This is a genomic window from Delftia sp. WY8 (assembly GCF_018437695.1).
Classification (GTDB): Bacteria; Pseudomonadota; Gammaproteobacteria; order Burkholderiales; family Burkholderiaceae_C; genus Comamonas; species Comamonas tsuruhatensis.
Genome location: NZ_CP049795.1, coordinates 4245001 through 4302225 on the forward strand (window position 1 = coordinate 4245001; position 57225 = coordinate 4302225).

General features: G+C 67.1%; 46 protein-coding genes, 2 rRNA genes and 1 pseudogene (2 of these 49 cut by a window edge). 33 read left to right on the plus strand and 16 right to left on the minus strand.

All coding sequences use genetic code 11. From position 1 onward, the window contains the following. From G4D77_RS19585 to G4D77_RS19640, 12 genes are all read left to right on the plus strand, one after another. Window positions 1-1649, plus strand: a 23S ribosomal RNA gene (locus G4D77_RS19585); it begins 1227 nt to the left of the window's first position. Window positions 1650-1775: 126 nt separating this feature from the next. Then, window positions 1776-1888, plus strand: a 5S ribosomal RNA gene (gene rrf / locus G4D77_RS19590). Between the two features lie 297 nt (window positions 1889-2185). Continuing rightward, entirely contained in the window at window positions 2186-2587 is a 402-nt protein-coding gene (locus G4D77_RS19595; protein WP_013800379.1) for a MerR family transcriptional regulator, read from the plus strand. A 36-nt stretch (window positions 2588-2623) separates the two neighbouring features. Continuing rightward, window positions 2624-3082 (plus strand): PaaI family thioesterase, encoded by a 459-nt coding sequence (locus tag G4D77_RS19600; protein ID WP_047475060.1) that lies wholly within the window; start codon window positions 2624-2626, stop codon window positions 3080-3082. A gap of 43 nt (window positions 3083-3125) precedes the next feature. Then, on the plus strand, window positions 3126-4313 hold the full coding sequence (locus G4D77_RS19605) for an isovaleryl-CoA dehydrogenase (RefSeq protein WP_213757723.1): 1188 nt from the start codon (window positions 3126-3128) through the stop codon (window positions 4311-4313). 56 nt (window positions 4314-4369) lie between these two features. Continuing rightward, the gene (gene can, locus G4D77_RS19610; protein WP_016450015.1) at window positions 4370-5032 is read left to right on the plus strand and encodes a carbonate dehydratase; all 663 of its coding nucleotides are present in this window, start codon (window positions 4370-4372) and stop codon (window positions 5030-5032) included. 33 nt (window positions 5033-5065) lie between these two features. After that, the gene (gene aceK, locus G4D77_RS19615) at window positions 5066-6853 is read left to right on the plus strand and encodes a bifunctional isocitrate dehydrogenase kinase/phosphatase (protein ID WP_046240056.1); all 1788 of its coding nucleotides are present in this window, start codon (window positions 5066-5068) and stop codon (window positions 6851-6853) included. A 44-nt stretch (window positions 6854-6897) separates the two neighbouring features. Next, window positions 6898-8085, plus strand: a complete 1188-nt coding sequence (locus tag G4D77_RS19620; protein ID WP_016450017.1) for an acetyl-CoA C-acyltransferase — start codon at window positions 6898-6900, stop codon at window positions 8083-8085. Window positions 8086-8265: 180 nt separating this feature from the next. After that, window positions 8266-8889, plus strand: coding sequence for a pyridoxamine 5'-phosphate oxidase family protein (locus G4D77_RS19625; RefSeq protein ID WP_043790436.1), 624 nt, complete (start codon window positions 8266-8268; stop codon window positions 8887-8889). A gap of 28 nt (window positions 8890-8917) precedes the next feature. Beyond that, the gene (locus tag G4D77_RS19630; protein ID WP_017406485.1) at window positions 8918-9580 is read left to right on the plus strand and encodes an SDR family oxidoreductase; all 663 of its coding nucleotides are present in this window, start codon (window positions 8918-8920) and stop codon (window positions 9578-9580) included. Window positions 9581-9627: 47 nt separating this feature from the next. Continuing rightward, window positions 9628-10758: an acyl-CoA dehydrogenase family protein gene (locus G4D77_RS19635; RefSeq protein ID WP_154833328.1), complete on the plus strand. Its 1131-nt coding sequence runs from the start codon at window positions 9628-9630 to the stop codon at window positions 10756-10758. 141 nt (window positions 10759-10899) lie between these two features. Further along, complete coding sequence (locus G4D77_RS19640; RefSeq protein WP_154833329.1) at window positions 10900-11691, plus strand: alpha/beta fold hydrolase; 792 nt, start codon at window positions 10900-10902, stop codon at window positions 11689-11691. A gap of 2 nt (window positions 11692-11693) precedes the next feature. On the opposite strand, the gene G4D77_RS19645 is transcribed toward G4D77_RS19640, so the two are convergent. Then, a complete protein-coding gene (locus tag G4D77_RS19645) occupies window positions 11694-12191 on the minus strand; it encodes a DUF421 domain-containing protein (protein ID WP_043790438.1) in 498 nt (165 codons plus the stop codon). Between the two features lie 157 nt (window positions 12192-12348). On the opposite strand from G4D77_RS19645, the gene G4D77_RS19650 reads away from it, so the two are divergent. Both G4D77_RS19650 and G4D77_RS19655 read left to right on the plus strand, forming a co-directional pair. Then, window positions 12349-12762 carry a YchJ family protein gene (locus tag G4D77_RS19650; protein WP_154833331.1) on the plus strand — a complete coding sequence of 138 codons (414 nt, stop codon included), beginning with the start codon at window positions 12349-12351 and terminating at the stop codon, window positions 12760-12762. Then, window positions 12746-14611 (plus strand): hybrid sensor histidine kinase/response regulator, encoded by a 1866-nt coding sequence (locus tag G4D77_RS19655; protein WP_046983918.1) that lies wholly within the window; start codon window positions 12746-12748, stop codon window positions 14609-14611. Before G4D77_RS19650 ends, G4D77_RS19655 begins: the two co-directional genes overlap by 17 nt. Here the strand turns inward: G4D77_RS19655 and G4D77_RS19660 are convergent. Beyond that, on the minus strand, window positions 14581-15318 hold the full coding sequence (locus tag G4D77_RS19660; protein WP_213757724.1) for a response regulator: 738 nt from the start codon (window positions 15316-15318) through the stop codon (window positions 14581-14583). The genes G4D77_RS19655 and G4D77_RS19660 overlap by 31 nt on opposite strands. A 187-nt stretch (window positions 15319-15505) precedes the next feature. On the opposite strand from G4D77_RS19660, the gene G4D77_RS19665 reads away from it, so the two are divergent. Together G4D77_RS19665 and G4D77_RS19670 are read left to right on the plus strand one after the other, a co-directional pair. Further along, on the plus strand, window positions 15506-16555 hold the full coding sequence (locus G4D77_RS19665; RefSeq protein ID WP_154833335.1) for a hypothetical protein: 1050 nt from the start codon (window positions 15506-15508) through the stop codon (window positions 16553-16555). A 99-nt stretch (window positions 16556-16654) separates the two neighbouring features. Continuing rightward, window positions 16655-17347, plus strand: a complete 693-nt coding sequence (locus G4D77_RS19670) for an HAD family hydrolase (protein ID WP_154833337.1) — start codon at window positions 16655-16657, stop codon at window positions 17345-17347. A gap of 7 nt (window positions 17348-17354) precedes the next feature. Here the strand turns inward: G4D77_RS19670 and G4D77_RS19675 are convergent, their stop codons facing one another. Both G4D77_RS19675 and G4D77_RS19680 read right to left on the minus strand, forming a co-directional pair. Continuing rightward, window positions 17355-18020, minus strand: coding sequence for a glutathione S-transferase family protein (locus G4D77_RS19675; RefSeq protein ID WP_154833339.1), 666 nt, complete (start codon window positions 18018-18020; stop codon window positions 17355-17357). A 75-nt stretch (window positions 18021-18095) separates the two neighbouring features. Next, window positions 18096-19172: an AraC family transcriptional regulator gene (locus G4D77_RS19680; RefSeq protein WP_154833342.1), complete on the minus strand. Its 1077-nt coding sequence runs from the start codon at window positions 19170-19172 to the stop codon at window positions 18096-18098. A 136-nt stretch (window positions 19173-19308) separates the two neighbouring features. On the opposite strand from G4D77_RS19680, the gene G4D77_RS19685 reads away from it, so the two are divergent. Beyond that, a complete protein-coding gene (locus G4D77_RS19685) occupies window positions 19309-21027 on the plus strand; it encodes an AMP-binding protein (protein WP_154833344.1) in 1719 nt (572 codons plus the stop codon). Between the two features lie 44 nt (window positions 21028-21071). On the opposite strand, the gene G4D77_RS19690 is transcribed toward G4D77_RS19685, so the two are convergent. After that, entirely contained in the window at window positions 21072-22805 is a 1734-nt protein-coding gene (locus tag G4D77_RS19690; RefSeq protein ID WP_016450031.1) for a Na+/H+ antiporter, read from the minus strand. Between the two features lie 92 nt (window positions 22806-22897). Between G4D77_RS19690 and G4D77_RS19695 the strand changes: the two genes are divergently transcribed. From G4D77_RS19695 to G4D77_RS19715, 5 genes are all read left to right on the plus strand, one after another. Further along, a complete protein-coding gene (locus G4D77_RS19695; RefSeq protein WP_016450032.1) occupies window positions 22898-24505 on the plus strand; it encodes a carboxyl transferase domain-containing protein in 1608 nt (535 codons plus the stop codon). A 34-nt stretch (window positions 24506-24539) separates the two neighbouring features. Continuing rightward, the gene (locus G4D77_RS19700) at window positions 24540-25325 is read left to right on the plus strand and encodes an enoyl-CoA hydratase/isomerase family protein (protein ID WP_016450033.1); all 786 of its coding nucleotides are present in this window, start codon (window positions 24540-24542) and stop codon (window positions 25323-25325) included. A gap of 66 nt (window positions 25326-25391) precedes the next feature. After that, entirely contained in the window at window positions 25392-26141 is a 750-nt protein-coding gene (locus tag G4D77_RS19705) for a DUF4126 domain-containing protein (protein ID WP_043790440.1), read from the plus strand. A gap of 51 nt (window positions 26142-26192) precedes the next feature. Beyond that, a complete protein-coding gene (locus tag G4D77_RS19710; protein WP_034363217.1) occupies window positions 26193-28211 on the plus strand; it encodes an acetyl/propionyl/methylcrotonyl-CoA carboxylase subunit alpha in 2019 nt (672 codons plus the stop codon). A gap of 70 nt (window positions 28212-28281) precedes the next feature. Then, window positions 28282-29202: a 2-hydroxyacid dehydrogenase gene (locus G4D77_RS19715; RefSeq protein WP_154833346.1), complete on the plus strand. Its 921-nt coding sequence runs from the start codon at window positions 28282-28284 to the stop codon at window positions 29200-29202. Window positions 29203-29211: 9 nt separating this feature from the next. Here the strand turns inward: G4D77_RS19715 and G4D77_RS19720 are convergent. Together G4D77_RS19720 and G4D77_RS19730 are read right to left on the minus strand one after the other, a co-directional pair. Then, window positions 29212-30053 (minus strand): annotated as a pseudogene (locus G4D77_RS19720) (tripartite tricarboxylate transporter substrate-binding protein). Beyond that, complete coding sequence (locus G4D77_RS19730; protein ID WP_154833348.1) at window positions 30050-31012, minus strand: 3-hydroxyacyl-CoA dehydrogenase family protein; 963 nt, start codon at window positions 31010-31012, stop codon at window positions 30050-30052. Before G4D77_RS19730 ends, G4D77_RS19720 begins: the two are co-directional and overlap by 4 nt. A 91-nt stretch (window positions 31013-31103) precedes the next feature. Between G4D77_RS19730 and G4D77_RS19735 the strand changes: the two genes are divergently transcribed. The 7 genes from G4D77_RS19735 (at window position 31104) to G4D77_RS19765 (ending at window position 37020) form a co-directional block, all read left to right on the plus strand. After that, on the plus strand, window positions 31104-32012 hold the full coding sequence (locus G4D77_RS19735; RefSeq protein WP_012207762.1) for a LysR family transcriptional regulator: 909 nt from the start codon (window positions 31104-31106) through the stop codon (window positions 32010-32012). 109 nt (window positions 32013-32121) lie between these two features. After that, window positions 32122-33063 carry a hydroxymethylglutaryl-CoA lyase gene (locus G4D77_RS19740; protein WP_016452781.1) on the plus strand — a complete coding sequence of 314 codons (942 nt, stop codon included), beginning with the start codon at window positions 32122-32124 and terminating at the stop codon, window positions 33061-33063. 2 nt (window positions 33064-33065) lie between these two features. After that, window positions 33066-33569 carry a YbaK/EbsC family protein gene (locus tag G4D77_RS19745; RefSeq protein WP_154833350.1) on the plus strand — a complete coding sequence of 168 codons (504 nt, stop codon included), beginning with the start codon at window positions 33066-33068 and terminating at the stop codon, window positions 33567-33569. Next, entirely contained in the window at window positions 33569-33811 is a 243-nt protein-coding gene (locus G4D77_RS19750) for a DUF1289 domain-containing protein (RefSeq protein ID WP_017404204.1), read from the plus strand. Before G4D77_RS19745 ends, G4D77_RS19750 begins: the two co-directional genes overlap by 1 nt. A 33-nt stretch (window positions 33812-33844) precedes the next feature. Next, on the plus strand, window positions 33845-34480 hold the full coding sequence (locus G4D77_RS19755) for a DsbA family protein (protein ID WP_154833352.1): 636 nt from the start codon (window positions 33845-33847) through the stop codon (window positions 34478-34480). Continuing rightward, on the plus strand, window positions 34481-36334 hold the full coding sequence (locus tag G4D77_RS19760) for a putative nucleotidyltransferase substrate binding domain-containing protein (protein ID WP_154833354.1): 1854 nt from the start codon (window positions 34481-34483) through the stop codon (window positions 36332-36334). It abuts the gene before it with no gap. Continuing rightward, window positions 36331-37020, plus strand: coding sequence for a 3'-5' exonuclease (locus tag G4D77_RS19765; protein WP_154833356.1), 690 nt, complete (start codon window positions 36331-36333; stop codon window positions 37018-37020). The genes G4D77_RS19760 and G4D77_RS19765 overlap by 4 nt, the downstream gene beginning before the upstream one ends. Here G4D77_RS19765 and G4D77_RS19770 read toward each other — a convergent pair. From G4D77_RS19770 to G4D77_RS19785, 4 genes are all read right to left on the minus strand, one after another. Next, window positions 36996-37844, minus strand: a complete 849-nt coding sequence (locus tag G4D77_RS19770; protein ID WP_047327934.1) for an AraC family transcriptional regulator — start codon at window positions 37842-37844, stop codon at window positions 36996-36998. The two genes, G4D77_RS19765 and G4D77_RS19770, sit on opposite strands and share 25 nt — an antisense overlap. Further along, the gene (locus G4D77_RS19775) at window positions 37841-38476 is read right to left on the minus strand and encodes a YbhB/YbcL family Raf kinase inhibitor-like protein (RefSeq protein WP_016452775.1); all 636 of its coding nucleotides are present in this window, start codon (window positions 38474-38476) and stop codon (window positions 37841-37843) included. Before G4D77_RS19775 ends, G4D77_RS19770 begins: the two co-directional genes overlap by 4 nt. 209 nt (window positions 38477-38685) lie before the next feature. Then, window positions 38686-40419 carry a cation acetate symporter gene (locus tag G4D77_RS19780; protein WP_016450046.1) on the minus strand — a complete coding sequence of 578 codons (1734 nt, stop codon included), beginning with the start codon at window positions 40417-40419 and terminating at the stop codon, window positions 38686-38688. Beyond that, window positions 40416-40724: a DUF485 domain-containing protein gene (locus G4D77_RS19785; RefSeq protein WP_012207753.1), complete on the minus strand. Its 309-nt coding sequence runs from the start codon at window positions 40722-40724 to the stop codon at window positions 40416-40418. The genes G4D77_RS19780 and G4D77_RS19785 overlap by 4 nt, the downstream gene beginning before the upstream one ends. A gap of 303 nt (window positions 40725-41027) precedes the next feature. On the opposite strand from G4D77_RS19785, the gene G4D77_RS19790 reads away from it, so the two are divergent. The 3 genes from G4D77_RS19790 to uvrA all read left to right on the plus strand — a co-directional run bounded on the left by G4D77_RS19790 (window position 41028) and on the right by uvrA (window position 50503). After that, the gene (locus G4D77_RS19790) at window positions 41028-42710 is read left to right on the plus strand and encodes an MFS transporter (protein ID WP_016450047.1); all 1683 of its coding nucleotides are present in this window, start codon (window positions 41028-41030) and stop codon (window positions 42708-42710) included. A 412-nt stretch (window positions 42711-43122) separates the two neighbouring features. Further along, window positions 43123-44112 carry a porin gene (locus G4D77_RS19795; RefSeq protein ID WP_016450048.1) on the plus strand — a complete coding sequence of 330 codons (990 nt, stop codon included), beginning with the start codon at window positions 43123-43125 and terminating at the stop codon, window positions 44110-44112. A 433-nt stretch (window positions 44113-44545) separates the two neighbouring features. Then, entirely contained in the window at window positions 44546-50503 is a 5958-nt protein-coding gene (gene uvrA / locus G4D77_RS19800) for an excinuclease ABC subunit UvrA (RefSeq protein WP_213757725.1), read from the plus strand. A 3-nt stretch (window positions 50504-50506) separates the two neighbouring features. Here the strand turns inward: uvrA and G4D77_RS19805 are convergent, their stop codons facing one another. Then, window positions 50507-51685, minus strand: a complete 1179-nt coding sequence (locus G4D77_RS19805; protein WP_012207748.1) for an MFS transporter — start codon at window positions 51683-51685, stop codon at window positions 50507-50509. Between the two features lie 129 nt (window positions 51686-51814). On the opposite strand from G4D77_RS19805, the gene G4D77_RS19810 reads away from it, so the two are divergent. Continuing rightward, window positions 51815-52780, plus strand: coding sequence for a LysR family transcriptional regulator (locus G4D77_RS19810; RefSeq protein ID WP_154833359.1), 966 nt, complete (start codon window positions 51815-51817; stop codon window positions 52778-52780). A gap of 22 nt (window positions 52781-52802) precedes the next feature. Here G4D77_RS19810 and G4D77_RS19815 read toward each other — a convergent pair whose 3' ends face one another. The 4 genes from G4D77_RS19815 to G4D77_RS19830 form a co-directional block, all read right to left on the minus strand. Then, entirely contained in the window at window positions 52803-53663 is an 861-nt protein-coding gene (locus tag G4D77_RS19815; RefSeq protein ID WP_154833361.1) for a hypothetical protein, read from the minus strand. Window positions 53664-53822: 159 nt separating this feature from the next. Continuing rightward, window positions 53823-54947, minus strand: a complete 1125-nt coding sequence (locus G4D77_RS19820; RefSeq protein WP_154833363.1) for an acyltransferase family protein — start codon at window positions 54945-54947, stop codon at window positions 53823-53825. Between the two features lie 253 nt (window positions 54948-55200). Further along, a complete protein-coding gene (locus tag G4D77_RS19825) occupies window positions 55201-56523 on the minus strand; it encodes an MFS transporter (protein WP_154833365.1) in 1323 nt (440 codons plus the stop codon). A gap of 48 nt (window positions 56524-56571) precedes the next feature. Then, window positions 56572-57225 carry the end of a GMC family oxidoreductase gene (locus G4D77_RS19830; RefSeq protein WP_213757726.1) on the minus strand. 999 nt of this gene lie beyond the right edge of the window, so only the last 654 of its 1653 coding nucleotides appear in the window; its start codon lies off the right edge, out of view; the stop codon is at window positions 56572-56574.

The following is a 57225-nucleotide window of genomic DNA, read 5'->3' on the forward strand; positions in this document are numbered from 1 at the left end:
ATCAGAAGTGCGAATGCTGACATGAGTAGCGTTAAAGGGGGTGAAAAGCCCCCTCGCCGTAAGCGCAAGGTTTCCTACGCAACGTTCATCGGCGTAGGGTGAGTCGGCCCCTAAGGCGAGGCAGAGATGCGTAGCTGATGGGAAACAGGTCAATATTCCTGTACCGATGTGTAGTGCGATGTGGGGACGGAGAAGGTTAGCTCAGCCAACTGTTGGATATGTTGGTTCAAGCCTGTAGTCGTGCCTGGTAGGCAAATCCGCCGGGCTTAGATGAGGGGTGATAACGAGTCTGCTTGCAGACGAAGTGAGTGATACCCTGCTTCCAGGAAAAGCCACTAAGCTTCAGCTACACACGACCGTACCGCAAACCGACACTGGTGCGCGAGATGAGTATTCTAAGGCGCTTGAGAGAACTCTGGAGAAGGAACTCGGCAAATTGATACCGTAACTTCGGGAGAAGGTATGCCGCAAGTAGGTGAACTTGAACAAAGGGAGCCCAAAGCGGTTGCAAAAAATCGGTGGCTGCGACTGTTTAATAAAAACACAGCACTCTGCAAACACGAAAGTGGACGTATAGGGTGTGACGCCTGCCCGGTGCTGGAAGATTAAATGATGGGGTGCAAGCTCTTGATTGAAGTCCCAGTAAACGGCGGCCGTAACTATAACGGTCCTAAGGTAGCGAAATTCCTTGTCGGGTAAGTTCCGACCTGCACGAATGGCGTAACGATGGCCACACTGTCTCCTCCAGAGACTCAGCGAAGTTGAAATGTTTGTGATGATGCAATCTCCCCGCGGAAAGACGGAAAGACCCCATGAACCTTTACTGTAGCTTTGTATTGGATTTTGAACGGATCTGTGTAGGATAGGTGGGAGGCTTTGAAGTGAGGACGCTAGTTCTCATGGAGCCGACGTTGAAATACCACCCTGGTGCGTTTGAGGTTCTAACCCAGGTCCCTTATCGGGATCGGGGACAGTGCATGGTAGGCAGTTTGACTGGGGCGGTCTCCTCCCAAAGCGTAACGGAGGAGTTCGAAGGTACGCTAGTTACGGTCGGACATCGTGACGATAGTGCAATGGCATAAGCGTGCTTAACTGCGAGACTGACAAGTCGAGCAGATGCGAAAGCAGGACATAGTGATCCGGTGGTTCTGTATGGAAGGGCCATCGCTCAACGGATAAAAGGTACTCTGGGGATAACAGGCTGATACCGCCCAAGAGTTCATATCGACGGCGGTGTTTGGCACCTCGATGTCGGCTCATCTCATCCTGGGGCTGTAGTCGGTCCCAAGGGTATGGCTGTTCGCCATTTAAAGAGGTACGTGAGCTGGGTTTAAAACGTCGTGAGACAGTTTGGTCCCTATCTTCCGTGGGCGCTGCAGATTTGAGGAAGCCTGCTCCTAGTACGAGAGGACCGGAGTGGACACACCTCTGGTGTATCGGTTGTCACGCCAGTGGCATTGCCGAGTAGCTAAGTGTGGAAGAGATAACCGCTGAAAGCATCTAAGCGGGAAACTCGTTTCAAGATGAGATCTGCCGGGGCCTTGAGCCCCCTGAAGAGTCGTTCAAGACCAGGACGTTGATAGGCTGGGTGTGGAAGCGCAGTAATGCGTTAAGCTAACCAGTACTAATTGCTCGTGAGGCTTGACCCTATAACTTTGATGACGTTGATCATCAAGGTGGTTATGCCAAGTAAGGCGCAGTCAAAATACAAAGCTGATTACAGACTCTATGAATTCGTTGTGTTGCTCGCAAGAGCAGCATGACAACAAGTTATGCCTGATGACCATAGCAAGTTGGTACCACTCCTTCCCATCCCGAACAGGACAGTGAAACGACTTTGCGCCGATGATAGTGCGGGTTCCCGTGTGAAAGTAGGTCATCGTCAGGCTCTTACAGCCCAAGAAACCCCGTAGCCCAAAGCTACGGGGTTTTTTGCATTGGGCTGCAGGAAACGGGGAAACAGGCTGAACCGCCAAAACGGACGGCTCAACGGAACATCCGAAAACGGACAACCCAAAAAAGAGAGCGCTGACGCGCTCTCTTTTTATTCCTGCCGGGCTTCTTCGCCGCACCCGGATGCAACATCCGGCGCAGTTTCCTGCGGACAATTCCGCTAGCATTGACGTTAACGTCAACGTCGCATTCCCATGGCCGCCGGCTGTGGATGCCGGCGGACTCTCCAGCCATGTCGACCACCTACACCATCAGCGATCTTGCCAAGGAGTTCGATCTCACGACCCGGGCCATCCGCTTCTATGAGGACATGGGCCTGCTTGAACCCGAGCGTGCCGGGCCTGGCGGACGCAATCGCGTCTACAGCGCGCGTGATCGCACACGTCTTCGCCTGACCTTGCGGGCCAAGCGGCTGGGACTGTCTCTGAACGAAGCCAAGGAGATCATCGATCTCTACGACAGCCCCCGTGACACGGGCGTGCAACTGCGCAAATTCCTGGAGGTGCTGGCTGTGCACCGCCGCCAGCTCGAAGACCGCCTGGCCGATCTGCAGGCCAACCTGGCCGAGGTGCGAGAGCAGGAATCCGAGGCCCGCACTTTGTTGAAACACCTGGATGGGAAAAATGCTTCATAATTGACGTTTACGTAAACGTAATTTGTGAGGCTTGCCTTGACCGTGCCCCGCCTGGAACCTGCCAACAGCGACTTTGCCCGCCGTGTGCAAGACAGTTTTGCACGCCAGGGCGCGATGCACACCCTGGGCGCCGAGCTGTCCTTGCTGGAGCCCGGTGCCGTCGATGTCTGCCTGGACTGGGCGCCCGGGCTGACGCAGCAGCATGGCTTTTTGCATGCCGGCATGGTTTCCGCGGCGCTGGATTCCGCCTGCGGCTACGCAGGGCTGACCCTGATGCCGGCCGATGCTGCCGTGCTCACCATTGAATTCAAGATCAACTTGCTGGCCCCTGCCAAGGGCCAGCGCTTTCGCATGGAAGGCCGTGTGCTCAAGCCGGGCCGCACCATCACCGTGACCGAAGGGCGCGCCTACGCCATCGACGAAGGCCGCGAGAAACTGATTGCCACCATGGGCTGCACGCTGATGTGCGTGCAGGGCCGCGATCTGGCCGATTGAGCCGGGCGGCGTTCTTTCCCCCAATTTCCACAGGAGACATGAGATGAGCCTTTCCAACCTGCCGGGCCTGAACTTCCAACTGGGCGAGGACATCGACGCGCTGCGCGATGCCGTGCGCGAGTTCGCACAGGCCGAGATTGCACCGCGCGCCGGCGAGATCGACCGCGACGACCAGTTCCCCATGGACCTGTGGCGCAAGTTCGGCGACCTGGGCGTGCTGGGCATCACCGTGTCCGAGCAGTACGGCGGTGCCGACATGGGCTACCTGGCCCACATGGTGGCGATGGAGGAAATCTCGCGTGCCAGCGCATCGGTGGGCCTGTCCTACGGCGCGCACAGCAATCTTTGCGTGAACCAGATCAACCGCAACGGCAATGAAGCGCAAAAGGCGAAGTACCTGCCCAAGCTGATCAGCGGCGAGCATGTGGGCGCGCTGGCCATGAGCGAGCCCGGCGCCGGCTCGGACGTGATCAGCATGAAGCTCAGGGCCGAGGACAAGGGCGGCTACTTCCTGCTCAACGGCACCAAGATGTGGATCACCAATGGTCCCGATGCCGACACCCTGGTGGTCTACGCCAAGACCGAGCCCGAGCTGAACGCCCGCGGCGTGACTGCCTTCCTGATCGAGAAGGGCATGAAGGGCTTTTCCATTGCCCAGAAGCTGGACAAGCTGGGCATGCGTGGCAGCCACACGGGCGAGCTGGTGTTCGAGAACGTCGAGGTGCCGGCCGAGAACGTGCTGGGCGGCTTGAACAACGGCGCCAAGGTGCTGATGAGCGGCCTGGACTATGAGCGCGCCGTGCTGACCGGCGGGCCGCTGGGCATCATGCAGTCGGTGATGGACAACGTCGTGCCCTACATCCATGACCGCAAGCAGTTCGGCCAGAGCATTGGCGAGTTCCAGCTCATCCAGGGCAAGGTGGCCGACATGTACACCGTGCTGCAAGCGGGCCGCTCCTTTGCCTATACGGTCGCCAAAAACCTCGATCTGCTGGGAACCGAGCATGTTCGCCAAGTTCGCAAGGATTGCGCCAGCGTCATCCTGTGGTGCGCCGAGAAGGCGACATGGATGGCCGGCGAAGGCGTTCAAATCTATGGGGGTAATGGGTATATCAACGAATACCCACTGAGTCGCCTCTGGCGGGATGCGAAACTCTATGAGATCGGCGCCGGCACCAGCGAGATCCGTCGCATGCTGATCGGCCGCGAGCTGTTCGCAGAGACCTGCTGATCTTTCGCCTGCCTGCTGCGCCGTTCTTGAGTTTGACCCCAACAAAAGGATTGTTTATGAGCACAACCTCCATCGAAGAGCTGTTTGTCCACAACCGCGAATGGGCCCAGCAGGTGGAGCGTGACCGGCCCGGTTTCTTCACTGGGCTGATGGCGCAGCAAAAACCCCGCTACATGTGGATCGGCTGTTCCGACAGCCGCGTGCCCGCGAACCAGATCACGGGCCTGGAGCCCGGCGAGGTGTTCGTGCACCGCAACGTGGCCAACGTGGTCGTGCCCAGCGACCTGAACTGCCTGTCCACCATCCAGTACGCGGTGGACCAGCTCAAGGTCGAGCACCTGATGGTCGTCGGCCACTATGGCTGCGGCGGCGTGCTGGCGGCACTGGAGGATGTGCGCGTGGGCCTGGCCGACAACTGGATCCGCCACGTGAAGGACGTGCGCGACAAGCACCAGGCGCTGCTGGCCAGCCTGTCGCCGCAATGGCGCCATGACGCGCTGTGCGAGCTCAATGCCATCGAGCAGGTGATCAATGTGGCGCAGAGCACGGTGATGCAGGATGCCTGGGCGCGCGGCCAGAAGGTCACGCTGCACGGCTGGTGCTATGGCCTGAAGGACGGCCTGATCACCAATCTGCAGATGACCGTGCCCGGTGTCGGCGGCATCGCCAACATCCATGCCGAGGCTGTCGAGCTGGTCGCCAGCCGCCAGCGCGACTGAGCGGCCATGGCAGGCGGGACCCCGGGAGACTTCATGCCGATGCCTGCCCAGGACACCCTGCTTGCCCATGACATCGCGCGGGCGATGATGGATGGCTTCAACCGCCATTACCGCCTGTTCCGCGCCGAATCGGCCCGCGCCAAGCACCGCTTCGAAACTGCCGACTGGCTGGGCCAGCAGCGTGCCCAGCGCGAGCGCATCGAGTTCTACGACCTGCGCGTGCGCGAGTGCGTGCGCCGGCTTGAAAAGGAATTTGCGGCCGGCGCCCAGCCCATGCCGGTCTGGCAGCAGATCAAGCGCCATTACATCGGGCTCATGGTCAACCACCTGCAGCCGGAGCTGGCCGAGACCTTCTTCAACTCGGTCACCACCAAGATCCTGCACCGTACGCACTTCCACAACGACTTCATCTTCGTGCGGCCGGCCGTCAGCACGGAATACATAGAGAACCAGGAGCCGGCCGCACGCCCGGCCTACCTGGCCTTCTATCCCACGCGCGAGACACTGTCGCAGACGCTGCGCGAAGTCGTGGAGCAGTTCGCGCTGCAGCGCCCCTTTGAAGACCTGGAGCGCGACATCGCCCGCCTGGCCGAGCGCCTGGAGCCCCAGCTGCAGGCCATGCGCCTGTACGCCAACTTCCAGATCCAGGTGCTGTCCAGCCTGTTTTTCCGCAACAAGGGCGCCTACATCGTCGGCAAGATCATCAACGGCTTTGCCGAGCTGTCCTGGGCCGTGCCCATCCTGCATGGGGACAACGGCCGGCTGGTGCTGCATGCGGCCCTGTTCGGCGAGAAGGACCTGCACGGCCTCTTCAGCTTTGCGCGTGCCTACTTCATGGTCGATACCGACGTGCCCAGCGCCTACGTGCAGTTCCTGCGCAGCCTCATGCCGCGCAAGCCGCGTGCCGAGCTGTACAACGCCCTGGGCCTGGCCAAGCAGGGCAAGACGCTGTTCTACCGCGACTTCCTGCACCACCTGCGCCATTCGCGCGACCAGTTCCGCATCGCGCCCGGCATCAAGGGCATGGTCATGCTGGTGTTCGACCTGCCCAGCTTTCCCTATGTGTTCAAGCTCATCAAGGACCGGTTCGCCGCGCCCAAGGAGATCACCCGCGAGCAGGTCAAGGCCAAGTACCGCCTGGTCAAGCAGCACGACCGCGTGGGGCGCATGGCCGACACGCTGGAGTACAGCCTGGTGGCCTTCCCGCGCGAGCGCTTCTCGGAGGCGCTGATCGCCGAGATCCTGGAGCACGCGCCCAGCCAGGTCGAGATCAGCGACCGCGACGGCGATGGCCGGCAGGAGGTCATCATCTCCCACCTCTACATAGAGCGGCGCATGGTGCCGCTGAACCTGCTGCTGCAGGAGTGCTTCGATGACGGGCTGGACCTGCCGGGACCGCGGCAGCGGCTGGAGAGCGCCGTGATCGAATACGGAAATGCCATCAAGGACCTGGTGGCCGCCAACATCTTCCCGGGCGACATGCTGTGGAAGAACTTCGGCATCACGCGCGGCGGCAAGGTGGTGTTCTACGACTACGACGAGATCGAATACCTGACCGACTGCCATTTCCGCCAGGTGCCTGCGCCGCGCAACGAGGAAGACGAGCTCAGCGGCGAGGTCTGGTATCCCGTGGGCCCGCGCGATGTGTTCCCGGAAACCTTCGCGCCCTTTTTGCTGGGCAATCCGGCCGTGCGCGAAGTTTTCATGCGCCACCATGCCGACCTGCTCGATCCCGCCTTCTGGCAGGGGCACCAGCAGCGCATCCGCGAAGGCCACGTGCACGACGTCTATCCCTACGAGCGCAGCCGCTGGCTGGCCTGACCCGTTTGTTTTCCCCTCACCATCACCACATCCAGGAGATAAGCATGCAAGACCCCATCGTCATCGTCGGCGCAGCCCGCACCCCCATGGGCGCGTTCCAGGGCGACTTCGCCGATCTCGCGGCCCACGATCTGGGCGGCGCCGCCATCAAGGCCGCCGTGCAGCGTGCCGGCGTGGCGCCGGAGAAGGTGGACGAAGTGCTGTTCGGCAACTGCCTGATGGCGGGCCAGGGACAGGCGCCTGCGCGCCAGGCAGGCTTCAAGGGCGGCCTGCCGCGCAGCACGGGCGCCGTGACCCTGTCCAAGATGTGCGGCGCCGGCATGGAGGCCACCATCCTGGCCCATGACCAGCTGGTGGCGGGCAGCCGCGATGTGGTGGTCTCCGGCGGCATGGAGAGCATGACCAATGCGCCCTACCTGCTCAAGAAGGGCCGTGGCGGCTACCGCATGGGCCACGACAAGGTCTATGACCACATGATGCTCGACGGTCTGGAGGACGCCTACGAGCCGGGCCGCTCCATGGGCACCTTTGGCGAGGATTGCGCCGCCAAATACCACTTCACGCGCGAGCAGCAGGACGCCTACGCCATCGAAAGCGTCAAGCGCGCCCAGGCCGCCACGGAAAGCGGCGCCTTCGCGGCCGAGATCACGCCCGTCACCGTCTCCACGCGCAAGGGCGATGTCACGGTCAGCATCGACGAAGGCCCGGCCAAGGCCAAGCTGGACAAGATCGCCAGCCTCAAGCCCGCCTTCAAGAAGGACGGCACGATCACGGCGGCATCGAGCTCCAGCATCAACGACGGCGCCGCCGCCCTGGTGCTGATGCGCGAATCCACGGCCAAGGAGCTGGGCTGCAAGCCGCTGGCGCGCATCGTCGCCCATGCCACGCATGCCCAGGAGCCCGAATGGTTCACCACGGCCCCCGTGGGCGCCACGCAGAAGGCCCTCAAGAAGGCCGGCTGGACGGCGGCGGATGTGGACCTGTGGGAAGTCAACGAAGCCTTTGCCGTCGTGCCCATGGCCCTGATGGCCGAATTGGGCGTGCCGCGCGACAAGGTCAACGTCAACGGCGGCGCCTGCGCGCTGGGCCACCCCATCGGCGCCAGCGGTGCGCGCATCCTGGTCACGCTGCTGCACGCCCTGCAGGCGCGTGGCGGCAAGCGCGGCCTGGCCACGCTGTGCATAGGCGGCGGCGAGGGAACAGCCATGGCGATAGAAATGGTAACCCCCTGAGGCGCTGCGCGCCCTCCCCCTGAAAGGGGGACGACACCCTCGGTGCGGGGCGGCGCGGCCGGCCCAGGCCCTTCCTCGGTGTCTCTGATTTGCATTGCGCCAGTTTTATGGGCAGCGCCACAGACGTCCAGAGAGCTAGACTTGGATCGGCCGATCCGCTATTACTTTGACCTCTCGACCATGATCACCAGCGAAGAACAGTTGCGCAGCCTGTATGCCATGCCGGCCGAAAGGGCCTTGCTCAAGCAGCAGGTGGACCTGGACCGGCATTGCCTGCGCTTCATTGCGCTGTCGCCGCTGTGCATCGTGGCCACGGGGGGCGCGGCGGGCTCGCTGATGGATGCCTCGCCGCGCGGCGGAAAGCCGGGCTTCATCAAGGCGCCCGACAACCAGACGCTGCTGATCCCCGACTCGGGCGGCAACAACCGCCTGGACAGCTTCAGCAACCTGATCGCCGATCCGCGCATCGGCCTGCTGTTCATGGTGCCGGGCTTCGACGAGACGCTGCGCGTCAACGGCGTGGCCAGGCTGCGCGACGAGGCCCACTACACGGCGCTGTTCGCCAACGAAGGCTTCCGGCCCAAGATCGTTCTGGAGATCCAGGTGCAGGAGGCCTATCTGCACTGCGCCAAGGCCCTCATGCGCGCCCGGCTCTGGAAGCCCGAGTCCCAGGTGCCGCGCAACGTCATGCCGTCGGTGAACCAGATGGTCCACCAGCAGATCGGCCTGCCTGCGCCCACCGAGACGCAGGAGGCCATGGTCGATCGCTACGAAAAACAGATCGCGGGCGAGCAGGGCCTCTGACCGCATTCCATTTGAAAGGTCGAAAGACATGGCAGTCACTCTGGTGTTGGGAGCCTCGCGCGGGCTCGGTTTTGCCTTGGTAGAGGCCTATGCGGCCCAGGGCCGCAGCGTGGTCGCCACGGTGCGCAGCGAGGCCGATCGCGAGCGCGTCGAAGCCACGGGCGCCAAGGTGCTGCTGGTGGATGTGGCCGATCCGGCCAGCGTCAGCGGCCTGGCCTGGCAGCTCGATGGCGAGAAGATCGAGCTGGCGCTGTACGTGGCCGGAGTGTGGGATGCCCACAGCTCGGCCACGCCGCCCACGCGCGAGCAGTTCGACCGCGTCATGCACACCAATGTGCTGGGCGCCATGCAGGTGCTGCCCCAGGTGGCGCCGATGGTCGAGGCGGCGGGCGGCGTGTTCGGCCTGTTCTCCAGCGAGATGTCGCTGCTGGCCGGCGCAGAATCCGACGCCTGGCTCTACCGCGTCAGCAAGGCCGCGCTCAACATGGTCGTGGCCAGCGCCCAGCCGCAATGGCCCGGCGCCACCGTGGTCGCGCTGGACCCGGGCTGGGTGCAGACCGACATGGGCGGCGAGTCCGCCACCTTCACCGTGGAGCAAAGCGTGCAGGGTCTGGTCCGCACCCTGGCCGGCGTCACGCCGGCTGATCGGGGCCGCATGCTGCGCCACGACGGGCAGCGCATCGCCTGGTAGCTGCGGCCGGGACAACGAACAACGAAACAAGAATCAGGAGACAAGACATGCTGCTCAACGCAGACCAGGAAATGATCCGTGACGCGGTGCGCGACTTCGTGCGCACCGAAATCACGCCCCATGCCGCACGCTGGGACAAGGAACACCACTTTCCCAAGAACGTGCACCAGGGCCTGGCGGCGCTGGGTGCCTACGGCATCTGCGTGCCCGAGGAATACGGCGGCGCCGGCCTTGACTACCTGAGCCTGGCCCTGGTGCTGGAGGAAATCGCAGCCGGCGACGGCGGCACCAGCACGGTGATCAGCGTCACCAACTGCCCCGTCAACGCCATCCTCATGCGCTACGGCAGCGAGGCGCAAAAGCAGCAATGGCTGGCGCCGCTGGCGCGCGGCGAGATGCTGGGCGCCTTCTGCCTGACCGAGCCGCATGTGGGCTCGGACGCCTCGGCGCTGCGCACCACGGCCACCCGCGACGGCAACGACTACGTGATCAACGGCGTCAAGCAGTTCATCACCAGCGGCAAGAACGGCGACGTGGCCATCGTCATCGCCGTCACCGACAAGGCGGCCGGCAAGCGCGGCATGAGCGCCTTCATCGTGCCCACCTCCGCACCCGGCTACCAGGTGCTGCGGCTGGAGGACAAGCTGGGCCAGCACAGCTCGGACACGGCCCAGATCCAGTTCGAGGGCTGCCGAATCCCCGTCGCCAACCTCATCGGTGCCGAGGGCGAGGGCTACAAGATTGCGCTGTCGGCGCTGGAGGGCGGGCGCATCGGCATTGCCGCGCAAAGCGTGGGCATGGCGCGTGCGGCCTTCGATTGCGCGCTGCAGTACTCCAAGGAGCGCGAGAGCTTCGGCCAGCCCATCTTCAACCACCAGGCCGTGGGCTTTCGCCTGGCCGACTGCGCCACGCAGATCGAGGCCGCGCGCCAGCTGATCTGGCATGCGGCCAGCCTGCGCGATGCCGGCCTGCCCTGCCTGAAGGAAGCGGCCATGGCCAAGCTGTTCGCCAGCGAAATGGCCGAGCGCGTGTGCAGCGCAGCCATCCAGACCCTGGGCGGCTATGGCGTGGTCAACGATTTTCCCGTCGAGCGCATCTACCGTGACGTGCGCGTGTGCCAGATCTACGAGGGAACGAGCGACGTGCAGAAAATTCTCATCCAGCGCGCCCTGGCCTGAGGCCCCTCACTATGCTGCGGGTCGGGCCGGATGGCCCCGTCACCCGCAGGGCTTAGCATGGAGCGTCGCCGGGACGGCGCCCGGGAGAGGCGGGCACCGGACTCCGGCAGGTTTGTGACCACCTTCGCAGGAGATCCCGACATGCCCATTGCTTCCGTCAACGGCCAGAACCTTTACTACGAGGACACGGGCGGGCGCGGCCCGGTCCTGGTGTTTTCGCATGGACTGCTCATGGACCACACCATGTTCGCTCCCCAGGTCCAGGCGCTGCAGGATCGCTATCGCTGCATCAGCTGGGACGAGCGTGGCCATGGCCAGACGGCGGACCCCGCGCATTGCGCTCCCTTCGACTACTACGACTCGGCCGACGACCTGGCCGCCCTGCTGGCGCACCTGGGCGTGGAGCGCGCGGTGCTGGTGGGCATGTCGCAGGGCGGCTATCTGTCGCTGCGCTGTGCGCTCATCCATCCCGAGGTCATGCGTGCGCTGGTGCTGATCGACACCCAGGCCATGCTGGAAGACCCCGAGCAGATGCCCCACCACGAGGCGTTGCTGAGGGCCTGGATGGAGCATGGCCTCAGCGACGACATGGCGGCCACGGTGGAGCGCACCATCCTGGGCCAGGGCTGGAGCGGCGCGGCCGCCTGGCGCGCCAAATGGAAGAAGGCCACGCCCATCAACCTGGGGCAGAGCTTTCTGGCGCTGGCCCAGCGCGATGACATCAGCCCGCGACTGCCCGACATCCACGTACCGGCACTGGTCATCCATGGCACGGACGACATCGCCATCACGCTCGACCGTGCACGCGCCATGGCCAAGGCCTTGCCCAGGGCGCAGTGGGTGGAGGTGCCGGGGGCCGGCCATGCGGCCAACCTCACGCATCCGCAGCCCGTGAACCTGGCCATCGAGCGCTTCCTGGAGCAGCTCGACTAGGCTCAGACCGGCGGATCGCCGTCGTTCTCGCTGTCGCGGCGGCGCAGGACGACGGTGATGCTGCCGTCGGTCTCCAGCGTGGCGCGCTCCACCTCTCTGAGGTGCAGGCAGCCGCCCGCACGCAGCGCGGCCTCGATATCGTCGCGCGTGATGCGTTCCTCGCGCATCAGATCCTTGTTCAGGTGGCCGTCCGTGATCAGGGCCTGGGCCTTGCCGTCGATGAGCCGCTCCAGCGCGGGATAACGGAAAGTCAGCCAGGACAGCAGCAGATGGCACAGGATCAGCGTGGAGGCCGAGATCATGCCGCCGATCAGCGAGTTGTCCCCGGCATTCATGGAGTTCTGAACGGCATTCGACAGGATGAGCAGCAGCACCAGGTCAAAGGGCGCGTACTGCCCCGTCTGGCGCCGCCCCGTCAGCCGAAGGAACACCAGCAAGAACAGGTAGACGGCCACGCCGCGCACCACGAACTCCCACCACGGGACCGACATTGAAAACATGGGCTCTCCTTACAGGCCCGAAGGCCCGCGGTCAGTATCATGGCCCGCCTGTCCTCCATCAAGAACCCGGTCGCAGCAAGGCGGCCGTGACTGACATGCACTCCTGCTCCCCCGCCGTCCTCTCCCAGGTTCCGCAAGTTCCGCAGGGCCAGCCGCTATGAGCGCTGCCGCCACCTCCCCGGCCTGTCCCTGTGGCCAGCACGATGCCAAGGGCCGGTCCCTGGCCTTCGATGCCTGCTGCGGCCGCTACCTGGACCATTTCGACGACTGCCCTGCGCCCGATGCCCAGGCCTTGATGCGCTCGCGCTACAGCGCCTTCGTGCGTGAGGACGCCGCCTACCTGCTGGCCACCTGGCACGCCAGCCAGCGGCCCGCCACGCTGGACTTCGAGCCCTCGGCGCGCTGGCTGGGGCTGGCGGTCAAGGACTTCCGAAGCACCGGCGAGGACCGCGCCGAGGTGGAATTCGTCGCGCGCTACCGCGTGGCGGGCCACGCCGTGCGCCTGCATGAGCGCAGCCGCTTCGTGCGCGAAGGCGGGCGCTGGTTCTACGTGGATGGCGACCAGTTCTGAACACGACGGCGGCCCTGCGGAGCCGCTGTGGAAGCTGCAGCAGCGCCAGCGGCTGCTGCTGTCCATCGCATCGCGGGGCTCGTCCGAGGCGGCGGCCCTCATCATCCCCGGCATCGTGGTCTGGCTGCAGCGGCACGAAACGGGTGCCTTCCAGGCGCCGCTGCTGCTGTGGTGGCTGGGCATGGCGCTCATGGCCTGCGTCTTCGTTGGTTTGCGGCGCCAGTTGCGTCGGGACCTGGGCGCTGCCGTGCCCTCGGCCGAGTTGCCAACGCGGCTGCAGCGCTGGGAGCGCGTGATGGGCCGCATGGCCTTGCTCAACGCCGGTTCCTGGGCGCTGGCCATACCGCTGACCCATGGCAGCGGCCATGAATTCCGGCTTTTCATCTACCTGGTGCTGTGCGGCGTCGTGGCCTCGGCCGCCACCTTCCTGGCGCCGGCGGCTGCCGTGTTCAAGCGCTTCTTCGGCGTGCTGTACGGCGCCATGCTGCTGGCCGTGGTCTGGTACTTCCCGAATAGGGGCCTGTACCTGCTGCCTCTGCTCATGCTGTATGGCGCCACCATCGCGCGCCATGCCTGGGGGGCGCGCCAGCTCATGCAGCAGCAATGGGCGCAGGAGCGTGACCGCCAGCTGCTGGCCGAGCGCTACCTGGCGGCCAAGGAGCAGGCCGAACAGGCGCTGGAGGCCAAGAGCCGCTTCCTGTCGGCTGCCAGCCATGACCTGCGCCAGCCCCTGCATGCCCTGGGCCTGCTGGTGGAGACCGCCCGCCAGCGCAATGCCGACGGCGCGCTGGCGGGCGTGCTTGACGATGCCCAGGCCTGTGCCCAGTCGCTGGGAACCATGTGCAATGACCTGCTGGACCTGTCGCGGCTGGAGAACGGCACCTGGGAGCTGCGCGCCCAGGTGATGGACCTGCGCATTCTGCTGGGCGATGCCACGCGCCTGTTCGCGGCCGAGGCGCGGCAGCGCGGGCTGGTGCTGCGCTGGCGCGTGGCGCGCGGCATGGACAGCCTGGTGCGTGCCGACGAGGCCCTGCTGCGCCAGATGGTGTTCAACCTGCTGCACAACGCCCTGCGCTACACCCAGCGCGGCGGCGTGCTGCTGGCCGCCCGCGTGCACGGCGGGGGCTGGCGCATCGAGGTCTGGGATACCGGCCTGGGCATTGCGGCCGAAGACCGGCCCCATGTCTTCGCACCGCACTTTCGCGCGCGTTCCGGCCAGGCGGCCCGGCGCGCGGCCCAGCCTGCGGCCGAGCACCTGCCCGGCGTGAGCAGCCAGGGCCTGGGCCTGGCCGTGGTGGCCGCAGCGGCGCGCCGCATGGGCGTGGAGCATGGTCTGCTGTCCACGCCGGGACGGGGTTCGTGCTTCTGGCTGCAGCTGTCGCCCAGCCTGAGCGTGCAAGCGGACCTGCCTCTGGGGCACGCGCAGGCAGGGGCAGGGGCCGAGGCTGCCGCGAATCCGCCAGGCCGTCCCCTGCTGCAGGGCCGGTGCTGGGTGGTCGATGACGATGTGCAGGTGGCACAGGCCCTGGCCGGCCTGCTGCGCGGCTGGGGGCTGACCGTGGACGTGGCGGCTGCGGGCCGCGAGGCGCAAGCCTGGCTGGCGGCGGGGCAGCATCCCGATTTCGTGCTGTGCGACCACCAGCTGGCCCATGGCGAGAACGGCTTTGCGCTGCTGCAGAACGTGCTGGCGCAATCGCCGCAGGCGGCGGGCGCCCTGCTCAGTGGCGAGCCGTCACCGGCGCTGGAGCAGCAGGCACAGGAACTGGGCTATCTGCTGCTGCGCAAGCCCGTGGATCCGCTGGCGCTGCTGGCCCTGCTTCAGCGCAGGCTGGCCGTGGCCGGCGCCTGAACCGTATCGGTCGGCGGTACGGAGGGCGGCAGCTCCAGCGCAATGCCCTGCATGCGCGTGATGGCGTCGATGCGGCTGTGCACGCCCAGGCGCTGCAGGGCGCCTGCCACATGCTCCTTGACCGTGTGCGGCGACAGGTGCAGCAACCGGGCAATGCTGGGATTGGGCAGGCCGCGCAGCACCAGGTCCAGAACCTGGGCCTGGCGCGGGGTGAGGCCCAGCTCGGCCGCCGTCATGCGGATGGCATGGGCGCCGCCCGGCGGCTGCGGCGCCAGCGGGGCGGCGGGGAACCAGGTCTCGCCGCGCAGCAGGGCCGCCACGGCCTGCTCCAGCACCTGCGGCGGCTGCGACTTGAGCACAAAGCCATGGGCCCCGGCCGCGCGTGCCTTCAGGGCAATCGCGCCATGCGTGTCGCCGCTGGTCATGAGCACGCGGCAGGCGGGCGCCAGCGTGCGGATTTCGCGCACCACGTCCGTGCCTGCGCTGGCACCCAGCCAGAAATCCACGATGGCCAGATGTGGCGATCCCCTGCCGGCCATGCACTGCAGGCCTTCGCCCGCATCGGCCACGGCATGGACTTCGGACAGGCCGAATTGTTTCAGGAACTCGGACACGCCCATGGCCGTCAGCGGGTGGTCGTCGATCACCAGGGCATAGCGCCCCGATCGGAGACAGGAGGAATCGGTCAGGAGGGAATGGCTGTGCATGGTCCGCGCGAAGGCATGTCGAAAGGGCTGGAGCGCCAGGGCGCGCCCGGATACACCTTGCGCACATCGTAACGATTACCCCCCGGCCGGGGGGTGACCGGATGTCGGCCAACTCCCCAAAATCGCCGCCGATGCCCTGAGATTCCGCATGGAACGGGCATGTATTCAACGAGAAGGGGAGATAGTCATGAAGATGGTACAGCTCACGCGCCGCAGCGCGGCATTGATGCTTCTGGGAGCCCTGGCCGCCTGTGGCGGCGGCGGTGGTGGTGGATCGGGAGAGCCGGGCGGCGGAGATCCCGGCAATGGCGGAAATCCTGGCAACCCCGGTACGCCCGGCAACCCCGGCGGCACGCCCACGCCGGTGACCGGCCAGTACCGCATGGAGACCGGTGCGGAGAACTTCGACGCGGCCCTGTCCATCATGAACGCGCTGGGGGCGCAGGGCTATGCCTTCACCTACAGCCTGGCCTCGGGCGGTACCGCCTTCCCCGTTCCCATCGGTGACTTCTACGTCACCGACACGGCCCACACCGGCACGCGCCTGGACTACCGCATGGTGCCGGACGTGGCGGGCGTCTCGGCCCTGGTGGCCCAGCTCAACGCACAGGGTGCGCAAGGCTACCTGTACAAGTCGGGCATGGCGTTCCCCAGCAGCACGCAGGACCTGCGCAACCTCTATGTGCGCAGCAGCAGCGCCGCCGCCACCTACAGCTACGAGACGCGCCCCGCCGTGGGTGCGCTGGACACGTCCGGCTTCACGCAGCAACTGGCCGAGATGAGCGGCCGGGGTTTCCGCTACATGGGCCCGCTGATCTCGGGCAACGAGATGTTCAACCTCTACGTCAAGGACTCCAAGGCGCCGGCCTTCGAGTACGCGGTGTTCGCATTGGCCGCGCCCTTCGGCATGGCCAACGGCACGGCGCTGAAGCAGCGCCTGGACGAGATGGGTGCCAAGGGCCACCTGCTGCGTGGCGCCCTGGTGCTGCGCGGCAATACCGAAGGCGTGCAGCTGTACGAAAAGAGCGGCGACCAGCAGGGCGCCATCGAGTACCGCGTCGAACCGGTGTCCCAAAGCGCCAGCCTCGCGCAGCGCCTGGAGCAGTTCAACCGCAATGCGGCCGAAGGCTTCTTCGCCTTCGGCGACGTGGTCACCGACGATGGCCGGTTCCATTCCATCTCGGTGCGCAACGTCCGCCGCATGGTGCATCCGCTGGCCGGTGCCTCCTTCCCCTGAGCAGGGCACAGGCATGCGCGGCCGGCGCATAATCCGGCCATTTTCCGCAGCAAGGGCGCCCCAGGGCGCCCTTGCTCAGTTTGTTTCGAGAATCCATCCATGACTGCTTTCGAGGCCGTGCTCTTCGACTGTGACGGCGTGCTCGTCGACAGTGAATCCATCACCAACCGCGTGCTGTGCACCATGCTCAATGAATCGGGCTGGCCCATCAGCACCGAGGAATGCCTGCGCGAATTCATCGGCAAGACCGTGCGCAGCCAGGCCGCGCTGATCGAGGCGCGCACCGGCAAGCCGCTGAGCGACGCATGGATGGCCGCCTTCTACGAGCGCCGCAACGCCGCGCTGCGCGCCGAGCTGGTGGCCATTGACGGCGCGCTGTCCGCCGTCAGCCAATCCCATGCGCTGTGCGCTGGCCGCATCGCCTGCGCCTCGGGCGCGGACCGCGCCAAGGTGGAGATGCAGCTGGCCCAGGTCGGCATGGCCCCCTATTTCGAGGGCCGCGTCTTCAGCGGCCATGAGCTGCCGCGCAGCAAGCCCTTTCCCGATGTGTACCTGGCAGCCGCCGCTGCCCTGGGCGTGGAGCCGGCGCGCTGCCTGGTCATCGAGGACACGGTGACCGGCGTCACCGCCGGCGTGGCCGCAGGCGCCACGGTCTGGGGCTACTTCCCGGCCGACCAGGGCCACGCATCGGCCGAGCAACTGCTCGAGGCCGGCGCCAGCTGCGTATTCGGCGACATGGGCGAGCTGCCGGCCATGCTGCGCGCCATCGGGCAGGCCAGCGCCAGCGCTTGAGCCGGCCCTAGCGCAGCTGCGGCGAAGGCGTCTCGTCCACGGCCTGCGCACGCGCGGCCTGCTGCTCGGCCTGCAGCGCCCGCTGGAAGGCGGGCCGCTGCTGCACGCGCTGCCAGTAGGCCTGGGTGGCAGGCCCCCACTGCGGCTCCATCTCCAGGTGCGCCGACAGCATCAGCGCATAGCCCACGGCCACGTCGGCAGCGGTGAAGCGGTCTGCCGCGAGCCAGTGGCGCTGTTCCACGGCCTGCTCCACCGCGCGCAGCCGCGCAAGGAACCAGCGCTGGTAGTCCTGGGCCACCTGGGGCTGGCGCCGTTCGGCTGGCTCGAAGTGGGTGTAGCGCAGCACCAGGGTCTGCGGGAAGGTCAGCGTGGCATCGCTCATGTGCAGCCAGTTGAGGTAGGCGGCGAAGTCTGCCTCCTGCGGCTGCACGGACAGGCCCGCCCCGGGGTGCAGGGCGCCCAGGTATTCGCAGATGGCGGCTGACTCGGTCAGCCTGGCCTCGCCGTGGCGCAGCAGCGGCACCGTGCCCAGCGGGTTGAGTTCCAGGTAGCTGCGCTGCAGCACGCGCGGCGGAAACGGCAGCATGTGCAGCGTGTAGGGAAGCTGCAGTTCTTCGAGCATCCACAGCGCGCGGAAGGAGCGCGCGCTGACGCAGTGGTGGAGATGGTGCATGCGCAAAGCCTAGGCCAGATGCGCGGACGGCGGCAGTCGCGCAGGATGCAAATCGCGCCAGGATGCGCGCGGCCCTCACTCGGGCCGGGCTCGTGCGCTCTTGCGGAATTCGGAGGGTGACAGCCCCGTCCACAGCCGGAAGGCGCGGATGAAGCTCTTGTCGTTGAGAAACCCGCAGGACTGGGCGATGCGCTTGATGGGCCGGCTGGTGCGCAGCAGCAGGGCCACGGCACGCTCGCGCCGCACCTCGTCCTTGAGCGCCTGCAGCGAGGCGCTTTCTTCCTTGAGCTGGCGGTGCAGGCTGCGCTGGGACAGGTGCAGCTGGCGGGCCAGCGTGTCGGCCGTCTGCAGGCATTCGGCGTCGGCCGCCAGCAGCTGGCGCACGCGCTGCACCAGCTGGCGCTCGCGCCGGTAGGGGCGCACCTGCAGCGGCAGGGCGCGCTGCAGCATGCGCTGCAGCGCGGGCTCGTCGCGCGTCAGCGGCATATCCAGAAAACGCGCGTCGAACTGGAGGCAGGCCCGGGCCGCGCCAAACTCCACCTCGCCCGGCGGGAACAGCAGCGCATACACGCCCGCATGCGGCGGGGGATCGAAGGGAAAGCAGGCGCGCCGCAGCGGCAGCGGCTCGTCGATGAACCAGCTGGCCAGGCCGTGGATATTGCGCAGCACCGACAGCAGGCAGAACTCGCGCATGGCGCCCAGCGTGGACAGCTCCTCGATGGCCAGCGTGGCCAAGCCGTCTTCCTGCGTCAGCGTGAGGCGGATGTCGTCGGCCAGCAGGCCATGGTGGCGGCACCAGCGCGCCAGTGCCAGGCCCAGCTGCTCGCTGCCCATGCTGGCGCGCGCCAGCATGCCGTAGCTGCCCCAGGGCAGGCGCCGGGAGAACCAGCCCAGGGCCTCGTCGTCGAGTTCGCGCATGGCGGCATCGGACAGTGCCTCCATCTGCAGCGCCGTGATGCACTCGTTGCGCTCTTTGACGGAGTCTGGCGCAATTTGTGCCTTCTCCAGGGCGGACAGGGCGCTGATACCCCGGCGTTCGTAGGCCAGCATAATGGCCTGCACAAAGGCCATGGGCGTGACTGCAGGGTGTGCGGAGGCCATGGTGGCGGCCGCCTGGGGCAGGGGGGTCTTGACCAGCGAGGGGGTGAACATGCTGGCAATTATTGCAACCTTCGTGGCCTGTTCTGCTCGGGGTTGGCCCTTATGCTGCCACGCAATAGCTGCCGTGACGGGGCAGGCCACTGCATTTGCCCGTCCCAGGCGCCGCCGACGACACAGGAGACAACGCATGCCCGCCCAGAACGCCCCGCTCGCTTCCAGCCATGCCCAAGGCCGCACCGATGTGCCGCTGATCGAGCAGACCATCGGCGATTTCTTTGCCGACATGGCGGCCCGCCAGCCCGATCGCGAGGCCCTGGTCAGCCGCCACAAGGGCCTGCGCTACAGCTATGCCGGCCTGCACACCGAGGCGCGCCGCCTGGCCAGCGCGCTGCTGGGCCTGGGGCTGGAAAAGGGCGACCGCGTCGGCATCTGGTCGCACAACAACGCCGAATGGGTGCTGATGCAGCTGGCCACGGCCCAGGTCGGCCTGGTGTTGGTCAACATCAACCCGGCCTACCGCACCTCCGAGGTGGAGTACGCGCTCAACAAGGTCGGCTGCAAGGCCCTGGTGACCATGGCGCAGTTCAAGACCAGCGACTACCTGGGCATGCTGCGCGAACTGGCCCCCGAGCTGGCCACGGCCGAGCCCGGCCGCCTGCATTGCGCGCGCCTGCCCCAGCTGCGCAGCGTGGTCTGGATCGACGTGGCAGGGCAGGGCGAAGAGCAGCCCGGCATGCTGCGCTTTTCCAGCCTGCTGGCGCGCGGTGATGCGCAGGATGCGCGCATCGACGCCGTGGCCGCCACGCTCAAGAACACCGACCCCATCAACATCCAGTTCACCAGCGGCACCACGGGCTTTCCCAAGGGCGCCACGCTGACCCACCGCAACATCCTGAACAACGGCTTTTTCATTGGCGAGTGCATGCGGCTGACGCCCGAGGACCGGCTGTGCATTCCCGTGCCGCTGTACCACTGCTTCGGCATGGTGCTGGGCAACCTGGCCTGCTTCACGCATGGCTCGGCCATCGTCTACCCGAATGACGGATTCGATCCGCTGCTGGTGCTGGAGACCGTGCAGGCCGAGCGCTGCACGGGCCTGCACGGCGTGCCCACCATGTTCATCGCCGAGCTGGACCACCCGCGCTTCAAGGAGTTCGACCTGAGCACGCTGCGCACCGGCATCATGGCCGGCTCGCCCTGCCCCATCGAGGTGATGAAGCGCGTGGTCAGCGACATGCACCTGTCCGAGATCACCATCGCCTACGGCATGACCGAGACCAGCCCTGTCAGCTGCCAGAGCGATGCCGACACGCCGCTTCAGCGCCGCGTGTCCACCGTGGGCAAGGTGCAGCCGCACCTGGAGGTGAAGATCGTCGACCCGGCCACGGGCGAGGTCGTGGCGCCCGGCGTCTCGGGCGAGCTGTGCACGCGCGGCTACTCGGTCATGCACGGCTACTGGGGGGACGAGGCCCGCACGCGCGAGGCCATCGACGACGAGGCCTGGATGCACACCGGCGACCTGGCCACCATGGACGAGCAGGGCTACGTGAACATCGTCGGCCGCATCAAGGACATGGTGATCCGCGGCGGCGAGAACATCTACCCGCGCGAGATCGAGGAATTCCTCTACCGCCATCCCCAGGTGCAGGACGTGCAGGTGGTCGGCGTGCCCGACGCGCGCTACGGCGAGGAGCTGTGCGCCTGGATCATCGTCAAGCCCGGCCAGACGCTGTCCGAAGACGGCGTGCGCGACTTCTGCAAGGGCCAGATCGCCCACTACAAGGTGCCGCGCTACATCCGCTTCGTCGAGGCCTTCCCGATGACGGTGACCGGCAAGATCCAGAAGTTCAAGATCCGCGACGAGATGATCGCCATGCTGGATCTTCGCCCGGCCAGGACCGCCTGAGGGCTGCTTTCATGCGCTGCCGCCAGCTGTCCACCGCGTGCCGCCTAGGGCGTGCCGCCCTCGGGCGCGGCCATGGCCGAGGCGGCAGCGCGGCGCGCCACCACCAGGCGCTTGCGCAGCGAGATCTCCTGCATGTCCAGCTCGCTGACCAGGCGGCGCAGCGACTCGTCGTTGATGCGGTGGGCCTGGCGCTCGGCGTAGAGCGCGTCGCGCTCCTGGTGGATGCAGCGCAGGCGCAGCTCGATCTCCAGCAGGTAGCGCAGCTTGCGCTGGCGCACGACTTCGGGCGCCTCGCGCTGGATCTCGATACTGGAGGCCGTGCCGCTGCCGTCGTCCAGCAGCTGGACGCGGTTGCGGTACTCCTGCGTCAGGTGGCCCATGACCTCCTGGTGCATGGCCACCCATTCGGGAGTGTGGCCCTGGATCTCTTCCTCGCTCAGCGTCAGCCCGCCAATGGCGGACTGGCAGGCGGCCACGCGCGCCAGGCGCTCCTCGCGCACCGTGGGCGATTCGCCGGGCTGGGGCATGCGGCGCAAGATCAGCGGCAGGGCGATGCTGCCCAGCACCAGGGTGAACAAGATGGTGCCCGTGGCCAGGAAGACCAGCATCTCGCGGCCGGGGAAGGGCTGGCCGTTGTTCAGCAGCATGGGCACGGACAGCGCGCCGGCCAGCGTCACGGCGCCGCGTATGCCGGCCATGGTGGTGGCCAGGTTCAGCAGGTGCGAGGGGCGCTCTGCCATCTTTCCCTGGAAGTGGGCGCGAGCCAGGCTGCGCTGCACGCCCAGCGTCAGCCAGATCCAGCGCATCAGCAGCAGCGCGCTGGAGATGATCACCACATAGCCCACCAGCACCCACCATTCGCTGCCCGCATCGTGCAGCGTCACGCCGATGATGGAGGGCAGCTGCAGGCCCAGCAGCAGGAAGATGGCGCCGTTGAACGAGGCTTCCACCATGCTCCAAGTGCCCTCGGTCTGCAGCCGCTCGCTGATGTAGCTGCTGCGCTCCAGGTCGGCGAAGTTGGTGGCAATGCCTGCGGCCACGGCCGACAGGATGCCCGACACGCCGATCTTTTCGCCCACGATGTAGGCGGCGAAGGGCAGCAGGATCAGCAGCAGCACCATCTGCGTGGCCGCCACGTCGCCCAGGCGGCGCGTGATGGTGCTGCGCGCATAGGAAAAGCCCCAGCCGATCAGCGTGCCCACGCCCAGGCCGCCCAGGGCCATCCACATGAAATCCTTGGCCACCTCGGTCCACGAGAACAGGCCGGTCAGCGTGGCCGCGATGGCGAATTTCAGCGCCACCAGGCCCGAGGCGTCGTTGAGCAGGGACTCGCCCTCGAGGATGTGCATGGTCTTCTCGGGCATGCCCAGGTTGCGCGTGATGGCCGAGACGGCCACGGCATCGGTGGGCGAGACCACGGCGGCCAGCGCAAAGGCCACGGTCAGCGGCATGCCGGGCACCAGCCAGTGGATCAGCCAGCCCAGCCCCACCACCGTGAACAGCACCAGGCCCAGCGCCAGGCGCAGGATGGGGCGGTACAGCGCAAAGAACTCGCGCTTGGGGATGCGCCATCCGTCGGCGAACAGCAGCGGCGGGATGAACAGCAGCAGGAACAGCTCGGGATCGAAGGCGATGTGCAGGCCCTTTTGCGGCCAGGCCATCAGCGCTCCCAGGGTGATCTGGATCAGCGGCAGCGGGATGGCGCGCACGTAACGCGCGGCAATGCCCGTCAACGCTCCCAGCAGCAGGACGAGCAAGACGATTTCAACGGTGTGCATACGGCATTTTCCCCAGGCCGGACCGCCGTTCTTTGCAGGACATTCGGAAAAACCAAGCGCCCGCATCGGGCAAACACAAGAAGAGGCCACACATGAGCATTCTGGGCACCCAACTCAATCCGCGTTCGGCGGACTTCCTGGCCAATGCCGCGGCCATGCGCGCCGTGGTCGAGGACCTGCAGGCCCAGGTGGCCAAGGTCGCCGAGGGCGGCGGCGAGGCCGCGCGCGCCAAGCACGTGGCGCGCGGCAAGCTGCTGCCGCGCGACCGCGTGGCCATGCTGCTGGACCCGGGCACGCCCTTCCTGGAGATCGCCCCGCTGGCTGCGCTCAACATGTACCGCAACGATGCACCCGGCGCGGGCCTGATCGCCGGCATCGGGCGCGTCAGCGGCGTGGACTGCATGATCGTCTGCAACGACGCCACGGTGAAGGGCGGCACCTACTACCCGATGACGGTGAAGAAGCACCTGCGCGCCCAGGAGATCGCCGCGCAGAACCGCCTGCCCTGCATCTACCTGGTGGACTCGGGCGGCGCCAACCTGCCCAACCAGGACGATGTGTTCCCCGACCGCGAGCACTTCGGCCGCATCTTCTTCAACCAGGCCAACATGAGCGCCGAGGGCATTGCCCAGATCGCCGTGGTCATGGGCTCGTGCACGGCCGGCGGCGCCTATGTGCCGGCCATGAGCGACGAGTCCATCATCGTCAAGAACCAGGGCACCATCTTCCTGGGCGGCCCGCCGCTGGTGAAAGCCGCCACGGGCGAGGTGGTCAGCGCCGAGGACCTGGGCGGCGGCGACGTGCACACGCGCCTGTCGGGCGTGGCCGACCACCTGGCCCACAACGACACCCACGCGCTGGCGCTGGCGCGCCAGGCCGTGGCCAACCTCAACCATGCCAAGCAGCCTTCGGCTGGCGACCTGCCGCCCGAGGCGCCGCTGTTCGACGGCGGCGAGCTGTACGGCGTGATCCCCGTGGACACGCGCAAGCCCTTCGACGTGCGCGAGATCATCGCCCGCGTGGTGGACGGCAGCCGCTTCGACGAGTTCAAGGCCCGCTTCGGCGCCACCCTGGTCTGCGGCTTTGCGCGCATCGAGGGCATGCAGGTGGGCATCATCGCCAACAACGGCATCCTGTTCAGCGAATCGGCCGTCAAGGGCGCGCACTTCATCGAGCTGTGCTGCCAGCGCAAGATCCCGCTGGTCTTCCTGCAGAACATCACGGGCTTCATGGTGGGCCGCAAGTACGAGAACGAAGGCATTGCCCGCCACGGCGCCAAGCTGGTCACGGCCGTGGCCACGGCGGCCGTGCCGAAGTTCACCATCATCATCGGCGGCTCCTTCGGCGCGGGCAACTACGGCATGTGCGGCCGCGCCTACTCGCCGCGCTTCCTGTGGATGTGGCCCAACGCGCGCATCTCGGTCATGGGCGGCGAGCAGGCGGCCAGCGTGCTGGCCACCGTCAAGCGCGACGGCATCGAGGCCAAGGGCGGCCAGTGGACGGCCGAGGAGGAAGAGGCCTTCAAGGCCCCCATCCGCCAGCAGTACGAGGATCAGGGCCACCCCTATTACGCGACGGCGCGCCTGTGGGACGATGGCGTCATCGACCCCGCCGACACGCGCCGCGTGCTGGCGCTGGGCCTGGCGGCCACGCGCAACGCGCCCATAGCGGACACGCGCTTCGGCGTGTTCCGCATGTGACGGCGGCTTCCCTTTCCTTGCAGCGAGGTACTTCATGAAAACCACCGCACTGACCCTCGAATTCCAGGGCCCCCTGGCCACCATCACGCTGACCCAGCCCGAAGTGCGCAATGCCTTCAGCGACGAGGTCATTGCCGACATCACCCACGCCTTCCACGCCGTGGGCAAGCGCAGCGACGTGCGCGCCGTGGTGCTGGCCGCCGAGGGCCCGGCCTTTTGCGCGGGCGCCAACCTCAACTGGATGCGCCGCATGGCCGACTACTCGCGCGACGAGAACCGCGAGGATGCCGGCCTGCTGGCCGAGATGCTGCGCGTGATCTACGAATGCCCGCAACCCACCATCGCGCGCGTGCAGGGCGATGTCTATGCGGGCGGCATGGGCCTGGTCGCGGCCTGCGACATGGCCGTGGCCGCCGAGGGCGCGGGCTTTTGCCTGTCCGAAGTGAAGATCGGCCTCATCCCCGCCACCATCAGCCCCTACGTGATCCGCGCCATGGGCGCGCGCGCCGCCCACCGCTACTTCCTGACCGGTGAGCGCTTCGACGCGGCCGAGGCGCTGCGCATCGGCTTCGTGCACCGCGTGGTGGCGGCCGACGAGCTGGACAACGCCGTGGACGGCCTGCTCAAGCACCTGGTCAGCGCCGGTCCCGCCGCCGCCCGCGCCTGCAAGCGCCTGGTGATCGAGGTGGCCGAGCGCGAGATCAACGAGCAGCTGATCGCCGCCACCGTCGAAAGCATCGCCGACATTCGCGCCAGCGCCGAGGGCAAGGAGGGCGTGCAGGCCTTCCTGCAAAAGCGCAAGCCGGCCTGGCTGGCCTGATACGCGCAGGCTGCCCATTCATCGCGCGACCACCGAGCAACGCCGAGCCAACGCTGAGCCAACACCATGAGCACCCTGACCGACTCCCTCGTCCAGTGGCTGCAGTCCGTGGGCCTGTACCCGGGCCCGGCCGTGCACCACACGGTCAGCGAGGCGGCTGGCGAAGTGGCCGAGCGCGTGGGCCAGGCCACCAGCGGCATGGACATGGCCGGCCTGCTGGCGCTGGCCGCCGCACTGGGCTGGGCCAGCGGCTTTAGGCTCTACGCCGTGGTGTTCGTGACCGGGCTGCTGGGGGCGCTGGGCTGGGTGGCGCTGCCGGGCGGGCTGCATGTGCTGGAGCATCCGGCCCTGCTGTTCGCCAGCGGAGCGCTGCTGTTCGTGGAGTTCTTCGCCGACAAGATCCCCGGGGTGGACTCGGTCTGGGACTTGCTGCAAAGCGTGATCCGCATCCCGGCGGGCGCGGCGCTGGCGGCCGGCGTCTTCGGCGCCGACAGCGCGACCATGGCCACCATGGCGGCCCTGATGGGCGGCTCGCTGGCCCTGTCCAGCCAGGTGGCCAAAAGCACGACGCGCGCGGCCATCAACACCTCGCCCGAGCCGTTTTCCAACGTGGGCGCGAGCCTGGTGGAGGACGGCGCCTCGGTGGGCGCGATCTGGCTGGCGCTCACGCACCCGCTGGCCTTCGCCGCCGTGCTGCTGGTCGTGGTCATCGCGCTGTGGCTGCTGACCTGGGCGCTGTGGCGCTTTCTCAAGGCCGTGGTGCAGCGCCTGCGCGCGCTGTTCGGCGGGTCTCCCGCGATGAATCAAAAACCATAGCCGCCGGTCGCCGAATGACCGGGGCTGCAGAGAAAACACTGGAGATAACGCATGTTCAAGAAGATCCTGATCGCCAACCGCGGTGAAATCGCCTGCCGCGTCGCGGCTTCCGCCCGCCGCATGGGCGTGCGCACCGTGGCCGTGTACTCGGACGCCGATGCCCGCGCCAAGCATGTGCAGGCCTGCGACGAGGCCGTGCACATCGGCGGCAGCGCCCCCAAGGACAGCTATCTGCGCTGGGAACGCATCCTGGAGGCCGCCAAGGCCACGGGCGCCCAGGCCATCCACCCCGGCTACGGCTTTCTCAGCGAGAACGAGGAATTCGCCCAGGCCTGCGCCGATGCCGGCCTGGTCTTCATCGGCCCGCCGCCCTCGGCCATCCGCGCCATGGGCCTGAAGGCGGCCTCCAAGCAGCTCATGGAAAAGGCCGGCGTGCCCCTGGTGCCCGGCTACCACGGGGCCGACCAGGACCCGCAGCTGCTGCAGCGCGAGGCCGACCGCATCGGCTACCCGGTGCTGATCAAGGCCAGCGCCGGCGGGGGCGGCAAGGGCATGCGCCTGGTCGAGCGCAGCGAGGACTTTGCCGCCGCCCTGGCCAGCTGCCAGCGCGAGGCCATCAACAGCTTCGGCGACGATGCCGTGCTGGTCGAGAAATACGTGCTGCGCCCGCGCCACATCGAGATCCAGGTCTTTGGCGACACCCAGGGCAACTGCGTCTACCTGTTCGAGCGCGACTGCTCGGTGCAGCGCCGCCACCAGAAGGTGCTGGAGGAGTCCCCCGCGCCCGGCATGACGCCTGCGCTGCGCCAGAAGATGGGCGAGGCCGCCGTGGCCGCCGCCCAGGCCGTGAACTACGTGGGCGCGGGCACGGTGGAATTCATCGTCGAGCAGCCCGGCGGCTACGACCAGCCCGAGGCCATGAAGTTCTACTTCATGGAAATGAACACCCGCCTGCAGGTCGAGCACCCGGTGACCGAGGCCATCACGGGCGAGGACCTGGTGGACTGGCAGCTGCGCGTGGCCAGCGGCCTGCCCCTGCCCAAGCGCCAGGACGAGCTGCGCATCACCGGCCATGCCATCGAGGCGCGCATCTGCGCCGAAAACCCCGACAACGGCTTCCTGCCCGCCACCGGCACCCTGCATGTCTACCGCAAGCCCGACTGCGCCAGCTTCCGTGTCGGCGACGTGCGCGTGGACGACGGCGTGCGCGAGGGCGATGCCATCAGCCCCTTCTACGACTCCATGATCGCCAAGCTCATCGTGCATGGCGACACGCGCGAACAGGCGCTGGCGCGGCTCGATGCCGCCCTGGCCGAGACACGCATCGTGGGCCTGGCCACCAATGTGCAGTTCCTGCGCCAGGTCATCGCCAGCGATGCCTTTGCAACCGCCAAGCTGGACACGGCGCTGATCGAGCGCGAGAAGCAGCATCTGTTCCACCAGCAGCGCCTGCCGCAGGCCCAGGCCGTGGCCGCCGCCGTGGCCCAGGTACTGCAGGCCGAGCGCGCGCAGGAAACCGCCGACCCCTTCAGCCGCCGCGACGGCTGGCGCTCGCACGGCGTGGCCGAGCGGCGCTGGGACTTCCGCCAGGGCGAGGCCGCCGTGCCCGCGCGCCTGCGCTACCTGCATGACGGCGCGCTGCAACTGGCCGTGGGCGAGGGCGAGTCCCTCGCCGAGGGCCTGCTGTCCTGGCAACAGGCCGGGGACGGCGCCTTCGACGTGCAATTCGCGGGCCAGCGCCTGCGCGCCCAGGTCCATGTGCTGGGCGAGCAATGCCATGTGTTCGCTCCCCAGGGCGCGGCCGTGCTGGGCCTGGCCGATCCGCTGGCCCATGCGGGCGATGTGCATTCGGAAGGCGGCCGCCTGACGGCGCCCATGCCGGGCAAGGTGGTCTCCTTTGCCGTCAAGGCCGGCGACAAGGTCAGCAAGGGCCAGCCGCTGGCCGTGATGGAGGCCATGAAGATGGAGCACACCATCGCCGCGCCCGGCGACGGCGTGGTGGCCGAGCTGCTGTATGCGCCCGGCGACCAGGTGACCGAAGGCTCCGAGCTGCTGCGCCTGGAAAGCTGAGCCCGCAGGCAAGACAGTTTTGCGCAAAAGTCGCGCGTGGGCGTCGCCAGGCCGTTAGGCTTGGCCACCTATGCGAGTGACTTTCTGCTGCGAAGACACCAGGCCCGACGCCTGGCTGCAAGGACTGCGCACGGCCCTGCCGGGCGCCGAGGTGGACATCTGGTCGCCGGGCGCGCCGCAGGCCGACTACGCTCTGGTCTGGGCGCCACCCCAGCGCTTCATCGACGAGCAGCCGGGCCTCAAGGCCCTGTTCAACATCGGTGCCGGCGTCGATGCGCTGCTGCCGCTGCGCCTGCCGCCCGACCTTCCCGTCTACCGCCTGGAGGACGCCGGCATGGCCGTGCAGATGGCCGAATACGTCAGCCAGGCCGTGATCCGCTTCTTCCGGGGCCTGGACGGCTACGAGGCCGACATGGCTGCCGGCCTGTGGCAGCACCGGCCCAATCCCCGGCGTGCCGACTACCCCGTGGGCGTCATGGGACTGGGCCGCATGGGCGAGCGCGTGGCGCGCGCGCTGGCGGTGTTCGATTTCCCCGTCAACGGCTGGAGCCGTACGCCGCATGCCATCGACGGCGTGCGTGGCTTCTGCGGCCCGCAGGACTTCGACGCCTTTCTGCGCGCCACCCGCATCCTCGTCAACCTGCTGCCGCTGACCCCCGAGACAGACCGCATCATCGACGCGCGCAGCCTGGCCCTGCTGCAGCCGGGCGCCTATGTCATCAACGTGGGACGCGGCGGCCATGTGGCGGACGAGGACCTCGTCGCCGCCATCGACGGGGGCCATGTGTCCGGCGCGTTGCTCGATGTGTTCCGCACCGAGCCGCTGCCCGACGGCCATGCCTTCTGGCGGCATCCGCGCATCACGCTCACGCCCCACACTTCGGCGCGCACCCTGGCGCGCGACAGCGTGGAGCAGATCGTGGGCAAGGTCGCGGCGCTGAGCCGGGGCGAGGCCGTGAGCGGCCGCGTGGACCTGCGGCGCGGCTACTGACGGGCGCGCTCAGTCCAGCGTCACGCCGGTGCTGCGCACCAGCGCACCCAGGCGCTGGGAGTCGCTCCTGATCAAGGCACCGAATTCGGCCGCCGTGCCGCCCACGGCCGGCGTGCCTATGGCCTCCCAGCGCGTGCGGAAGGCCGGGTCCTTGAAGATGGCGTTGACCGTGGCATTGAGTTTGTCGATGGCGGCGGGCGGCGTGCCCGCGCGCACGGCAATGCCATGCCAGCCCGTGATCTGGTAGCCGGGCACGCCGGCCTGGGCCATGGTGGGCACGTCGGGCAGCACCTTGCTGCGCTCTGCCGAGGTGACGGCCAGCGGGATCAGGCGCCCGCCCTGGATGTGCTGCAACGAGCTGCCCACGATGTCGAACATCACGCCCACCTGGCCGCCGATCAGGTCGTTGAGCGCCGGTCCCGCACCCCGGTAGGGCACATGGCCCAGCTTGACCTGCTCCATGGAGTTGCACAGCTCGCCCGCCAGGTGCTGGGGCGTGCCGTTGCCGGCCGAGGCAAAGCTCAGTGTCTTGCCCGTTTTGGCCAGGGCCAGCAGCTCGGCCACGGTCTTGACGCCCAGCGAGGGATGGACCTCCAGCACCAGCGGGAAGGCCGACAGCTGCACCACGGGCTCCAGGTCCTTGAGCGGGTTGAAGGGCATGCTCTTGTACAGCGAGGAATTCACGGCCATGGGGCCGCTGGCGGCCAGCAGCAGGGTGTGATCGGCAGGGCTCGGTGGTCGGCCGGCTGCTTGTAGGCGCCGTTGGGGGCCACGGTGACGATCAGCGGGTCGCTCCACTGAGACGTGGTTGACGTGGGCGACGCGGTTGACGTGGGGGCCGGCGTGCTCATGGCGTGTCCTGTGCCTGCTCCGGCACCGGCAGCTCGCTGGCCAGCAGGGCCAGGCCCTGGCGCAGCAGCGCGTCGTAGCGGGCCCGCTCGACCAGACGGCGCTCCTCGGGCCAGTCGAAGAAGCCCTTGCCGGTCTTCATGCCCAGATCGCCACGCGCCACGCGATCGCGCAGGGCCTGGGCCGGCACATCGGTGTTGGACAGCGTGGGGTACATGGTGGCGGCCGCTGCGCAATGCACCTCGATGCCCGCATGGTCGCGCTGCAGCACGGGGCCGGCCGCCAGGAAGCGGAAGCCGAAGCCGAAGCGCACGGCGGCATCCACATCCTCGGGCGAGGCAATGCCCTCGTCGATGAGGGCGAAGGCCTCGCGCGACAGCGCATGCTGCATGCGGTTGGCCAGAAAGCCGGGCTTGTCCTTCTTCACCAGCACCGGCACGCTGCCGCAGCCGCGCATGAAGGCGTGCAGCCACTGGCCCAGGGCCGGGTCGCTGCGCTCTCCCAGCACCACCTCCACCAGCGGCACCAGGTGGGCGGGCATGAAAAAGTGCAGGCCCAGCATGCGCTGCGCCGTGGGCAGGCCGCTGGCGATGGCGCTGATGGGAAAGCCCGAGCTGTTGCTGGCCAGCACGGCGTCGGCCGGCGCATGCGCCTCAAGTTCGGCGAACAGCGCCTGCTTGGCATCCAGCCGCTCGGTGATGCATTCCACCACCAGGGCCACGCCATCCCAGGCCACATCCTCCAGCGCCGCGCAGACCGAGACCTGGGACGCGCACCGGGCAAAGCCGGCCGTGGCCAGCTCGATGGCAATGTGCTGCAGCAGCAGCTCGCGCCTTGCCGCGCCGGGGTCGACCACGGTCACCAGGGCCCCGCCCCGGGCCAGAACCACGGCCACATCGGCACCCATGGTGCCTCCCCCGACGACCACCGTGCGCGCGTTGCGCGGCGAACTGCTGTGCATGCTGTCTCCTGCTGATCTCATGGATTTGAGGCGCAGTCTAGGCAGCCGTCATTGAACGGTAAAGACGCATTTTTCGATAAACTGATCGGCCATGAAGATCAATTGGTCGGCCCGCGAGGTCGATGTCTTTCTGGCGCTGGCCGATTCGCTGAGCTTTCGGCGCACGGCGCTGCAGATGCACCTGTCGCAGTCGGCCGTCTCGGGCACGCTGGCGCGGCTGGAAGAGATGCTGGGCGCGCGCCTGTTCGAGCGCACCACGCGCGCCGTGGAACTGACCCAGGCCGGCGAGGTCTTCGCCGAGCAGGCGCGCATCCTGCGCCACCAGATGGACGAGACCGTGCGCCGCGTGCAGGAGGTGGCCCAGGTGCAGGTGGGCCGGCTGGCGCTGGCGGCCCTGCCTTCGCTGGCTGCGGGCCTGCTGCCCCGCGTGCTGGCGCGCTTTGCGGCCGAGCATCCGGGCGTGCACCTGGAGCTGTTCGACAGCCTGGCCGGGCCGGCCTTCGACATGGTGCGCGCGGGCCGCGTGGACTTTGCGCTCACGGCGGCCAACCCCGCCTATGCCGACCTGGACTACCTGCCGCTGGCCTCCGACCGCTTCGTGCTGCTGCTGGGCCGCGGCCATGCGCTGGCGCGCGGGCGCGGTGACCTGGGCTGGGCCGACGTGGCCCATCTGCCCCACATCTCCATGCCGGCCGGCACCAGCGTGCGGCAGTACGCCGACGAGGCCCTGCTGACCCACGGCATACGCTTTGCGCCCCAGTACGCCGTGGAGCACCTGGCCACCATCGCGGCCATGGTGGCTGCCGATCTGGGCGTGAGCGCGCTGCCGCTGCTGGCCGCGCAGGTGGTGCAGCGGCCGGAGGTGGTGGCGCGCCCGCTGGCACGGCCGGTGCTGCGCCGCCCCATCGGCCTGGTGCGCCTGAGCGGCCGCCGCCTGTCGCCGGCTGCCGCGCGCATGGTGGAGATGCTGCGCGAGGAAATGGCGGCCCTGCCGGGCTGAACGGGGCGCTGGCAGCCGTTGTGCATGGCCCGGCAGGATATGGGGTGGTGCCCGGGCCTGCAAGCCTGGACAATAGGGGCCGTACCCGTCATCCCGGTGAGAACACCCCATGAGCATTCCTTCCCGCGTCAAACTCGTCGATGTAGGCCCCCGCGACGGCCTGCAGAATGAAAAACAGCCCGTGCCCGCCGCCGTCAAGATCGAGCTGGTGCACCGCCTGCAGGAAGCCGGCCTCAAGGAAATCGAGGTCACCAGCTACGTCAGCCCCAAATGGGTGCCGCAGATGGCCGACAACGCCGAAGTCATGGCCGGCATCGTCCGCCGCCCCGGCGTGCGCTACAGCGTGCTCACGCCCAACATGAAGGGCCTGGAGGCCGCGCTGTCGGCGCCGCGCGAACTGTGGCCCGACGAGATCGTGGTCTTCGGCGCAGCCAGCGAGGCCTTCAGCCAGAAGAACATCAACTGCTCCATTGCCGAAAGCATCGAGCGCTTCGCCCCCGTGGCCGAGGCCGCACGCGCCCAGGGCATCTACGTGCGCGGCGCCATGAGCTGCACCGTGGGCTGCCCCTATGAAGGCGAGATCGCCCCCGAGCGCGTGGCCTACCTGGCCGGCCTCATGAAGGGCATCGGCGTGCAGCATGTGGGCGTGGCCGACACCATCGGCGTGGGCACGCCCGTCAAGGTGCGCAAGGCCATCGAGGCCACGCTGCAGCACTTCGCCATCGACGATGTCTCGGGCCACTTCCACGACACCTACGGCCAGGCCGTGTCCAACACGCTGGCCGCGCTGTCGCTGGGAGTGTGGCAGTTCGACACCTCGGTGGCGGGCCTGGGCGGCTGCCCCTACGCCAAGGGCGCCACGGGCAATGTGGCCACCGAGGACGTGGTCTACATGCTGCAGGGCATGGGCATAGAGACCGGTATCGACCTGGACAAGCTGATTGACGCCGGCCAGTTCATCAGCGACCACCTGGGCCGCCCCACGCAATCGCGCGTGGCCAAGGCACTGCTCACCAAGCGCGCCAGCGCGTCTGCATGCGAGGCGGTGTGAGCATGTGCGGATCTGAACTCCACCATCTTCCCGAAGGCGTGCAGCGCGTGGCGGCCTTCCTGCAGCAGGCCGGCCATGGCGAGGGGCCGCGCATGCTGGACGGCGCGGCGCGCACGGCCCAGGAAGCGGCCGACCAGCTGGGCATCCTCGTGGGCCAGGTGGCCAAGAGCATCATCTTCCGCCGCCGCAGCGACGGCGTGGCCGTGCTGGTCGTGGCCTCGGGCGACCGCCGCGTGGACGAGAAGAAGGTCGCGGCCCTGGTCGGCCCCGTGGGCCGTGCCGACGCCGATTTCGTCAAGGCGCAGACGGGTTTTTCCATCGGCGGCGTCAGCCCCGTGGCCCATGCCAACACGCCCGTGACCCTGGTGGACCGGGAACTGCAGCGTTTCGACATGGTCTGGGCTGCCGCCGGCCATCCGCATGCGGTGTTCGCGGCCACGCCGGCCGCGCTGCAACTGCTGGCCGGCGCGCCCTGGGCCGACGTGGTGCAGGAGGTGGCGGCATGATGGGCCCCAAGGAAATGCTGGCCCACAAGGCCGGCGCAGCCTTCGCTGCGCGTGCTGACGACGAGCCCGTGCCATCGCCCTGCATCTCGGTCTGCCGCATGACGCCGGACCGCAGCCATTGCGAAGGGTGCTTTCGCACCATCGACGAGATCCGTGCCTGGTCCAAGTCCGATGCGTCCCAGCGCCTGGTCATCTGGAACGCGCTGCTCGAGCGTGCGGGCATCACGGTCGCCGTCCCCTAGACCCCCTGGACTGCACTGCAGGAGCCTGCCGCCATGAAGCAGATCACCTTCCATCTCGACTTCGTCTCGCCCTATGCCTGGCTGGCCTTCGAGCAACTGCCTCAGGCCCTGCAGGGCATCAGCCACCACATGCAGTACCGCCCCGTGCTGCTGGGCGCGCTGCTGCAGCGCCATGCCAACCCGGGGCCGGCCGGCATCGCGGGCAAGCGCGAGTGGACCTACCGCCATGTGAGCTGGCTGGGCCATGCCACGGGCGTGGGGCTGGACATGCCGGCCCGCCATCCGTTCAACCCGCTGCCGCTGCTGCGCCTGGCGCTGGAATGCAGCGACGACGGCACGGTCAACCGCTTTGTCGCGGGCACGGTGCTGCGCCATGTCTGGCTGGGCGGCGCCGACGCGCTGGACCCTGCGCGGCTCGACGCCCTGCGCGCCACGCTGGCGCCACAGCTGCGCACGGATGCGGCGGACAACGCCAAGCGCCTGCTGCGCAAGAACACCGACGCCGCGGCCGCGCAAGGCCTGTTCGGCGTGCCGGCCTGGGAAGTCGACGGCCGCCTCTTCTGGGGCCTGGACAGCCTGCCCATGCTGCGCGCCTACCTGGAAGGCGACAGCTGGTTCGACAGCGGCTGGGACGCGGCTGCAAGCGTGGAGCAAGGCCTGAAGGTTTGAATGGCGGGGCTGGAACAACGGCCCCGCCCCATGCCCAACGCCTTCAACTTCGCCGCCTCGCCCTTCGACTGCCTCACGCCCGACGAACAGGCGCTGGTGCGCGATGGCGTGGACATCGCCTACTTCCCCGAGGGCGCCGTGGTGCTGGACGCCGGCTCGGCGCCCACCCACCTCTTCGTCATCATCAAGGGCCATGTGGTGCAGACCGAGGGCGACGAGGTCCTGGCCAGCTACGGCCCCGACGACAGCTTCGACGGCCGCGCCCTGGTGGCCGGCCGCGCAGGCAGCCGCTTCACCGTGGCCGAGGAACTCATCGCCTACCAGCTTGCGCGCGAAACCGTGGGCGAGCTGATCGCGCGCAACACGGCCTTTGGCGCCCTGCTGTTCTCCGACCTGGGCCACAAGCTGGGCACATTGGCCCAGCGCGCAGACCGGCACGAATTGCAGTCGCTGACGCTGGCGCGCGTGGACCAGGCCTATCTGCGTGCCGCTCATGTGGTGGATGCGGCCACCGACATCGTCTCCGTGGTGCGCCTGTTCCATGCAGAGCGCACGACCAGCGTGCTGGTCTCGGGACTGCCGCAGGGCGGCCTGGGCATCTTCACGGGCACCACGCTGCAGCGCGCCATCCTCGACGGCCGCCCGCTGGAGCGGCTGGCCGTGGGCGAGTTCGCCAGCCAGCCCGTGTTCACCGTGCGCGCCGACGACCAGCTGGGCGATGCCCTGGTCGTGCTGCTGCGTGCGCGCGTGCACAGGCTGGCCGTGCTCGATGCACAGGGCCAGGTGCTGGGCATCCTGGAGGCGCTGGACCTGTTCAGCTTCCTGGCCAACCACTCCCACCTCATCACGGTGCAGATCGAGCAGGCCGCCGACCTGCAGGCGCTGGAGCAGGCGGCTGCCCAGATCACGCGCCTGGTGGCCGCCCTGCACCGGGGCGGCACGCGCATTGCCCTCATGGCGCGCCTGGTGCAGCAGCTCAACGCCCGTTTGTTCGAGCGTGCCTGGCAGATGCTGGCGTCGCCGGACCTGGTGGCCCACAGCTGCCTCTTCGTCATGGGCAGCGAGGGGCGCGGCGAGCAATTGCTCAAGACCGACCAGGACAACGGCCTGCTGCTGCGCGACGGCTATGTGCCGCCCCAGGACCTTGATGCCATCTGCGCGCGCTTTTCCGCGCAGTTGCAGCGCTTCGGCTACCCCGAATGCCCGGGCGGCATCATGCTCAGCAATCCGCTGTGGCGCGGCACGGTGGCCGACTTTGGCCGTCGTGTGCGCGAATGGCTGATCCTGCCCAGCCCGCAAGGGCTGATGCACCTGGCCATCTTTCTGGATGCCCACGCCGTGGCAGGCGATGCAGCCTTGCTGGCGCAGGTTCGGCGGGACCTGATGGCGCTGGCCCTGGACAGCGACGCCCAGGTGGCGCGCTTTGCCTCGGCCGTCGACGCCTTCGCGCACGAGCCGGGCAGCTGGTGGGAGCGGCTGCTGGGCCGTGGTGACGAGGGGGCGCCCGTGCACCTCAAGAAGGCCGGCATCTTTCCCATCGTCCACGGCGTGCGCAGCCTGGCGCTGGCCCACCACATCGCCGCCACGGGAACGGCCGAGCGCCTGGCGGCCCTGGTGGCCGAAGGCGTGCTCGATGAAGTCCAGGGCCGCGAACTGCTTGAAGGACTGCACTTTCTCATGGGCCTGCGCCTGCAGGCGGGCCTGGCCGAGATCGACCTGGGCCGGCCCGTCACCGGCCATGTGGACCCGGCGCGCCTGAGCAGCCTGGAGCGTGATCTGCTCAAGGACACGCTGGCCGTGGTGCGGCGCTTTCGGGAACTGCTGCGCCAGCGCCTGCGGCTGGACGCGGTATGAGCGCGGCACCCCTGTCGAAATGGGTGGCGGGCCTGCGGCGCAACTGGCAGCGGCGCAGGCTGGCGGACCCCGCCTATGACTTCCTTTTCGGTGCGCCGCCGCCCGGCGAATGGGTGGCGCTGGACTGCGAGACCACGGGCCTGGACGTGCGCAGCGACGAGATCGTCTCCATCGGCGCCGTGCGCATCGTGGGAGAGCGCATCCTGTCCAGCGAGCGCCTGGAGCTGCTGGTGCGCCCTTCGCGCAGCGTGCCCGGCGACAGCGTGCGCATCCACCGCCTGCGCGAGCGCGACCTGGCCCGGGGCCTGGCCATCGAGGACGCGCTCGCGCAGCTGCTGCGCTTCATCGGCAGCCGGCCGCTGGTCGGTTACTACCTGGAATTCGACGTGGCCATGATCGAGCGCGTGCTGCGCCCCTGGCTGGGCATAGGCCTGCCCAACGAGCGCATCGAGGTCTCGGCCCTGTACTACGACCACCGCTTCCGGCAGCTGCTGCCCTGGCAGCAGCAGGCGCCCGAGATCGACCTGCGCTTTGCCACGCTGATGGCCGACCTGGGCCTGCCCCGGCGCGAGGCCCACGACGCGCTCAACGACGCCGTGATGGCAGCGCTGGCCTTCATCAAGCTGCGCAGGCTGGCCGGCGGGACGCCGGCCCCGCTGCATCAGCGCAAGGCGGACGGCGAATAGCCGAAGCGCGCACGGAAGCGCTCCGAAAAGCGCGCACGCGACTGGTAGCCACAGGCCTGGGCGATGTGTTGCAGGCTCCAGCCGGTGGTCTGCACCAGCAGCATGGCGTGGTGCATGCGCGTGTCCACCAGCAGTTCCTCGAAGCGGACGCCCTCGCCGGCCAGGCGCCGGCGCAGCGTGGCCTCGCTCATGGCCAGCGCGCTGCCGGCGCTGTGCGCTGTCCAGTGCTGCTGGGGCGCCTGGGCAATGAGGGTGCGCAGGCGCGAGGCCGTGCCGGGCGGGCCCGCGCGGCGCAGGAGGTGGCCGCGCTCCGCGAGCGCGGCGAGCAGGTCCATCAGCCGGTAGCGCAGCCGTTCGTCGCTGAGAGTCGGCGACGGCACGCTGGCCAGCACCTGCCGCAGAGCGTCTTGCAGGTCGTCGTCCAGCGGCAGTTGCCGAAAGGCCTGCTCGTCCAGCGGCAGCGCTGCGGGCTGGGCGCGTGTGCGGTGGAACGCCTCCAGCAGCTCGGGCGACAGTGCCAGCAGCACGGAGCGAAAGGGCTGTCCGCCGCTGCCCGGTGTCTTCATCAGATCGGCGCTGGTATGCGCCTGCACCAGCAGCAGGCAAGAGGGCGTGTCCACCGTGGTCTGGTGGCTGCCGTCGTGCAGGTCCAGCCTGCCTGCCGCCACCAGCAGCAGGCAGGCTTCATGGAACAGGAAGCGCGGCGTATGCCGGGCCTGGCGCAGGCTGGGCTGCGCCAGGCTGCACAGGCCGGCCCGCACCACGGGGGCGGCAGAAGGCAGCAGCCAGTGGCTGCCGGGCACCGGGTCGCCGTTCAGGTTCAAGCGGCGCAGACCGCAGGGTTCAGGCTGTACAGGCCGGTGATGCTGGCCTTGCCCAGCACCTGGCCGGCTTGCAGCGCCGCGCGCACATTGGCGCCGGTCAGCTCGCCGGAGACGGCCAGCGTGGGCGTGGCCAGCGCATAGACGGTGAAGACGTAGTGGTGGACGATGCTGTCGTTCCACGGAGGGCAGGGGCCGTCGTAGCCGAAGTAGTCGCCCTTCATCTGCTCGTCGCCCGCGAACCAGCCCGTGTAGTCGTTGATGCCGTGGCGCAGGCCGCCGGGGGCGGCGGGGCCGCTCTTGCCGCGCGGCGTGACGCCGTCGGACTGGGCACCTGCCGCGATCTCGGTGGTGGCGGCCGGAATGTCCAGCAGCAGCCAGTGGAAGAAGTCCACGCGCGGCAGGCTGGCCGGCACTTCGCGGCCTTCCTGGTTCACATCGTCGCCGCGGCTGGGCACGTCGGGATCGTGGCAGACCACGACGAAGGACTGCGTGCCCGCCGGTGCGCCGCTCCAGGCAAGGTGCGGATTGCGGTTGGACGACAGCGCCACGTGGGATGCCGCATCGGGCACGGCGAACGCGAATTCGCCGGGGATGGCCTGGCCGTCCTGGAAGCTTTGGCTGGTGAGTTGCATGTCGGATGGATCCTGTGCGTTGAAGAGAGAAGTCATGCTGCACGAAGCGCTCGGCAGACCCCCGAGTCTAGGGGCGGGGAAAACGCAGGACATCGCCCATCCGCTCAAAAGGCTTCTCCAGCCGATCAAACTGAGTGTCTCTGGTGTGGCGAGGGATGAAAAAAGCCGGGCGCATGGCCCGGCTTGTGCGTGGTTGCCGCTTCGGCAGCTCAGTGGCCGGAGGCGCCCGAAGCTCCCAGACCCGTTTCCGAACGCACCTGCTGCGCGGGGAACACGGCGCGTTCCCTGGCGGCCTGGGCACTCTTGTCGAGCACCGAGAACAGCCACACGCCCACGAAGCCGATGGTCATGGAGAACAGCGCGGGCGATGCATAGGGGAACCAGGCCGAGCCTGCAGGGTTGCCCAGCGTGGCTTCCCAGACCGGGGGCGAGACGATGGTCAGGCCCACCGAGGACGCCAGGCCCATGAAGCCGCCGATCACGGCGCCCTTGGTCGTGCAGTCCTTCCACAGCACCGACAGCAGCAGCGGGGGGAAGTTGGCCGAGGCCGCGACCGCGAAGGCCAGCGACACCATGAAGGCAATGTTCTGCTTCTCGAACACGATGCCCAGCAGCACGGCGATGGCGCCCAGCGTCAGCGTGGTGATGCGCGAGACGCGCAGCTCGGCGGCGCTGTCGGCCTTGCCCTTCTTGATCACGGTGGCGTACAGGTCATGCGACACGGCCGAGGCGCCCGACAGCGTCAGGCCCGCGACCACGGCCAGGATGGTGGCGAAGGCCACGGCCGAGATGAAGCCGTAGAACACGTCGCCGCCCACGCTCTTGGCCACCAGCACGGCCGCCATGTTGGCCGTGCCCGCGCCGCCGTGGATCACGCCCTTGACCGTGTCGGCCATCTCGGGGTTGGTCAGCACCAGGGTGATGGCGCCGAAGCCGATGATGAAGATCAGCACGTAGAAGTAGCCGATCCAGGTCGTGGCCCAGAACACGCTCTTGCGCGCTTCCTTGGCGTCGGGCACGGTGAAGAAGCGCATCAGGATGTGGGGCAGGCCCAGCGTGCCGAACATCAGCGCCATGCCGAAGCTGATGGCCGAGATCGGGTCCTTGATGAAGCCGCCCGGGCCCATGATGGCCAGGCCCGCCTTGGCGGCGGCCGAGGGGTCGGCGCCGTTGTTGGCAGCGATCTCGGAGCGCACGCGCACGCCTTCGGCGAACAGCGCCTCGGGGCTGAAGCCGTACTTGGCCAGCACCATGAAGCCCATGAAGGTCACGCCGGCCAGCAGCATGCAGGCCTTGATGATCTGCACCCAGGTCGTGGCCGTCATGCCGCCGAACAGCACGTAGATCATCATCAGGCCGCCCACCAGCACCACGGCGATCCAGTAGTCCAGGCCGAACAGCAGCTTGATCAGCTGGCCCGCGCCCACCATCTGCGCGATCAGGTAGAAGGCCACCACCACCAGCGTGCCGCTGGCCGCGAAGGCGCGGAACGGTGTCTGGGAGAAGCGGTAGCCGGCCACGTCGGCGAAGGTGAACTTGCCCAGGTTGCGCAGGCGCTCGGCCAGCAGGAAGGTCAGGATGGGCCAGCCCACCAGGAAGCCGATGGAGTAGATGAGGCCGTCATAGCCGCTGGCCATGACCGAGGCCGAGATGCCCAGGAAGGAGGCGGCCGACATGTAGTCGCCCGCAATCGCCAGGCCGTTCTGGAAGCCCGTGATACCGCCGCCGGCCGTGTAGAAATCGGCCGCCGACTTGGTGCGGCCCGCGGCCCACTTGGTGATCCACAGCGTGGCCACGACGAAGGCCGTGAAGAGAATGATGGCGGTCCAGTTGGTGGCCTGCTTGGCGGCCACGCCGACATCGCCGCCGGCGGCCAGCACGGGCCCCGTCAGGGCCAGCGCCACGGCGGGCGCCAGCAGCATGCGTTGTGCGGAATTCTTCATTTCGTGGCGTCCTTCAGGATGTCCTGGGTGAGCTTGTCGTACTCGCCATTGGCACGGCGCACGTAGAGGCCGGTGACGATCACCGAGAACACGATCACGCCCATGGCGATAGGAATGCCCAGCGAGGTCACGCCCGCGCCAATGGGCTGGGCCAGAAAGGATTTGTCGAAGGCAATCAGCGCGATATAGCCGTAATAAACGACCAGCATCAGCAGCGTCAGAAAAAGGCCCAGGCGATTGCGTCTGGACCGCAGCTCCTGGTATTTGGGATGGCGCTGTATCTTGTCTACCACCGGATCGGTCATGGTTTGTCTCCTGAAGTTGGAATCGCGGCGGCAGCCCCATGGATCTGCAGCCTTGCGGCGCATTCTGGAAAGCGCTTCTGACCGAGTGCTTACGCAGTGCAGCATGGTTTGCCAGGGTTTTTACGGTGCTTTTCACATGGAAAAAGACGGCATCAGGGTTGCTGCTGAGTTAGTAAGAAATCGTTCAGTTCGCCGTCAATTTCTGTAAGAGGTGAGTCAGATTCGCGTCAGCAGGCAGGCGGATAGTGAATCGGCGGGCCTATGGCAAGCCCGCTAAATATTCAATAAATCAAGGAGACAGACATGGCTATCAACGCATCGCAAGGCGCGGGGGTCAAGGCGACCCCGCGGCCCATGACTCCGGAAGAACGCAAGGTGATCTTTGCCTCGTCGCTAGGCACGGTATTCGAGTGGTACGACTTCTATCTCTACGGATCGCTGGCGGCCATCATCGCCAAGCAATTCTTCAGCGGGCTCGATGCGGGATCGGCCTTCATCTTCGCGCTGCTGGCCTTCGCGGCCGGCTTCATCGTGCGGCCCTTCGGCGCACTGGTGTTCGGGCGGCTGGGCGACATGATCGGGCGCAAGTACACCTTCCTCGTGACCATCCTGATCATGGGCCTGTCGACCTTCATCGTCGGCATCCTGCCCACCTACGCCAGCATCGGCGTGGCGGCGCCGGTGATCCTCATCGGCCTGCGCATGCTGCAGGGCCTGGCCCTGGGCGGCGAGTACGGCGGTGCGGCCACCTATGTGGCCGAGCACGCGCCGCACGGCAAGCGCGGCGCCTACACCTCGTGGATACAGACCACGGCAACGCTGGGCCTGTTCCTGTCGCTGCTGGTGATCCTGGGCGTGCGCACCTCCATCGGCGAGCAGGCCTTCGCGGACTGGGGCTGGCGCATTCCCTTCCTGCTGTCCATCGTGCTGCTGGGCATCTCGGTGTGGATCCGCATGACGCTGTCCGAGTCGCCAGCCTTCCAGAAGATGAAGGCCGAGGGCAAGGTCTCCAAGGCTCCGCTGTCCGAGTCCTTCGGCCAGTGGCGCAACCTCAAGATCGTGATCCTGGCGCTGATCGGCCTGACCGCCGGCCAGGCTGTCGTCTGGTACACGGGCCAGTTCTATGCGCTGTTCTTCCTGACCCAGCAGCTCAAGGTCGATGCGGTGACGGCCAACCTGCTGATCGCGGCGGCACTGATCATCGGCACGCCGTTCTTCGTGATCTTCGGTTCGCTGTCCGACAAGATAGGCCGCAAGCCCATCATCATGCTGGGCTGCGTGCTGGCCGTGGTGACCTACTTTCCCGTGTTCAAGGCGCTGACCGAGGCGGCCAACCCCGACCTGGCCGCGGCCCAGGCCAAGAGCAAGGTGGTGATCGTTGCCGATCCCAAGGAATGCTCGTTCCAGTTCAATCCCACGGGCACTTCCAAGTTCACCAGTTCCTGCGACGTGGCCAAGCAGCTGCTGGCCGCCGGCTCGGTCAGCTATGACTCCGAGGACGCAGCGCCCGGCAAGACGGCCTTCATCCGCATCGGCAGCACCGAGATCCCCTCGTTCTCCGTCAAGGGCCTGAGCCCCGAGGAAGCCAAGGCCAAGGACGCCGAGTTCAAGAAGACCGTGGCCAAGGTGCTGGCCGAGGACGGCTATCCCACCAAGGCCGACCCCGCGAAGATGAACAAGGTGATGATGGTCGCCATCCTGACCTACCTGGTCATCCTCGTGACCATGGTCTACGGCCCCATCGCCGCCATGCTGGTGGAGCTGTTCCCCACCCGCATCCGCTATACCTCCATGAGCCTGCCGTACCACATCGGCAATGGCTGGTTCGGCGGCCTGCTGCCCACCATGTCGTTCGCCATCGTGGCCCAGACCGGCAACATGTACAGCGGCCTCTGGTATCCCATCGTCATCGCGGGCGCCACGGCCATCATCGGCACGCTGTTCCTGCGCGAGACCAAGGATGTGGATATCTACGCGAATGATTGAGGGCTCCCCCTGAGGCGCTGACGCGCCTTCCCCCGTATTCACGGCGCCCTCTCTCGCTTCGCGGGAGGGGGACGACGCCATCGCCGCGAGGCGGCTCTTGCTCGGCGTCTCTGAGTTGGGCCGCGCCGGTTGCATGCGGTGTGCGCAGTATCCGACTGTGTTTTGTGGCGCTGCATTGACGAAAGCCCATGGCGGTTTGCCATGGGCTTTTTTCGTATGGCGCTTCTACTGGTTTTCCATGTCATGCCTGTGGCAGCAAAGCATCAGATCGCGCATTTTCAGAGGTGGCCGTACATTTTTTGACATGCCCGCACCTAGAATTCGCAGCAGCCGCAAATGGCACTGATCTAGAGCCGGAGTCGGCCCTGAGATTTCAAGAATACCCACTCAACAATCCCAAGGAGATGCCGAGATGATCAAGATGAACCGCGTTGCCCTGGCCGTGCTGGCCGTGCTGGGTTCCACCACCGTGATGGCGCAAAGCAGCGTCACGATCTATGGCCGTATCAACACCACGATCGAGCGCCAGAAGATCGGTGACGAAAGCGTCAGCAAGATGGAGAACAACTCCTCGCGTTGGGGCATGCGCGGTGTCGAAGATCTGGGCGGCGGCCTGAAGGCCGGCTTCGTGCTGGAAAGCGGCTTCGCTTCCGACACCGGCATGGGCTCCTCCTCCACCGGCGCGCTGACCTTCGGCCGCCAGAGCGAAGTGAACCTGTCGGGCAACTTCGGTATGCTGCGCCTGGGCAACTTCTTCCCCGGCTCGTACTTCGCCACGGCCGACTACGTGAGCATGCACAACCATGACACGGGTTCGTCCTCCGACGCGCTGTACTTCGATCCCGTCTGGTTCGCCAGCGGCCTGGGCACCGCCAACAAGATCTCCTACACCACGCCCAACTTCGGCGGCCTGACGGTGGAAGGCTCGGTCTCCATGCACGAGAAGGCCACCGCCCTGGCCAAGAAGAAGAACGGCTACGACCTGGCCGCCAACTACAACGTGGGCCCCCTGGCCCTGGGCGCCGGCTACAGCCAGTTCGACGAAGACAAGCAGCTGGCCTTCCGCGCTGCCTACACTCTCGGCCAGTTCGTGCTGGGCGGCTACTACCAGCGCAACGACGAAGAAATCCGCGGCACGCGCAACAACTTCCGTCTGTCGGGCATGTACACCCTGGGCGCTTCCGAGTTCCACGTGAACCTGGGCCACGCCAACAAGTGGAGCAACATTGCCGACTCCGGCGCCAACCAGTGGACCCTGGGCTACAACTACAACCTGAGCAAGCGCACCAAGGTCTACGGCTACTACACCAAGGTGGACAACAAGGCCGGCGCCAACTACATGACCGGCGTGAAGGGCGCGGACTTCTCGTCCTTCGCCGTCGGCGTGCGCCACGCATTCTGATCGCCGCGCGGCGTAAGCCGCGAGCAAAGCAGGTCTGTTCCAATCAGCACCTGCCTGCCATCAGGCCTCGTACCGAAAGGTGCGGGGCCTTTTTGTCTGGGCCCGTCTTTTCACAGCCTGATCAAGGAAATACCCATGAGGATCATCGCGGCCGGTTGCCTGGCCTTTGTTGTCGTGTCGCTGCTGGCCATCACCCAGGTGAAGGGCGTGCCGGACGGGCAGGCCATGCCTGCCTCCGTGCAGATGGCCAAGTAAGACCTTGAAAGAGGCACGAGCCCCGGACTGGTTCCGGGGTTTTTTTTATGGTCGCGCGGATGCGTTGAGGAGGCGCTTTTTTGTTTAACCTGTATGAAAATACAGGTATTGAGAAGCGTCCGATGCCTGACGCATGGACTGCCTAGAATGTTTGGCTCCCACTGACCACACAACATCCATGACGCACGGTCTGATTCGAATTCGCGGCGCACGCCAGCACAATCTCCAGAACCTGGATCTCGACATCCGTACCGGCGAGCTGACCGTGGTCACGGGGCCCAGCGGCTCGGGCAAGTCCAGTCTGGTGTTCGATACCCTGTATGCCGAAGGCCAGCGCCGCTATGTCGAGACCTTCTCGGCCTATGCGCGGCAGTTCCTGGACCGCATGGACAAGCCGGCCGTGGACCGTGTGGAAGGTGTGCCGCCGGCCATCGCCATCGACCAGACCAATCCCGTTCGCAACTCGCGCTCCACCGTGGGCACGATGACCGAGCTCAACGACCACCTGAAGCTGCTGTTCGCGCGTGCGGCGCAGCTGTTCGACCGCGACACCGCCGTGCCCGTGCGCCACGACACGCCCGACAGCGTGCTGGAGGAACTGGCCGAGCGTTGCCGGCAGGCCGGTGATCCGCGCATCGCCATCACCTTCCCCGTCGAGCTGCCCGCCAACACCACGGCTGCCGAGGTGGAGCAATGGCTGTCGGCCAGCGGCTTCACCAAGGTCCAGGCCGAGCGCGAGGCCGAGAAGGCCGGCGCCGTGGAGCCTGCCGCAGACGCCAAGGGCAAGAAGGCCAAGGCGGCGGCGCTGCTCAAGGTCAAGATGCTGGACGTGGTGGCCGACCGCTTCCGCCTGGGCAACGTCGAGCGCGCCCGCGCCTACGAGGCCATCGAGGTGGCACTCAAGCGCGGCAGCGGCCATATGACGGTCTATGTGCTGCCTGAATCCGCCGTGGAAGCCGCAGGTGCCCAGCCCACCGAGCCCCAGCTGTGGAAGTTCTCGCTGGGCCTGCACTGCCCCGAAAGCGGCCTGAGCTACCAGGAGCCGATTCCCTCGCTGTTCTCTTTCAACTCCGCCGTGGGCGCCTGCGAGGCCTGCCGGGGCTTTGGCCGCGTGATCGGCGTGGACTGGGGGCTGGTCATCCCCAACGACAAGCTCACCCTGCGCACGGGCGCCATCAAGCCCGTGCAGACACCGGCCTGGAAGGAGATCCAGGACGACATGATGCGCCACGCCGAGGCCGAAGGCATCCCGCGCGACACGGCCTGGGCCAAGCTCACCGACGCGCAAAAGAGCTGGGTGCTGGACGGCTCGCCCAACTGGAATGGCAAGTGGACCCAGACCTGGTACGGCATCAAGCGCTTCTTCGAATACCTGGAGAGCAAGGCCTACAAGATGCACATCCGGGTGCTGCTGTCCAAGTACCGCAGCTATACCGAATGCCCCACCTGCGGCGGCGCGCGGCTGAAGACCGAAAGCCTGCTGTGGCGCCTGGGCGGCAAGCAGGCCGCCGATGCCGTGCTGCCGCCCGGCGACGAAGGCCGCTACCGCCGCTTCATGCCGAAGGGCGTGGCCTGGAGCCGCGAGCAGCTGGACGCGCTGCCGGGCCTGTGCCTGCACGACCTGATGCAGCTGCCCCTGGTGCGGCTGCGTGATTTCTTCCAGCAGCTGGCGCCGGCTGCCGATGCCCCGCTGCATGACGGCGAGGCCCAGGCCCTCAAGATGCTGCACGCCGAAATCATGGCGCGCGTGCAGTACCTGTGCGACGTGGGCATCGGCTACCTCACGCTGGACCGCCAGAGCCGCACGCTGTCGGGCGGCGAGGTGCAGCGCATCAATCTGACCACGGCCCTGGGCACCTCGCTGGTCAACACCCTGTTCGTGCTCGACGAGCCCAGCATCGGCCTGCACCCGCGCGACATGGAACGCATCACCGAGGCCATGCAGCGCCTGCGCGATGCAGGCAACACCCTGGTCGTGGTCGAGCACGACCCGGCCGTGATGTTCGCGGCCGACCGCATGATCGACATGGGCCCCGGCCCCGGCGCGCGCGGCGGCCAGATCGTCTTCGACGGCACGCCCGACGACCTGCGCCATGCCGACACGCTGACCGGCGCCTACCTGGGCGGCCGCAAGCAGGTGGGCTTCGGCCTCAAGCGCATGGTGACCGAGTCCACGCCGCGCCTCATCCTCGAAGGCGCGCGCGAGCACAACCTGCGCAGCATCGACGTGGACTTTCCGCTGCAGCGCCTGGTCACCATCACCGGCGTCAGCGGCTCGGGCAAGTCCACGCTGATCCAGGACGTGCTGGTGCCCGCGCTGATGCGCCACTTCGGCAAGCCCACGGATGCGGCCGGCGCCTTCGAGCGCCTGCTGGGCGCCGACCACCTGAGCGACGTGATGTTCGTGGACCAGTCGCCCATCGGCAAGACGGCGCGCTCCAACCCGGCCAGCTACGTGGGCGCCTGGGACTCCATCCGCGAGCTGTTCGCCATTGCGCCGCTGTCGCGCCAGCGCGGCTACACGGCCGCCAAGTTCAGCTTCAACAGCGGCGACGGCCGTTGCCCCACCTGCGGCGGCTCGGGCTTCGAGCATGTGGAGATGCAGTTCCTCTCCGACGTCTACCTGCGCTGCCCCGACTGCAACGGCACGCGCTACCGCCCCGAGATCCTGGAAGTCACGATCGAGCGCCACGCGGCCGGCGAGCTGCAGCCGCGCAAGCTCAACGTGGCCGATGTGCTGGAGCTCACCGTGGCCGAGGCGGCCCTGCTGTTCGCCCAGGACCGCGAGGTCATCCGCGCCCTGCAGCCCATCGTCGATGTGGGCCTTGAATACGTGAAGCTGGGCCAGCCCGTGCCCACGCTGTCGGGCGGCGAGGCCCAGCGCCTCAAGCTCGCGGGCTTCCTGGCCGAGGCGGCCAAGTCCCAGGCCAAGTCGAAGCAGGCGCTGGCCAAGAAGGGCACATTGTTCCTGTACGACGAGCCCACCACGGGCCTGCACTTCGACGACATCGCCAAGCTCATGCGCGCGCTGCGCAAGCTGCTGGAGGCCGGGCACTCGCTGATCGTCATCGAGCACAACCTGGACGTGATCCGTGCCAGCGACTGGCTGATCGACCTCGGTCCCGAAGGCGGCGACGGCGGCGGCGCCATCGTGGCCCAGGGCACGCCCGAGGAAGTGCGCCAGGTGCCTGGCTCGCACACGGCCCAGGCGCTGCGCGAGTACGACCTGGCCATGGGCGTGGGCGGCGAGGCCGTGCGCGAGGTCGCCCCCATGCTCTACAAGAGCCAGCGCAAGGCGCATGCCATGTCGGGGGCGGCCGCCAGGAATGCCATCGAGATCGTCAACGCCAAGGAGCACAACCTCAAGCAGCTGTCGGTGGAGATTCCTCGCGGCAAGTTCAACGTGGTGACGGGTGTCTCGGGCTCGGGCAAGTCCACGCTGGCCTTCGACATCCTGTTCAACGAAGGCCAGCGACGCTACCTGGAATCGCTCAACGCCTATGCGCGCTCCATCGTCCAGCCTGCGGGCCGGCCCGAGGTGGATGCGGTCTACGGCATTCCGCCCACCGTGGCCATCGAGCAGCGCCTGTCGCGCGGCGGGCGCAAGTCCACCGTGGGCACGACCACCGAGGTCTGGCACTTCCTGCGCCTGCTGTACGTCAAGCTGGGCACGCAGCACTGCATCCACGACGGCGCCGCGGTGCAGCCGCAGACGGAGGAAAGCATCGCGGCCCAGCTGCTCACGCAGTTCCGGGGCCAGACCATCGGCCTGCTGGCACCGCTGGTGGTCAACCGCAAGGGCGTCTACACCGAGCTGGCCGACTGGGCTCGGCCACGCGGCTACACCCATCTGCGCGTGGACGGCGAATTCCTGCCCACCACGGGATTCCCGCGCATCGACCGCTTCAAGGAACACACCATCGAGCTGCCCGTGGCCAGCATCACCGTCACGGCGGCCAGCGAGCGCGAGCTGCGCGGCCACCTGGCGCAGGCGCTGGAAACAGGCAAGGGCGTGCTGCATGTGCTGTCCGGCCTGGACAACCTGGCCGATGCCATGGCCGGCGGCCGGAGCACGGCCGGCATCGGCAGCCTGCAGGTGTTCTCCACCCAGCGCGCCTGCCCGGTCTGTGCCACCAGCTATGCCGAGCTGGACCCGCGCCTGTTTTCCTACAACAGCAAGCACGGCTGGTGCCCCGACTGCGTGGGCACGGGCGTCAAGCTCACCAAGGACCAGCGCAAGGTCTATGACGACACCCTGCTGGTCGAGGACAACCGGGGCCGCGAAGTCAAGTTCGAAGGCCAGGAAATCGAGGACCTGGCCGAAGTGACCTGCCCCACCTGCCAGGGCACACGCCTGAACGCCACGGCGCGCGCCGTGCGCTTCCATGGCGTGGGCATTGCCGAGATCGCCCAGCTGTCGGTCAACGACGTGCGCCAATGGGTGCAGGCGCTGGCGATGTCGGGCCGCGAGGCCGATATTGCGCGCGACCTCATCCCCGAGATCCAGAGCCGCCTCGAATTCCTCGAGGAAGTGGGCCTGGGCTACCTGACGCTGGACCGTGGCGCGCCCACGCTGTCGGGCGGCGAGGCCCAGCGCATCCGCCTGGCCGCGCAACTGGGCAGCAACCTGCAGGGCGTGTGCTATGTGCTGGACGAACCCACCATCGGCCTGCATGCGCGCGACAACCAGATCCTGCTCAACGCCCTGCACAAGCTGGGCGACAAGGGCAACACCCTGGTCGTGGTCGAGCATGACGAGGACACCATCCGCCGGGCCGACCACATCATCGACATCGGCCCCAGCGCCGGCATACGCGGCGGCCGCCTCGTGGCCCAGGGCACGGCGGCCGACATCATGGCGGCCGAGGACTCCATCACGGGCCGCTATCTGCTGCACGCCATGCGCCACCCGTTCCAGCCGCGCCGCTGGGTGGGCGAGGGCCAGCCGCCGCAGGCGGCCGCCGAGCTTGCCGCCGTGGCCGAACCGGTGCCGGAACCCGCGCCTGTCAAGGTATCCAAATCCAAAAAGAAGGCCGCGCCTGTCGTTGTCGACGCCGAACCCGCCTCCGACGCGCTGGGCTGGCTGACCGTGCGCGGCGCCCATTTGCACAACCTGCAGAACGTGGATGCGCGCGTGCCGCTCAAGCGCCTGGTGGCCGTCACAGGCGTCAGCGGCTCGGGCAAGTCCACGCTGGCGCGCGACGTGATGCTGGCCAATGTGGCCGCCTGGGTGGGCCAGCGCGCCACCAAGGCCGGGCGCGATGCCATGGACGCCGGCAAGGCGCCGCCGCTGTCCGGCTGCAAGGGCCTGCAGGGCTTCGAGGGCATTGACCGCGTGCTGGAAGTGGACCAGACCCCCATCGGCAAGACGCCGCGCAGCTGCCCGGCCACCTACATCGGCTTCTGGGACACCATCCGCAAGCTCTATGCCGAAACGCTGGAGGCCAAGGCCCGCGGCTACGCGGCCGGCCGCTTCTCGTTCAACACCGGCGAAGGCCGCTGCCCGGCCTGCGAGGGCCAGGGCATGCGCACCATCGAGATGAGCTTCCTGCCCGACGTGAAGGTGCCCTGCGAGGTCTGCCACGGCGCGCGCTTCAACCCCGAGACCCTGGCCGTCTCCTGGCGCGGCAAGAGCATTGGCGACGTGCTGCAGATGGAGGTGGACGAGGCCGTCGAGTTCTTCGCCAGCATGCCCAGCATCGCCCACCCGCTGCAGCTGCTCAAGGACGTGGGACTGGGCTATCTCACGCTGGGCCAGCCCTCGCCCACGCTGTCGGGCGGCGAGGCCCAGCGCATCAAGCTCGTCACCGAGCTGACCAAGGTGCGCGACGACGTGACCCGGCGCGGCAACAAGGCGCCGCACACGCTCTATGTGCTGGACGAACCCACGGTGGGCCTGCACATGGCCGATGTGGACAAGCTCATCCGCGTGCTGCACCGCCTGGTGGATGCGGGCCACAGCGTGGTCGTCATCGAGCATGACCTGGACGTGATCGCCGAGGCCGACTGGATCATCGACCTCGGCCCCGAAGGCGGCAAGGACGGCGGCCGCATCATCGCGGCCGGCATGCCCGAGGATCTGGTGGCTGCGGGCACGCACACGGGCAAGGCGCTCAAGCCCGTGCTGGCCCGTTGAGCCTCAGGCGCAGGCCACGCCTGCGCTGCGTGCGGAGCCTGCGGGCAGGCGGCTGCTCCAGAAGACCAGCACCAGGCCCACGGCCGTCAGCGCGGCGGCGGCCCAGCCCAGGTTGACCAGGCCCAGGCCACCGGCCAGGGCCAGGCCGCCGACCCAGGCACCCAGGGCATTGCCCAGGTTGAAGGCCGCAATGTTCAGGCTGGAGACCAGGTTGGCGCCCTGGGGGCCGGCCTGGTCCAGCACGCGCATCTGCATGGGGGCCACCGTGGCGAAGGCCACGACGCCCAGCACGATCACATAGGCCATGGCCACTGCCTGGTTCCCGAAGGCCCAGCGGCCTGCCGCCAGCACCACCATCAGCGCCGCAATGCTCCACACCAGGGCGCGCATCACGCCCCGGTCGGCCAGCTTGCCGCCCAGCAGATTGCCTGCGGCCAGGCCCGCGCCGAACAGCAGCAGGGTCAGCGCCACCAGGCTGTCGCCCATGCGGGTCACCTGGGTCAGCAGCGGCTCCACATAGGTGTAGAGCGCGAACACGCCCGCAAAGCCGAAGGCCGTGATGCCCAGGCCCAGCCAGACCTGGCCGTTGGCCAGCACGGCCAGCTCCTGCGCCAGCGGCGTGACCTCGGGGCGGCCCTGGTCGCGCGGCACGAAGGCGGCCAGGATGGCAAAGGCCAGCACGCCGATCGCGGCCACGGCCAGGAAGGCGCTGCGCCAGCCGAACATCTGGCCGATCCAGGCGCCGGCAGGCACGCCCAGCAGGGTGGCCAGGGTCAGGCCCGAGAACATCAGCGCAATCGCCGACGCCTTCTTGTCCACCGGCACCAGGCCCGTGGCCACCACGGCGCCCACGCCGAAGAAGGTGCCGTGGGTCAGCGAGGTCAGCACGCGCGCCGACATCAGCCATTCATAGCTGGGCGCGAACGCGGCGGCCAGGTTGCCGGCGATGAAGATCAGCATCAGCGCCAGCAGCAGGCGCTTGCGCGGCCATTGGCGCGTCAGCAGCGTGAGCACCGGCGCGCCCACGGCCACGCCGATGGCGTAGCCCGAAATCAGCGAGCCCGCCGTGGGAATGCTGATGTGCAGATCCTGGCTGACCTGTGTCAGCAGGCCCATGATGATGAATTCCGTGGTGCCGATGCCAAAGGCACCGGCCGCCAGGGCGAGTAGGGAAAGAGGCATGGACGGATTCCTTGTGATCCTTGGTGTGATGTCCAGTAATGTCGCACTGCAACATACCTTTGTGTAGATGGAATAATGGAAACGGATCTGTTCCTGTGTGGAATAGATGATCCTTTTCTCGGAGACACCATGCCCGCACTTGTTCCTCTCGCCGCCGCCGACACGGGCAGCGCCGATGCCAACCGCTTTGCCGAGCTGGAAATGCTGATCCTGGTCGCCGAGCGCGGCAGCCTCTCGGCCGCTGCGCGCCACCTGGGCATCTCGCCCTCGGCCGTCAGCAAGAGCATGTCGCGGCTGGAGGCACGGCTGGGCGTGCAGCTGCTGCAGCGCAGCACGCGGCGTCTGCATCTCACGCCCGAAGGCTGCCAGCTGTTCGAGCGCGGCAAGCGCGTGCTGGCCGATCTGGAGGAGCTGGAAGCCTGCGTGGCCGTGCGCAGCGAACCACGCGGCCTGGTGCGCATCAACACCAGCTCATCGACCGGAAAAATGCTGCTCGTGCCCCTGGTGCCGCAATTGCTTCAGCGCCATCCCGGGCTGAGCCTGGAACTGAGCTTCACGGACCAGATCGTGGACCTGGTCGAGGCCGGCACCGACATCGCCGTGCGCTGGGGCCAGCTTCCGCCCTCGGACATGGTCGCGCGGCTGCTGGGCCACACGCGGCAGGTCATCCTGGCCTCTCCGCAGTACCTGGCCCGCATGGGCCGGCCCGCCCATCCCGATGAGCTGGGCCACCATGTGCGCCTGGGCTGGAGCTACCAGCGCGCCATACCGCACTGGCCGTTTCTGGTGGACGGCCAGCGCGTTGCCGTCGATATCGGGGAGGTGGTGCGCGTCAACGACGGCGACGTGATGCGCGAGCTGGCGCTGCACGGCACGGGCCTGGCCCGCCTGTCGCTGTACCACGCCTGGGCCGACGTGCTCGCCGGCCGGCTGGTGCCTGTGCTGGAGGAATTCAACACGGGCGACCTGGAACCCATCCACGCCGTCTACCTGGGCAAGCCCGACCGCCTGCCCCCGCGCACGCGCGCCGTGCTCGACTTCCTGCAGGCGCATGTGGACCTGCGGCATGCGGAGCAGCTGCCGGCGCTGCCCTGAGGGGGAGCCGGCAGCGAGGGCGTCACTCCTGCTCGGCTGGCAGAGGTGCGGCGTTGAAGGACAGGTTCTCGATGATGTCGTGCAGCACGGTGGGCACTGGGTCCACGGGTGCGTCGGCCGCGTAGACGATGCCTGTACCCACGCCCTTCGGGTCAAGCAGGCGTTTGACCACCAGCACCTGTTCGGGGCGGGTGCCATTGGTGCGGGAGCTGCCTTCACCCTCGTTCACGCTGTAGACGAAGTAGTAGGAGCGCAGCAATTGGCCGTAGTTGTTGACCTTGACGCACAGGACGCCGCCCGCCAGATTGCCCCGGATCTGGTGTTCGCAACCAAACAGCCTGTCCGCCGTTTCCATCAGGCCATTGCCATTCGCGGTGGCAGGCGTTTGCAGCTGCATATTCACCACTTCGGAAGCAACGCCTTCGCTGCCGAACGAAGTCAGCGCCCAGAGTCCCCTCAGGCTGGATGCCACGGCGGGGTAACCGAAGTTGAAACGCGAAATCGCCACTTCCTGTTCGCCGGGCAGCGTGATGAAACCCGACACGCCGCTGGTGAAGCGCATGCTGACCTGGCCCATGTTCCGGTCTTCGGAGCCTGACATCGGGCCGCTGCCCAGAAAGCGGCCGCCCTTGTAGCGGATCAGCGGAGCGGCAAAGCGGTTGTTGGTCAGCGCGCCCGAGGTCATATAGAAGGTGGGCTGGCCGCTGGGCTCGTAGGCATACATCTGCATGACCAGCGTGCCGTTCTGTGCATCGATGGCCAGCCCGCGGCCCGGCTTTCCGTTGAGTTCGGAGGTCACGACCCAGGTGCCATTGCTGGGCATGAATGCGTGCGCCAGGCCGCAGCCCAGCAAGGTGGCCGCAGCCAGTATTTTTTTGAACATGAGTCCCTCTCTATTGGTGAACGGCGAAGTCTGCGAAGGATTTCACCGGGAATGGATTTTCAACGAAAGCCGCCAGTTGCGGAAGATCTCTTGGAAGATCCCGAGGGCTTTGGCGGATTGGTGAGGTGACTGCTTGATGAAGCCAGATGGCGGAATATCTCAAACAGTGCATGTCCTGGAGGATTCAGCACTGCGCAGCCCCATGCTGGACGCTCTTCTCGATATTTTATGCAGCGGATTCTCGATGAATTTGAAGTAGAGCAAGGAACAGATCACGACCGACACCAGATAGACAAGCAGCGAGAGCTTTCCGCCACCTATCCACAGCAGGCCGGGGATCTTGGGAAAGAGCAGGCCGTAAAGAATGACCAGCAAGGGAATGTGCAGCAGGTACAGCGCATAGGAGGCATCACCCAGCTTGCAGAAGAAGCGGCTCAACAGGCTGCCGGACGAGGGCAGCAACGCGGCCAGTGCCACCAGGCCCAGGGAGGCGCTGCCAAACAGCATCACCCGTTCGGGATAGTAGAGAAACGCCGCCATGCCCACGCCCATGAGGCCGCCATATTTCTGCATCCATATGCTGGCGCACAGTGCCACGGCGGTGAATAGGGACCATGCTGCAATGGACTGCCCGGGTTTTCTATGAATCCACTCGCTCAGCAGAAAGCCAGCAATGAATTCAATGATCAGCGGAGATGTTAGAAAAACATTCAAGAGAAAATTGTTTTCCCTGGGCGTTGCCGACCGATAAACCCCCAGATTGAATTGCACGGCAACAATGACCACGAATGCCAGCAGCAAAGCAAGGAACACGGGAACGGCCTGCTTTCGTGTGAAGCAGAGCATGGCGCCAATCAGCAGATAGAAATACAGCTCATAGGTCAGCGTCCATGAGACATTGAGCAGATAGAACTCCTGAGGCAGCAGCAGAAATGACTTCCAGCGGCTGATTTCTGGTCCGTTGAAAATACCAAGCCAGATGCTGAGAAAAAGCACCAGCAGGAAGGCTGGCCAGTAACCGCTGTAGATTCTCAGGAAGCGCCGGAAGACAAAGCCGGATGCCGTGCTGGCTCCGGGCTGCATGGAGCGCGTGGTCTCGGCCATGATGAAGCCGCTGATGACGAAGAAAATATCGACACCGGCGAAGCCGTAGACGGAAATCTCGGTGATCCAGGCCGGGATGTTCGCGTAGTGGGCCGGATGCACATTGGGCGGAAGCGTATGGTGCAGAACCACGAGAAAGGCGGCAATGAATCGCAGTATTTGTATATTTTTATAGATCATGCAGCCAAGGTGATACCTGATAGTGCATGCCTGCCTGACATGCGGTTGCGATATGGAGGGTGAATCTGCCGGAATCTTTTGCCATGCGGCCTGGCCGTTGATGGCTACCTTTGCGGACTGGCGCCATCCTAAACCAAGACGGCTCTATGGCGGCAAGGTGGGCGTGGATGCGGTCTATCGTTCAATGCGAAAAAGCTGCCCGATCGGCAGCTTTGATCTCGGACCCTTGCAGCTGCACCGCAAGACAAATGGGCTATCTGACCAAGGGCTTCATACTGGCAAAGCTCTCTTGCCGGCCCCCATCCCTCCCGATCGCCCAGGCACACCAGGCCGATACCGCTCCCGCAAACACCACATACAGGCACACCAGCCACGGGCTGCCACTGGCCGTCTTGACCAGCGCCGTCGCAATGATGGGCGTGATGCCGGACGCGAAGATCCCCGAGAACTGGTAGACGAAGGAAATGCCGGTGTAGCGCACCTTGGCGTCGAACAGGTCGCAGAAGAGGGCGGCTTCGGGACCGTAGACCGCCGCGTAGAGAATGCCGAAGGGCACGACGATGGCGATCCATATCAGCAGCACATTGCCTCCGCTGTGGGCCATGAGCCAGAAGGCCGGGAAGGCCGAGACCGCGGTGATCAGCGATCCCCACAGATACACGCGGCTGCGGCCCAGGCGGTCGGACAGGCGGCCGAACAGTGGAATCGTGAAGCACATCACCACGGCGGCGACCATCACGCCGATCAATGCGTCGGTGCGGCTGATCTGCAGGGTGGAGGTCAGGTAGCTGATCGAGAACACGCCGAAGACGTTGAAGAAAACGCCGTCGATATAGCGTGCGCCCATGCCCTTGAGCACATTGCCCGGATAGCGCCGCATCATGTCCATGAAAGGGATGGCCGTTTCCGCATTGCGTGCCTTGACGGCTGCGAATTCGGGCGTCTCCTTCACATGCAGGCGGATGTACATGCCCACGGCCACCATCAGGCCCGAGATCAGGAAGGCGATGCGCCAGCCCCAGGCCATGAATTGCTCTTCCGTACACAGCCAGGACAGCAGGGCCACCACGCCCGAGGCCATGAACAGGCCGATGGCCAGGCCCACCTGGGGCAGGGAGGCATAGAAGCCCCGCTTTTCCTTGGGCGCGTATTCGTAGGCCATGAGCACGGCACCGCCCCATTCGCCGCCCAGGCCTATGCCCTGGGCCACGCGCAACAGCAGCAGCAGGATGGGGGCGGCCACGCCGATCTGCGCATGCGTGGGCAGCAGGCCGATCAGGAAGGTGGACACGCCCATGATCATCAGCGTGACCACCAGGATGCTCTTGCGCCCCACGCGGTCGCCGAAGTGCCCGAAGATCACCCCGCCCAGCGGCCGTGTGACGAAGCCCACGGCAAAGGTGGTGTAGGCCAGCAGGGTGGAGATCAGCGGATCGTCGCTGGGAAAGTACAGCTTGCTGAACACGATGCCGGCGACCACGCCGTACAGGAAGAAGTCATACCACTCGATGGTTGCGCCGATGAGCGCGGAGGTCACCACCTTGCGGATGACCCTGGGATCGGTTGCCGTCGTCATGCTGTCTCCTGGTTGTCTGTCGCATTGCCGGGATGCAGGAACGGGCAGTCATGCGACCTTGAGCTGCCCTGTCTCTCCGTGCCTGTCTTCGCGAACCATGTCGGCGGCCTTCTCGGCCATCATCACCACGGGCGCATTGGTGTTGCCCGAGACCAGGGTGGGCATGACCGAGCAATCGACCACGCGCAGCCCGGCCATGCCGTGCACGCGCAGCCGCGCATCGACCACGGCCAGGGCATCGCTGCCCATGCGGCAGGTGCCGCTGGGGTGGAAGATGGTGGCGCCGTGGTTGCGGCAGAACTCCAGCAGCTCCGCATCGCTGTGCGCATCGGGGCCGGGCTTGACCTCCCGCTTCACGAAGGGGCGCATGGCCGGTGTGTCGGCAATGGCGCGTGCCGCGCGCACGGCAGCCACGTTGGTGCGGCGGTCCAGGTCGGTGGCCAGGTAGTTGGGCTGGATGGAGGGCGGCTCGAAGGCATCGCGCGAGCGGATGCGCAACTGCCCGCGTGACTCGGGCCGCAGCTGGCAGACCGACATGGTGAAGCCCGAGTACGGATGGACCTGCCCGCCTGCCATGTCGGCCGACAGCGTGGAGACGTGGAACTGGATGTCGGGCGTGGCCGCCACGGGCCGGCCCTGCTCGTCCCTGAGCGCACGCATGAAGCAGCCGCCCTGGTTGATGCCCACGGCCAGCGCGCCCGA

Coding starts and splice junctions, on each gene's coding strand:
- G4D77_RS19595 (WP_013800379.1), top strand. CDS start 2,186: ATGTCGACCACCTACACCATCAGCGATCTTGCCAAGGAGTTCGATCTC.
- G4D77_RS19605 (WP_213757723.1), top strand. CDS start 3,126: ATGAGCCTTTCCAACCTGCCGGGCCTGAACTTCCAACTGGGCGAGGAC.
- can (WP_016450015.1), top strand. CDS start 4,370: ATGAGCACAACCTCCATCGAAGAGCTGTTTGTCCACAACCGCGAATGG.
- aceK (WP_046240056.1), top strand. CDS start 5,066: ATGCCGATGCCTGCCCAGGACACCCTGCTTGCCCATGACATCGCGCGG.
- G4D77_RS19620 (WP_016450017.1), top strand. CDS start 6,898: ATGCAAGACCCCATCGTCATCGTCGGCGCAGCCCGCACCCCCATGGGC.
- G4D77_RS19625 (WP_043790436.1), top strand. CDS start 8,266: ATGATCACCAGCGAAGAACAGTTGCGCAGCCTGTATGCCATGCCGGCC.
- G4D77_RS19630 (WP_017406485.1), top strand. CDS start 8,918: ATGGCAGTCACTCTGGTGTTGGGAGCCTCGCGCGGGCTCGGTTTTGCC.
- G4D77_RS19635 (WP_154833328.1), top strand. CDS start 9,628: ATGCTGCTCAACGCAGACCAGGAAATGATCCGTGACGCGGTGCGCGAC.
- G4D77_RS19640 (WP_154833329.1), top strand. CDS start 10,900: ATGCCCATTGCTTCCGTCAACGGCCAGAACCTTTACTACGAGGACACG.
- G4D77_RS19645 (WP_043790438.1), bottom strand. CDS start 12,191: ATGTTTTCAATGTCGGTCCCGTGGTGGGAGTTCGTGGTGCGCGGCGTG.
- G4D77_RS19650 (WP_154833331.1), top strand. CDS start 12,349: ATGAGCGCTGCCGCCACCTCCCCGGCCTGTCCCTGTGGCCAGCACGAT.
- G4D77_RS19655 (WP_046983918.1), top strand. CDS start 12,746: ATGGCGACCAGTTCTGAACACGACGGCGGCCCTGCGGAGCCGCTGTGG.
- G4D77_RS19660 (WP_213757724.1), bottom strand. CDS start 15,318: ATGCACAGCCATTCCCTCCTGACCGATTCCTCCTGTCTCCGATCGGGG.
- G4D77_RS19665 (WP_154833335.1), top strand. CDS start 15,506: ATGAAGATGGTACAGCTCACGCGCCGCAGCGCGGCATTGATGCTTCTG.
- G4D77_RS19670 (WP_154833337.1), top strand. CDS start 16,655: ATGACTGCTTTCGAGGCCGTGCTCTTCGACTGTGACGGCGTGCTCGTC.
- G4D77_RS19675 (WP_154833339.1), bottom strand. CDS start 18,020: ATGCACCATCTCCACCACTGCGTCAGCGCGCGCTCCTTCCGCGCGCTG.
- G4D77_RS19680 (WP_154833342.1), bottom strand. CDS start 19,172: ATGTTCACCCCCTCGCTGGTCAAGACCCCCCTGCCCCAGGCGGCCGCC.
- G4D77_RS19685 (WP_154833344.1), top strand. CDS start 19,309: ATGCCCGCCCAGAACGCCCCGCTCGCTTCCAGCCATGCCCAAGGCCGC.
- G4D77_RS19690 (WP_016450031.1), bottom strand. CDS start 22,805: ATGCACACCGTTGAAATCGTCTTGCTCGTCCTGCTGCTGGGAGCGTTG.
- G4D77_RS19695 (WP_016450032.1), top strand. CDS start 22,898: ATGAGCATTCTGGGCACCCAACTCAATCCGCGTTCGGCGGACTTCCTG.
- G4D77_RS19700 (WP_016450033.1), top strand. CDS start 24,540: ATGAAAACCACCGCACTGACCCTCGAATTCCAGGGCCCCCTGGCCACC.
- G4D77_RS19705 (WP_043790440.1), top strand. CDS start 25,392: ATGAGCACCCTGACCGACTCCCTCGTCCAGTGGCTGCAGTCCGTGGGC.
- G4D77_RS19710 (WP_034363217.1), top strand. CDS start 26,193: ATGTTCAAGAAGATCCTGATCGCCAACCGCGGTGAAATCGCCTGCCGC.
- G4D77_RS19715 (WP_154833346.1), top strand. CDS start 28,282: ATGCGAGTGACTTTCTGCTGCGAAGACACCAGGCCCGACGCCTGGCTG.
- G4D77_RS19730 (WP_154833348.1), bottom strand. CDS start 31,012: ATGCACAGCAGTTCGCCGCGCAACGCGCGCACGGTGGTCGTCGGGGGA.
- G4D77_RS19735 (WP_012207762.1), top strand. CDS start 31,104: ATGAAGATCAATTGGTCGGCCCGCGAGGTCGATGTCTTTCTGGCGCTG.
- G4D77_RS19740 (WP_016452781.1), top strand. CDS start 32,122: ATGAGCATTCCTTCCCGCGTCAAACTCGTCGATGTAGGCCCCCGCGAC.
- G4D77_RS19745 (WP_154833350.1), top strand. CDS start 33,066: ATGTGCGGATCTGAACTCCACCATCTTCCCGAAGGCGTGCAGCGCGTG.
- G4D77_RS19750 (WP_017404204.1), top strand. CDS start 33,569: ATGGGCCCCAAGGAAATGCTGGCCCACAAGGCCGGCGCAGCCTTCGCT.
- G4D77_RS19755 (WP_154833352.1), top strand. CDS start 33,845: ATGAAGCAGATCACCTTCCATCTCGACTTCGTCTCGCCCTATGCCTGG.
- G4D77_RS19760 (WP_154833354.1), top strand. CDS start 34,481: ATGGCGGGGCTGGAACAACGGCCCCGCCCCATGCCCAACGCCTTCAAC.
- G4D77_RS19765 (WP_154833356.1), top strand. CDS start 36,331: ATGAGCGCGGCACCCCTGTCGAAATGGGTGGCGGGCCTGCGGCGCAAC.
- G4D77_RS19775 (WP_016452775.1), bottom strand. CDS start 38,476: ATGCAACTCACCAGCCAAAGCTTCCAGGACGGCCAGGCCATCCCCGGC.
- G4D77_RS19780 (WP_016450046.1), bottom strand. CDS start 40,419: ATGAAGAATTCCGCACAACGCATGCTGCTGGCGCCCGCCGTGGCGCTG.
- G4D77_RS19785 (WP_012207753.1), bottom strand. CDS start 40,724: ATGACCGATCCGGTGGTAGACAAGATACAGCGCCATCCCAAATACCAG.
- G4D77_RS19790 (WP_016450047.1), top strand. CDS start 41,028: ATGGCTATCAACGCATCGCAAGGCGCGGGGGTCAAGGCGACCCCGCGG.
- G4D77_RS19795 (WP_016450048.1), top strand. CDS start 43,123: ATGATCAAGATGAACCGCGTTGCCCTGGCCGTGCTGGCCGTGCTGGGT.
- uvrA (WP_213757725.1), top strand. CDS start 44,546: ATGACGCACGGTCTGATTCGAATTCGCGGCGCACGCCAGCACAATCTC.
- G4D77_RS19805 (WP_012207748.1), bottom strand. CDS start 51,685: ATGCCTCTTTCCCTACTCGCCCTGGCGGCCGGTGCCTTTGGCATCGGC.
- G4D77_RS19810 (WP_154833359.1), top strand. CDS start 51,815: ATGCCCGCACTTGTTCCTCTCGCCGCCGCCGACACGGGCAGCGCCGAT.
- G4D77_RS19815 (WP_154833361.1), bottom strand. CDS start 53,663: ATGTTCAAAAAAATACTGGCTGCGGCCACCTTGCTGGGCTGCGGCCTG.
- G4D77_RS19820 (WP_154833363.1), bottom strand. CDS start 54,947: ATGATCTATAAAAATATACAAATACTGCGATTCATTGCCGCCTTTCTC.
- G4D77_RS19825 (WP_154833365.1), bottom strand. CDS start 56,523: ATGACGACGGCAACCGATCCCAGGGTCATCCGCAAGGTGGTGACCTCC.